Source organism: Hominilimicola fabiformis (assembly GCF_020687385.1).
GTDB classification, from domain to species: domain Bacteria; phylum Bacillota; class Clostridia; order UBA1381; family UBA1381; genus Hominilimicola; species Hominilimicola fabiformis.
In genome coordinates, this window is sequence record NZ_JAJEQM010000001.1 from 57672 (window position 1) to 115342 (window position 57671).

The window sequence follows — 57671 nt, forward strand, 5'->3', positions numbered from 1 at the left end:
TGCTTTGCCAATAGTGGCTTTTGAGAAGTCTACATTAAGTTTATCACATTTATTCAAAATTTCAAGTAGATGTGCAATTCTCGGCAATCTTAAATTATGTTCACGCAAAAGCGTCGGATTTGAGAATACTTCTTCGGGAGTACCGTCTGTAAGTAACTTACCGTGATTTATAACGTAAACATAGTCCGAATAAATCGGCACAACGTCAATATCATGCGTTGACATTATAATTGTTGTACCCTCATTTTCGCATATGTCGCGAAGAAGGTGCATAAGCTCACTTACGCCCATTGGATCAAGACCTGCTGTCGGCTCGTCAAGAATGATTACCTCCGGCGACATAACAAGTATGCCGGCTATTGCGGCACGTTTTTTCTGACCGAAACTTAATGCGTGGGTAGGTTTGTCTTTTAAATCAAAAATACCTGTGCGTTTAAGTGCATTTTCGGTAAGATGAACAACTTCGTCCTGCGGCAATTTCAAATTCATTGCACCGAAAGACACATCCTGAAAAACAGACGCGGAAAAAAGCTGGTCGTCGGGGTCTTGAAAAACTATTCCGACACTTTTTCTTAATTCTCTGATTTCCTTTTTTGAATAACCTATCGGTTTACCCATAAATTTTACTGTCCCCGAATGCGGCTTTAAAATTCCGTTCATATTCAGAAACAATGTTGATTTGCCTGCTCCGTTTGCACCGAGAATTGTTGTAATTTTCCCTTTTTCAAAGCCAATGCTCAAATCCGAAAGAGCAAAATGGCTTTCATCATATTTATATGAAAGGTTTTCTGTTTCGATAATATTCATCAAATCCCCGCCTTTCTTGAAAATATCGCAATCGCTGTTGTAATTACGACGTATATGACCGCAAATACGTTAAATTTGACCGAATGATTAATCTTCGGCATAATAACGTTGATTTCGCCGTCATAACCGCGTGACTCCATAGCGGTATACGTTTTTTCGGCTTGATTAAAGGAACGTATAAAAAGGTTTGACGCAAGCTGTGCCGTTGAGTGGTAGCTTACACGAAGATTGCTGTACCCCAAACGTGCGTCTTGAGCGGTGTGTATTCTGTGCGATACGTCAAACAGCACAAAAATGTATCTGTAAATCAGTTCCGCAATTTCGATTATAAAATTCGGTATAATGCTTTTTCTGAGCAAAGTGAATAAATCGACCATAGGCGTGGTAAGTGAAAGAAAATACATACAGCTTACCGCACCGAAACACTTAATCATAACGCGAACAGCCGATAAAAGACTTGTATGGCTCACGCCGAAATAAGTATTGCCGAAATGCAGTGAAAAAAGCATATCGCTTGAATTTTGACCGATTGAAATTGCTATTGCGGCTGAACCCATAATAATAAAAACTATCGGGACAGTCATAAGATGAAATACGTTTTTATACGATGTTTTTCCTATAAAAATAATAAGAAACAGCATAGTAAGCGCAGTAAATACGCTTACCAAAAAGCTGTTTGCCCATATGCAGATAACAAGCACCGACATTGAAAACAGAAGTTTTGAAATAGGTGCAATATTTCTGAGTTTTGAATTATATGCTAATTTATCAATTATCATTTTTCTTTTTAGCTGTTACTCTGCCAAGTACAAAGCCGACAATACCGGCGCCCACTCCTGCCTGAAGACAGAAGAAAAGTGACTCGATTTCACCTGACGGCGGCTCCCAGAACGGCTCAAACCATGGCTCGTAACTTTCGTCCAATTCACTTATGGCGTCTGATGCTTGGTCGTCAGAACCGCCAAATTCGTGACCGCCCATAAACAGTAGCGGTACGGCAATTATAAGAACAAGTATAACTGCCAATATTGTATTTTTAACCCAAAGTTTCATTAATATATACCCCCTTATATAACATTAAGCTGCTTAAGTTCGTTTGTACAGTTCTTAGCCAATACATTGAATATCATAACAGACAGAATACCCTCTGCAATGGCAATCGGAACCTGTGTAACCGCGAAGATTCCCATAAACTTTACAAGTGATGCAAAGAAGTTTTGGTCAGGGAATGCAAGTGCAAGCTGACATGATGTTACCACATAAGTGAATATATCACCTATTGTTGCGGCAAGAAATACTGCAAGACCTTTCGGTGCGTTAAGCTTTTGGCAAAGCTTGTATATACCGAATGAAACGAACGGTCCGGCAATCGCCATTGAAAATGTGTTTGCACCAAGCGTTGTAAGTCCGCCGTGTGCAAGAAGAAGTGCCTGGAACAAAAGCACGATTATACCGAGTAAAGACATAATCGACGGTCCGAAAAGAATTGCACCGAGTCCTGTACCTGTCGGATGTGAACAACTTCCTGTAACTGAAGGGATTTTAAGCGATGAAAGAATGAAAACGAAAGCTCCTGCAAGTGCAAGAAGTATTTTTGTTTTGTTATTCTTTTTTGCTTGCTTTTGCATACTGATACCGCCTGCGATAAGGAACGGTATACATACAACTCCCCATATAATACAGTAGTTCGGAGGAAGATAACCCTCCATAATGTGCATTGCGAATGCGTTTGTCATAGGAATGACAAGCAGTAGTGAAAGCATTGCCACCAATAGTTTTGTTTTCCTGTTTGCTAAAGACATAAATTTTTCTCCTTTTCTTATTATGAAATATGTTTTAGCACACAAGTGACCACTTAAATCAGTTATGAAACTTTTTGGGAGTGCAGAAAACTTGTGATTTTCACATACCAAAAAAAGCCGTAGGGATTGGGTAAATCCTATGGCTTAAAATCTGAATGATTCCGCCATTGACCCATCGTTCGTAGGCACAAATGCGCTCGATTTTCGGCAGGCGATCCGACTGTACGGTAGCGTGACTGTGAGGGAATTTCACCCTGCTTCTCCTTTTGAAAACAAATATAAAAACACTTGTTTACCGAAAACGGATATATTTAGATATATCTTGTCTATTTTAACACTATTATATCGAAAAATCAAGGGAATTGACAATAAATTAAGTAGGGTGTATAATTTTTTTATCTGTTTAGAAAAGGAATGATATATTGTGGATACATCAAAAAGCAAAACAGCCTTTGACGAGGCTAAAAAATATATACCCGGCGGAGTTAATTCGCCTGTAAGAGCGTTTAAGAATGTCGGAACTTATCCGCTTTTTATAGAACGTGCAAACGGAAGTAAGATATACGATATTGACGGAAACGAATATATAGATTATGTCGGCTCATGGGGGCCTATGTTTTTGGGACACTGTAAGGAAATCGTTTTGGAGGCGGTTAAGGAGGCTTGCGATAAAGGTATGTCTTTCGGTGCACCTTGCCTTGCCGAAACGGAGCTTGCAAAGAGAATTTGTTCGCTTGTTCCTTGTGTTGATGTTGTGAGAATGGTTAATTCGGGTACGGAGGCAACTATGTCTGCGATACGTCTGGCAAGAGGTTACACGGGCAGAAATATAATAATAAAGTTTGAGGGCTGTTATCACGGACACAGCGACTCGCTTCTTATAAAAGCCGGTTCGGGTGCGGCAACTTTCGGAAGTGCGTCATCGGCAGGTGTGCCTGAAGATTTTGCAAAGTATACGCTTGTTTTACCGTACAATGATATTGACGCAATAGAGGACGCATTTGAAAAAATGGGTAATGAAATTGCCGGAGTTATAATTGAGCCTGTAGCAGGAAATATGGGTGTTGTACCGCCTAAAGACGGATATTTGCAGAAAATTCGCGAGATAACGAAAAAGTACGGAAGCGTGTTTATTGTGGACGAGGTTATGACGGGATTTAGATTATCTGCGTCGGGTGCAATAGGCAGATTTGGTTTGGACGCGGATATTGTCACATTCGGAAAAATTATCGGCGGCGGTATGCCTGTCGGCGCATACGGCGGTAAACGTGAGATTATGGAATTTGTTTCGCCGACAGGTCCTGTTTATCAGGCAGGTACATTGTCGGGTAATCCGCTTGCAATGGCGGCGGGTAACGCACAGATTAAATATTTGCAGGAAAACCCCTATATATATGAAGAAATTGAACAAAAGGGTGCATATCTTGAGAGTGAATTTAAAAAGTCGGCTGAAAAATATGGTGTGAATGTTCGTGTAAACAGAGTAGGCTCAATGATGAGTGTATTCTTTACGGACAATGACGTAACAAATTTCGAAACCGCGTCAAAGTCGAACACCGAAAAATTCAAAGTATACTTTAACGAAATGCTTAAACAGGGTATTTATCTTGCACCGTCGCAATTTGAGTCGCTGTTCTTGTCTGACGCACATACTAAGGCTGATTTGGAAAAGACAGCGGCGGCATTTGACAAGGTTATGGAAATATTGCGATGAATTATTACAGAGAATGTAGACTTTGTCCGAGAAACTGCGGTGTTGACAGAAGCAGGACAGTCGGTGTATGCGGTCAGAGCGATAAGCTTTATGTGGCACGTGCCGCACTGCATATGTGGGAAGAACCGTGTATTTCCGGTGAGAGCGGTTCGGGAACAGTGTTTTTTTCGGGATGTAATCTTGGGTGCGTGTATTGTCAGAACAGAGAAATATCTTCGGAGCATAAAGGCTTTGAAATAACATCGGACAGGTTGGCGGAAATATTTCTTGAACTTCAGGATAAAGGCGCAAACAATATAAATCTTGTAACACCAACTCATTATGTACCGCATATTATAAAGGCACTCGATGCGGTAAAAGGACTTGATATTCCGATTGTGTATAACTGCGGCGGCTATGAAAGCGTTGATACACTGAAAATGCTTGACGGTTATATAGATATTTATTTACCGGATTTTAAATATGCCGACAGCGTACTTGCAAAAAAGTATTCAAAAGCAGAGGATTATCCGATACACGCAAAAAGAGCGATAGATGAAATGGTAAGACAAGCCGGAGGTTGTGAATTTGACGAAAACTATATGATGAAACGCGGAATAATCGTAAGACATCTTGTTTTGCCGTCATATACCGACAATTCAAAAAGAGTGATTAAATATCTGTATAACACATACGGCGATGATATTTATATGAGCATAATGAATCAGTACACACCGCTTGAAAGTGTTTTAAAATATCCCGAAATAAACAGAAAAGTTACGGAAAGCGAATATGACGAAGTGCTTGACTTTGCGGTTGAAATCGGTGTCGAAAATGCTTTTGTGCAGGAGGGCGGTACTGTTTCGGAAAGCTTTATTCCTTTATTTGACGGTGAAGGAGTAGTAAAAAAAGTAGACAAAACAAATATAAAATGATATAATAACAAATATGATTTTTGAACCTGTTTACAGGTTCGGATAATATATTGATGATTGGGGGCGGATTTATGGAGGATTTGTATGTAACGGTAACGGGCTTTGCGAATTATTATCATAAAAAGCCTTTTGCAATAGGAAACGTGCTTATCTGCGTAAAAGAGCCGTCAAACAAATATGATTCAGAGGCGATAACCGTAAAATTGCCGATAATCGGCAAGGTCGGATATATCGCAAACAGTCCGGCGAGTATTGCCGGCGGTACGCTCAGTGCCGGAAGAATATACGATAAAGTCGAGGATAAGTTTTTTGTCCGAGTGATGTTTACGACTCAAAGTAAAGTGATTTGTAAGGTTGAAGAAAATTCGGACGGAATACTTGAAAAAGAAATACAAACACAAATTGAGGCGGCGGAAGAATGGCTAAACAAGTAGTAAACGATTTTTCAAAGGGAAGTATAATATCAAATATATTAAGACTTTCTATTCCGATGACGCTTGCACAGCTTATCAATGTACTTTACAGTATAGTAGACCGAATTTATATAGGAAGAATGGGCGAAAATTCTTCGCTTGCATTGACAGGCGTCGGAGTTTGTCTGCCGATTATAACTATTGTAATCGCTTTCGCAAACCTTATCGGTATGGGCGGTGCACCGTTGTTTTCGATAAAACGCGGTGAGGGCAACGAAAAAGAGGCTGAGGCGATACTCGGCAACAGCGTGACACTGCTTGTAATATTCGGTTTGTGTCTTACGGTTGTCGGATTAATCGTAAAAAGACCGCTTTTGTATCTTTTGGGTGCAAGTGAAAATACGATTGAATATGCAAATTCATATATAACGATTTACCTTTTGGGTAACGTATTTGTTATGATGAGTTTGGGACTTAATTCGTTCATAAATGCACAGGGCTTCGGTAAAACGGGTATGCTTACCGTCGTAATCGGAGCGGTGCTGAATATCATTTTAGACCCGATATTTATATATATAATGGGCGTACAGGGTGCGGCACTTGCAACAGTCTTGTCACAGCTTGCCGCGTCGGTTTGGACGTTTAAATTTTTAACCGGCAAAAATACGATTATAAAAATAAAACTTTCCGCAATGCGCTGTCAGGCAAAACGTGTAAAGAAGATACTTGTTTTAGGGCTTTCGGGATTTACAATGTCGGTGACAAACAGCGCGGTACAGATTGCGTGTAACGTAAGTTTGCAGAATTACGGCTCAGACGTGTATGTCGGAGTTATGACTATAATCAATTCTATAAGAGAAGTTTTGCAAATGCCTGTAACGGGTTTGGGAAACGGTGCACAGCCGATAATCGGCTTTAACTACGGTGCAGGTGAAAACGGACGGGTTAAAGAGGCGATACGGTATTTGGCGGCAATGCTTATTATATACAGTACAGTGGCATGGTTTATAATTTTGCTGATTCCGAAATTCCTTATAGGAATATTCACTGCCGATGCGGCACTTATAACTGCCGGTGTACCGTCATTGCATATATATTTTTTCGGATTTTTCCTTATGGCGTTTATGTTTACGGGACAGACGGTGTTTGTCGGAATAGGAAAAGCGAAGTTTGCGATATTCTTTTCTATATTGAGAAAGGGAATAGTGGTAATACCGCTTATACTTCTTCTTCCGATATGGTTCGGAGTAAACGGAGTATTTTTGGCAGAGCCGATTTCAAATTTGATAGGCGGTTTGGCGTGCTTTACAACAATGTATTTTGCGGTTTACAGAAAATTATAATTTGAGGTGCAGTTTTGAAAAAAAATAATTTGAAAAAAATAAATTTACAAAAGATTAAGAAAAAATTGGGAAATATATTTTCGTCAATCGGCTCAAAATTTAAGAAAATAAAACCGGTCGAATTCGGTGTCGGAGCGGTTGTAATTGTTTTGTCGTGCGTGGTAATAGTGCCGTCACTTGTGCAGTGCGTTATAAATCGTAATAAGGCAAAGTGCAGTACGCATATGAGCATAATGCTGAATATGCTTTCGGACGAGCTTACGGACGAAATGAAAACAGGCGAAACATATTGGCACGACCTTATCCAAAACGGAAATTATCAAAAATTGATTTCAAGCCTTAATGAAAAGACCGGATTAAGTAAAAAATATCCGTCGACAAATTATTATATCAGAACAGGTGAAGAAAAACTTGCGCTTATGTGTAAAAAGCATAAGGATATATCGGATAAAGAGATTAAGTTCGCACTTATGAAAGACGTGTCGGTTGAAGTGGCGGAAAAACCGCAAATCGGCGAAAAAATCGCATATTTGACGGTAAGCGGACCTGATACGTATTATGAGGACGATATGCTTGACGAAAATAATCCGACTAAAATGGTGTTCATAGGCAGAGAAGTTGATAAGGTTATAAAGAACTTGACTGTAACGGCAGTATATGCAGGCGGTGCAAGGGAAGAACTTCCGAGAAGCAAGTATACCGTAACGGCGGATAAGCTTAATATGAAAAAATCGGGACAGACACATCTTACGGTTAAGTCAAACTCAAGTTCGCTTTGGGATAACAGCGCATATGCACAGTTTGTAATTGATGTTGTCGGAGATGATGACATTGCACCGCTTATAGTTGACAGCGGCACAAATGGAAGATTTGAACTTGCATCATGGGAATGGAATGACTTTGTAACCGAGGCGGCACAGGAGGACGGTAAAAAATCGTTCGGTGCGTCAATAATCAGATATAACGGCAATTACTATTATTATCCTGACGGTTTGACGATAGTAAATGACAATAAAAATAATGATATGTTCAAATTCGCACTTGATGTTGACGATGAAACAAAACCGGCATATTATATCCAATTTGATACATCGTCGGTTGTGATAAACGATAATGACAGTCAAATCCATAACGGCAGCGTTAAGATTGAAAATGATTTAATCTATATTTGGCAGGAAAAGAGCAGTAAAGAACTTGACACCGGTTGGATAAGAGTGTATTGTGATTTGAAAAAGTATTAAAAGAAAAACAGACAAGTCGGTTAATTGGCTTGTCTGTTTTTGCATTGCTGCAGAAATAATTTATTTAATTCCCAAAGCGTCTTTTGCGAGTCTGTCGGCGACATCGTTGTACTTGTCGCCGGAGTGACCTTTTACCTTGTTAAATGAAACTTTTACCGATTTTTTTATTTCGTCATAAAATTGCTTGTAAGAAATTGTGCCGGATTTGTTGGTTTTCCAAACACCCGTACACCATTTTTCGACACCTTCGTAATCGTAATAAATGTCTATTTCTTCTATATGATTGTCAATGCAAAACTGCATTGCGAGTTTTGCACCCTCAATTTCACCCGCAACATTTCTCATTGAGGCGTTTTCGGGATTTGAAAATTTTCGGCTGAATGTCGTTTCTTTCCCCTCATAGAAAATAATAACTCCGCACGCATATTCTTTTGTGGAGATGTTGTAGCTTCCGTCAACATATGCAACGGCGGTGCTTTTTCTTTCTTTCGGTTCATCGAATAAACTGATTTGTTCGTTTTCGCCTAAAAAAGCTTTTGCGTCCTCAAGCTTTGTGAAACTTTTATATTCCGCACCCGAAAAACCGGAAACCTCCTTTTTACATTCGTCCCAAGTGTTAAAAATTCCTGTATGATAGCCGTTTCTGACGGCATAATATTTAGCCATATGTGTAGTCCTTTCAGTTTGTTTACACTATTATATTAAGAAAAAATAATGATTTCAATAAATTTTTTAAAATTTTTTCAAAAAAAGCGGAACTTTTTCGGAAAACATACGTCTAATCTATTGTAAAACATAAAAGCATTGGTTGACATAATCAATTTGACCAAAAAATCCGTGAATTGGACATAGATTTTGTGCTAATTATAAAATTTTATGAAAAAGATCGGGTTGGCAGAAAAAAGTAGTTGACAACAGCTTTATGAAAGAGTAAAATATTCAGTAGCAGTTTTCGAATAATAGGGTAGAAGCGTTAGTTGAAAATTGTTACCGTAATATGAGTCACAAAACGGCAAAGCAGGTTGTAGCCGAGATGTGACAAGAATTACAGTTTTTTTACAACTGTAATACGTCATTGACTTATACACAGTTTGCGTGGTATAATCAATGTGTAATGTAGTTTTGTAATGCAAAGAAGGGTGCATACAAAACATTTAAGGAAACCCTTCACAAACAAAGAATCAAAAAGGGAGGATTTGAGACTATGAATAAGAATCTCAAAAAGGTAATTTCATCAGTTGCTGCTCTTACTATGGTAGCATCTTCAGTTGCCGCTTTCGCAGTTGATTTCCCTGACGTAGAATCTACAGCAAGCTACGCACAGGCTGTTCAAGAACTTTCAGCTCTTGACGTAATCAGCGGTTATGATGACGGCACATTCGGTCCGGATAAGCTTGTAACAAGAGCTGAAATCACAAAGATGATCGTTGACGCTCTTGCAGAACGTTCATCAGCAGAGGCATCAACAGAATCAACAAAGTTCGCTGATGTTTCAGCAGATCACTGGGCTAAAGGCTACATCAACCAAGGTGTTGCTAACGGTTTCATCGCAGGTATGAGCGATACAGAATTTGATCCAGACGCTAACGTTACATATGTACAGGCTCAAAAGATGCTTGTAAGTGCTATCGGTTACGAAACATATGCACAAGCTCAAGGCGGATGGCCAACAGGCTACAAGACATATGCTGCTTCACTTGATATCACAAAGGGTATCTCAGGTATCACAGACAGCACAGAACTTACAAGAGCTCAGGTTGCTCAAATGATCGACAACGCTATGGACGCTCCTCTTTGCGTAATCGCAAGCTGGAAGACAGAGTGGAACGGTTCAAAGACACCTAATCTTGAAGTAAGAGACGGTAAAGAAGGCAGAGCATACGAAACTCTATTCACAGAAAAGCATGACGCATACAAAGTATACGGTCGTGTAACAGAAACAAGCAAGACTGGTTCAGTTGATACTGACAAGGTTACATTCCAAGTTGAAAAAGCTGACAACTTCGACGATGAAGAAGTTAAGGCAGATTCACCTGTTTCAGAAGATATGTACATCGGCGATTCAAAGGCTGATAACTACCTAAGAACATATTCTCAGGCACTTATCCAAAAGAATGACGATGATGAATTCACAATTCTTTCAATCGCTGCTGCTGCTGCAAACAAGAGCGTAACAGTTGCTTCAGAAGACTTTGATGAAAACAAGTCAACAGACGAAGCTCTTTACTTCTTCCCGGCAGGTACAACAAAGGGTTCAACAAAGTATCAACTTGATACAACAAACGGCGTTACAATCTATATCAACGGCGTTGAATCATCAAAATCTATTGCAGAGCTAAGAGATTATCTTGATAAGAACGAAACAGCATCTGTAACACTTCAAAAGGAAACAGAAACTGGTTCAACAAGCACATCAGCTAAGTATAACACAATCATGGTATCTTCATATGTAACAGCTATTGTTGATGAAGTTATCGACAAGACAAACGAAACATCAGTAAACTTCGATACATATTCATCAGGTATCCAAGCTAAGATGACAGTAAACAAGGATGATGATAACTACACATATTCATTCAAACTTGACGGTAAAGATATCGAAGCTAAAGATCTTCAACAAAACGACGTACTTAACATTTCATACGATACAACAGGTTCATTCAAGGATTCAAGCTTCTATGATGTAATCGTTACAAGAAACGTTGTTGACGGCGTTAAGTGCACAAGCATTAACGATTCAAAGGGTGAATACACAATCGGCGGTACAAAGTATAAGGCTGCTGAAGGTATGGATATCGATGTTGAAACATCAACAGAATATAGCCTATACCTTGATCACTTCGGCAGAATCGCTAAGGCTGACGAAAACTCAGTATCAAAGAACTACGGCGTATTGAAGAACATCTACAAGAAGGCCGGCGGCGACTACATGGCTCAAATCATTACTAAGAAAGGTACTGAAGAAGAGTACAAAGTAGACAGCGATAAGGTTAATGAATATGCAACATACTTGAAGTATGCTACATTCTATTCAGATGCTAAAAAGGAAAATAAGATAGATACAACAACAAAAGATTGGCAATCAAAGGTAGTAGCTTTTGATGAACCTAAATATAGCACATCACAACCTAAGTCAGTTGCTTATCCGGAACAGGTTGTAGAATATTCAGTAAGCTCATCTTCAAACAAGATCACAATTAAGAATGGTGGCGTAATCGCTCCAACAGCTGCTGATGCTGAATACAAAGAATCAGGTAACAAGATTGGTTCAGTTAAGATGGCTGACTCAACAGTAATCCTTGACCTATCAGAAGTTGATACAAAGGATTCATATTCAGTTGTTTCATCTCTAAATGACGGTAGCAACTATGTGGCTTACGGTTATGATAAGTCTAAGTCAGACAACACATACAGATTCGTAATCATTACAGAAGGTACATCAAGCGTATTCAATTCAGAAACACAGCTTGCTATCTTCAACGGTAGTGAAGTAATCGACAAAGACGGCGATAAGACAGCTTACAACTTGGTTGTAAACGGTGAAGAAAAGCAATTCGTTCTTGATGATGACGTTGTAATCACAGGTAACGCTGGTAAAACAGTTGCAGAAGACGCATTTGACGAAGGTGACGTACTTGTTTACGCTACTAACTCAGAAGGCTACATCTCAAGAATCTACTCAGTATTCGCTGCTCAGAATGTTCTAAACGGTTCATCATTTGAAGACTTTAGAACTAACGCATTCAAGAAGCAATCATCAGTTCTTGCAGATACAAAGTTCGCTGATCTTCTATCAGATGATGACAACGATGTAAACGTTGTATTCGGTCCTGTTGTTGATAAGAGCGGTAGCAACATCACAATCGGTACAGTTACAACAAATGCTGAGGGTAAGTATGTAGTAAACTATGACGAAGGTCTTGAAGTAAACTACAGCAACGCTAAGATCTACACATATGACTTCGCAGCAAGATCAGATAACTCAAGAGTTCTTCTTGACGAAGGTATTGCATCAACACCTGACGTTAAGGCTGCTAAGACAACAGTAGGTGGTCAAGATATTCTTAACCTTGAACACGAAGATGTTATCGACGATGTAGTATTCGCAGTAGTTAGAACTACAGATAAGGACGAAGCTCAAGAAATCTACCTAATCGTTAATAACGACTAATTCTTAAATAAGAATTTTAAAAGAAGCGGTTTATACCGCTTCTTTTTTTGCTAAAATCTTGCATATACCATTAATGAATGATATAATAAAACTATTATACAAAACAAATAAGAGGTAAATTATGATTCCTGTTGAAAAAAATAAAGAGTACGTTGCTTGTATAGATTCTGTTTCTTCGGACGGTAACGGAGTTGCGCATATAGACGGATTTGCGGTTTTTGTACCGCAAACGGTGGACGGCGATAAAATTAAAATGCTTGTTGTCAAAGTGCAGAAAAATTTTGCATACGGTAAGGCGTTGGAGATTACAGAACCGTCGGATAAACGTTGTGAGCCTATGTGCCAACATTATAAAAGGTGTGGCGGTTGCCAAATTCGTCATATAAAGTATGACGCACAGCTTGATATAAAACGTGATATTGTTGAGAATGCGATGCAGAGAATAGGCAAGTTTGAGAATTTTAAGGTTGACGGAATTGTCGGTATGGATGTGCCGGAACGGTATAGAAATAAAATGGTTTTTCCTGTCGGAAATGTGTATGGTAAAAATGTTTGCGGTTTCTACGCAATGCGAAGTCATGACATTATTCCGCTTGATGATTGCAGCCTTGGTGATGAAATTAATAAGGAAATAAATGATGCGGTAATTGATTATATGAATGAAAATAATGTCAGTGCATATGATGAAAGGTCGCATAAAGGCATTGTCAGACGAGTGTTTACTCGTAAATCGTTTTCTGCAAATGAGATTATGGTTGTCGTTTCCGTTAATGCAAAAAGTTTGCCGAAACGTGAAAAACTGATTTCAAAATTGAGAAATGTTTCGGATAGAATTGTAAGCATAGTGCTGAATATTAATACTAAGAGAAATAATCTTGTGCTTACGGAGGAAAATGTAATTCTTTGGGGTAAGGATAGGATTTCAGATACACTTTGTGGAGTAAAATTTGATATTTCCCCTCAAAGCTTTTTTCAAATCAATCCGGTACAGACCGAAAAACTGTATAGTAAAGCTTTGGAGTATGCGGATATTGATGAAAATACAAGCGTGATGGATATTTATTGCGGTATCGGTACAATTTCGCTGTGTGCCGCTAAAAACGCAAAAAGCGTTGTAGGTGTAGAAATTGTTGAACGTGCAATCGAAGACGCAAAAGAAAATGCAGTGAAAAACGGTATTGAGAACGCAATTTTTTACGCAGACAGCGCAGAAAATATCGTTCCGAAATTGATAGAAAAAGGCGAACGGCCGGACGTGGTTATTCTCGATCCGCCGCGTAAGGGCAGTGATGAATCAACACTCACAGCAATAATTAAAGCACAACCCAAACGTGTAGTGTACGTTTCCTGTAACCCCGCCACCCTCGCCAGAGATGCACGTTTTCTTAACGATAATGGCTATACCATAACCGCCACCACCGCTTTCGACCTGTTCCCACATACAAGTCATGTGGAGACGGTAGTACTGCTTTCCCACAAAAAGCCAGACGGACATATCAACATAAAAGTTGAGTTTGGTGAGGGTGAGGGAAAAGTTCCGCTTGATAATATCGCTAAAAGAGCCGAAGAATACAAGCCCAAGGAACGAGTGACCTACAAAATGATAAAGGAGTACATAGAAGCTAAATATGGCTTCAAGGTACATACCGCATATATCGCAGAGGTAAAGAGAGATTTAGGCTTGCCGATGTACGATGCTCCTAATGCGGTAGAAGAATTGAAACAGCCGAGGAAGCATCCGACAGCGGAAAAGGTAGAAGCAATCAAAGATGCTTTGAAATATTTTGGGGTTATTTAATAGGTAGCCTGTTTATAGAATATCACATGGATTAGTAAAGCAAATAAATGATGGAAAGGGTGAGGATTATGGGTGGAAAAGAAGCATCACGGGGATTTTTATACCAGGGGTTTGCTTCAGTATTAGAGGCCTTAACTGATAAAGGTAACTGGGATAAGATATATGTCGAATTTCCAACATCAAATGATAAGGTTGATATAGCATTAGAGCAGCAAAATCAAATTGTTAAATGCATACAAGTAAAATCAACGATAAATACTTTTACCAAATCAGACATCAAAATATGGCTAGATGACCTTATAAAGGATATAGAAAGTCCTGAATATGAATTATTTTTAATCGGGCAATGTGATAAGTCCGCCAATACATTTATAAAGTCAATCGAAAAGTATTATGGGAAAGTGCTTGATAAAGAAGCAAAATCGTCGCTAAATGGGTTTGATACAGATTTGCTTGATAATAAGAGAATACGGTTTTTTATTTTGCCGTTTGAAATAGAAGTTTTAGAAAAAATTGTAAGAGATTCGTTGCATCAGTATATTTCAGATAGCAATCAAATGATGACGTTTGACCAAATTAGGTTTATTGCTTCAGCGACTGTAAATGATCAGATGATTTCTTCAACACATGGTAAAGGTATTGATAGAAAAGACTTTGATGGAGAAATGGAAAAACGCATTTTTCTTGTTGCCGATAAGTATTCCCCTAAAAGAATATCTATTGGTGTGAAAAGCTTTACCCGTGGAGCAGAAAACTTGGAAAAAGACACAGAGAGTTGTTTATCATTCATTAATAAGTTTGATGGTCGCAATATAAAGGGTGAATACGATTGGAACAAAGATATTTATAGAAATTTGGAGGAATTTTTGCTCACAAATACAAGCAACAAGTATGCATATCAAATATTTTTAGATACACATGCGTCTATAGCCTTTGCAGCAGGAAGAATTCTTGATAGCAAATCAGGTATCAACGTATTTCCGATACAAAAATCGTCGACCAATGGCACTGTATTATGGGATGTGAAACTGTCATCTAAAAGGAACTATACTAATTGGGATATTTCCCACGAAAAGTTTAATGAGAATCAATATGATTCTGCATTAGTATTAAATGTCACTCGTAACATTTACAATGACGTGGTAAAATTCATAAAAGAAAACAATCTATCAATTGGATTTATCATTAATTGTACGCCAAGCGATGTTGGTGCTACAAATTTTTCGATAGAAGATGGAACACATGCAACTGCTTTAGCTAATTCAGTTTATAACGCTATTGGCAGAAGAAGCACTGTGGAACGGCGTGCAACACTACATATTTTTGCTGCTGCTCCAAATGCATTTATGTTTTTCTTAGGTCAAAATTCAGTTGGATTTGGCAAATGTATTCTATATGAATATGATTTTGAGCAAAGGAATTCTTGTACGTATTCACAATCAATAAGTTTTACTAATTAAGGGAGGATTATTTATGTCTACTGTACCGTCATATTTTAAAGATTTTCTATCTAATATTCGTTTGTCTGACAATCAAGTGAAGGATTTGAAAACAGGGCATACGACATTAAGAAGGAGATTAGAGGAAGATGAAACATTATCAAAGATTATTATTAGTACTTTCTTACAGGGAAGTTACCGACGTTCCACAGCAGTAAAACCCAAAAACGGCAATAAATCAGATGTCGATGTAATTGTTGTAACGAAATTAGACTCTGAAGAGTTTACACCAGAGGAGGCTTTGGATTTATTTGTTCCATTTTTAGAAAAACATTATAAAGACAAATATAGAATTCAAGGCAGGTCAATTGGTATAAGTTTAAGTTATGTTGATTTGGATATCGTACCTACTTCTGCACCTGGTGAAAGCGAAACAGGAGTACTTCAAGATGAGGCGATTATTTCGGAATATACAATTGAAGATTTCCAACAAAAGTTACTTACAAAATCGTTCAATAATGACTTACTTAAAAGTGCATATAACATATTTTATAAATCAGATAACGAACCTCAATGGAAATCCGAACCGTTGCTAATTCCTGACCGTGAAGCGGAAAAATGGGATAAAACACATCCACTTGAGCAAATTCGATGGACAGTTGAAAAAAACAAGAATTGCAATACCCACTATATAAATGTTGTTAAGGCATTGAAGTGGTGGCGCAAAACACAATATCCAGATATGAAACATCCCAAGAGTTATCCGTTGGAACATTTTATTGGTGATTGTTGTCCAGATGATATTAAAAGTGTTGCCGAAGGTGTTGTATTAACTCTTGAAAATATCGTTTCCCAATACACTAATAAACCTTTTTTAGCTGATAGAGGCGTTCCTGAACATGATGTTTTTGCACGAATTACAGATGAAGAATATTCTGATTTCTACGATACGGTTTGTGATGCTGCTAAAATAGCTCGTGAAGCTTTTGATTGTGAAGAATTATATGATAGTGTTTGCAAATGGAGAGAGCTATTTGGTAATGAATTTCCACCAGCTCCAAAGCCATCAAAATCTAATTCTTCAACGGGATTTACAACCCGTACTGAAAAATCGGCAGCCATTCCAGAAGGAAGATTTGCATAGATGGAGTCAAAACAAATCCTTGATAAATTAAATCAGGCTCGAAGGGCTTTAGATTCATTATCTCAAGTTGAGATAATGGATGAGTGGCAATTTGATAATGAATTAAATGTTTGGTATTTACACTTAAGTATTGTGATTGAATGTGAAACACCATATTTCCCTCAGAAATCTCAATGGTTTTTCGTTGTTGGATCCGAATACCCAAAGGGAAAAATTAAAGTATATCCAGACGTCGAAAACAGTATAATGGTTACATTGTATCATCAAGCTAACAACTCCAAAATTGAAAGAAACGGATTGTGGAGAAAAGGAGCATTATGCCTTGAGGTGAATACAATACCTAATTATCAATCGGAACCATATAGTGTAGATGAACGCTTGTTGTATCATGCAAAACGAGCAATTTGTTGGCTAGAGCTAGCGGCAAAAGGAAAATTAGTTACAGAAAGCGAGCCATTTGAACTGCCCGAATTTTCTATGAGCAATATTTTAGAAATGCAGTTTGCTTTCTCGGAAGATGTGGTTACCTTCATGCAATGGGAGAGTGTCGAATGTCGGTATGGAATAGCAGAATTAGATGTGTATAAAAGTAAACCATTTGTATACTATGTTAAGGTGTTTAAATCGCTAAGTAACAACATCCAGCATTATACAGAATGGGGAAAATATCTTTCAAAAACAACTATATCACCTCCAATCATTGCCCCGTGGATACTTATGAATCAGATCCCAGTTGTTAATGAGTGGCAAGCACCAGAAACATTTGGCGAATTGTTAGTTGCCTGTGAAAAACAACATATTAATATAAAGTGTATCCTTCAAAATATTGTCTCAAAAATTCGGGACGGAAAACGGCATTTGCTTTTAATTGGTTTCCCTGTTCCCCGAATTTTTGGTGGAGACCCCGAGATAATTTCTTGGAAAGCTCTGTATTTACCGACTGTATCATATGGCAAAAGGACAGCAAAAGGATTCAGAAATAATCAACAGGGATGGTGGATGCGTGATAGATGTGAGGTATTCACTAAAAATGCAAAATTGGATTGGATTGTTTCAGAAAATTGGAACCAACACGAAATATCTCAACGAGGTAAAATGAGCGACCTGTTACTAAGAAAAAGAATATTGCTCATTGGAGCAGGTTGCATTGGAGCATCAATCGCAGAAATATTTGTAAGAGCAGGAGTGTATAATATTACTATTGCAGATTCAGATATATTTGAAGTCGGGAACTTATCCCGCCATATCTTAAATCTAAATAATATTGGTGAATTTAAAGAATTATCGGTATGTAATTATCTTAACTCCCTAAATCCACACGCAAATGTTAAAGTTATAAATGATACTCTTTCAAATGATGACTCTTTTAAAACAAATATTGATTTGGATAGATATGATGTTATTGTTGATTGTACTGGGGAAAATAATGTACTTGATATTCTTCAAAGAACTAATTTTAAGAGAACCCATATTATAGCTTCAGTCTCTGTTGGATTGGGTGCAAAACGATTATATGTTACACTGATGAATGGTAACACTTTTAATTTTAATGCTTTTTATAATTTGATTTCCCCGTACCTACAGGCAGAAAAAGTCTTATATGATGATTACGACTTGCCAAGGAATGGAATTGGTTGCTGGCATCCGACTTTTCCTGGAAGAAGTGATGATATTTGGATTGCTGCTGCAACTTCCGTGAAGGTAATTGAAAATTACATTATATCAAAATCTCAAAAGACGCTTTCACTCATTTACGAGCAAAAAGAGAGCGATGGGATATTTGAAAGCTATGAGATGGTGGAGAAAAGAGAGAATGGATAATTTGCTTTTTCAAGATAAGAATCAATCATATAGTGTAAAGTTCGACACAAAGGCTTATGAACAAATGCTTTATTATTGTGCTATTTCTAATCCTTATGAAACAGGGGGCATTTTAATTGGAAATTATTCTTCCAACCAAGCAATAGCCAACATTTTGCAAATAACACCACCACCCAAAAATTCTAGACATTCAAAGTGTACTTTTTATAGGGGTATAGATGGATTGAAAAGAATTTTAGACTTGGCATGGGACCAAGGCCAGTATTATTTAGGAGAGTGGCACTATCATCCAAATGCATCGTCGGCACCAAGTAATATTGATAAAAATCAAATGATAGTTTTATCTCAAGACCAAAAACTAAAATGTCCAGAACCTATATTAATTATTGTTGGAGGTTATCAAGACAGTTGGAATATAAATGCTCGGTTATTTGTTAATAAGCAAGAAATTATTCTCAATAAGCGGTAGCACTAGCCTCTTGATAAGACGCAGATTTTTGTGTCAAATTATAAGCTGTACTTGTCGAGTGAGGAAGAATTATTACGAGGATTGAAACAGGAGTATCAATCGTTAGAAGCGGAAAAGATGGAAGAAGATAATGATACTGAAGTAATGAAAAAAAGTAATTGTGCCATAGGCTGTTGCACAATTAGTATGGCGCAAAATTAGTACCATCCATGATTTTGTGGGAAAAGGCTGCACGAACGGTATTAGTACTGTAAAAATATTGCCCAGATATCCATAGTTTTGTGGGGATATAATTTGAATTTATACGCATGTCGAAACGGTTTGTTTAATGTCAAAATAACGGAATTTAAACATAAAATTGAATGAATTTTTACAATACAATAATCTTTAAGATCAATTCAATTCCACTCCTATAATTGTTTATAATGTATAAAAAAATGTTACTATTGTTGTTGAAAATATGGATATTTATGCAAAATATTGACAAAATTTATTATATAATGTATAATAATAAAAAATAGATACAATATCATCATTATGTTTGAATATTTTAGAGGAGGGTTTTATATGTATTGTAGAAATTGTGGGGAACAAATAGATTCAAATGCTGCTATTTGTGTTAAATGTGGATTTGCAAAGGGGACTGGTGTAAAATATTGCGCGAACTGCGGAAAAGAAGTTGTACCGGGTGCAAATGTCTGTACAAACTGCGGATTTGCTATAGATAATACTCCAAATATTAATCCGGAAACTCAAAAGTCAAAAATGACAGCGGGTCTTTTAGGAATTTTCCTTGGTGGATTGGGTATTCATAATTTTTATCTTGGATATACAGGTAAGGCTATTGCTCAAATTGCATTATCAATCTGTTTCGGTGCAGGAGCTATTTGGGGACTTATTGAAGGAATTATGATTTTGACGGGTAAAATTAATAAAGATGCTAACGGAGTTCCTCTTAAGGAATGATGAATAAGTCGATGAACAAACAGAGTTTCAAATTAAAATGGGACTCTGTTTTTTTACACAAAGAAAAGCTCGTGGAAAAACCGCTTTTAAAGATGTTATATATGGCGGTAGTACTTACCTTGCTGGCATTTCTCTATATCTCGGGTGTGGGCTGTGTTTGGCGATTCCTTTTTCATTATCCTTGTCCGGGGTGTGGAATAACCCGTGCTTGTGTGGCTTTGGTGCATGGTGACTTTAAAGCGGCATTTGAATATAATTATATGTTTATAAGCTTGCCGATTATTTTTGCATATATTCTGTTTGACGGCAGAATATTTAAATCCAAAAAAATTGATTATACAATATTATCAATTATAATGTTTGGTTTTTTAATACATTGGATATTGACTTTATGCAACTAATAAACAATCCCAATGCAATGCATTGGGATTGTTTATTTTTAATCTCTGCTGTCAAGAGGAACATATTCTTTGTGAGGTGCGATACTTTTATATGCGGGACGAATGATTTTACCCGGATTGACAAGTTCCTCAATTCTGTGAGCCGACCAACCTGCAATTCTTGCGATTGCGAACATAGGTGTATACAATTCCATCGGCAAGTCAAGCATACTGTAAACGAAGCCCGAATAAAAGTCCACGTTTGCACTGACGCCTTTATACATTTTGCGTTCACTTGCGATGACCTGCGGAGCAAGTCGTTCAACCCTTGAATACAAATTAAATTCGTCCTCTCTGCCTTTTTCTTTTGAAAGGCTCTCAACGAATGACTTAAAAACATTCGCTCTCGGGTCGGAAAGTGAATAAACCGCGTGACCCATACCGTAAATAAGTCCAGATTTATCGAACGCTTTTTTATTAAGCAAATCAGAAAGATATTGCTCAATCTCTTTATCGTCATTCCAGTTTTTAATATTCTTTTTCATATCCTCAAACATTTGCGTAACCTTAATATTAGCGCCGCCGTGCTTAGGACCTTTCAGCGCACCCAAAGACGCGGCAACAGTTGAATAAGTATCCGTACCGCTTGAAGTGACTACGTGAGTAGTGAATGTTGAGTTGTTACCGCCACCGTGTTCGGCGTGAAGTATCAACGCAATATCAAGAATTCTCGCCTCAAGCTCTGTATATTGACTATCGTTACGCAACATATGAAGTATATTTTCCGCAGTCGAAAGCTCCGGTTTAGGTGCATGAACGATAAAACTGTCGTTTTCATGATAATACTTAAACGCCTGATAGCCGTAAACCGACAACAACGGAAATTGTGCGATTAACTGCAAACACTGTCTTAAAACATTCGGAAGTGACACATCGTCGGCTTTATCATCATAAGCATACAACGTAAGCACACCTCTTGAAAGTGCGTTCATCATATCCTTACTCGGTGCTTGCATGATAATATCACGCACAAATGAAGGGGGAATAGTTCGCATATGTGAAAGTGTCTTTGTGAAAATATCAAGCTCATTTTTATTTGGAAGTTCGCCGAAAAGAAGTAAATATGTAACTTCTTCAAAGCCAAACCTTTTGTCGCGGATAAAACCTTTAATAAGGTCCTCGACATCATAGCCGTGATAATAAAGTTTACCGTCACAAGGTTTTGATGATCCGTCAGAGAGTGTATCATAGGCATGAATTTCGCCTATTTCGGTAAGTCCGGCAAGAACACCTTTACCGTTAATGTCTCTCAACCCCCTTTTAACGTCATATTTGGTATATAACTCAGGATTAATGCTTTTATTCTTTTTACAAATTTCAAGCATTTTCATCATTTCGGGAGTAACTTCGATAGGTACAATTTTCTCTCGCATATATATTCCTCCGTTTATTTTAAATTTAGTATATGAAAAAAATTCGCTCCATATAACTTTATTAATATTATACCAGATATTTGAATATAAAACAACAAAAATTATGTAAACTTATTGTGAATTGTTGATAGGCGTGATATAATAGTAAAAAAAGATGAAAGGATAGATTTTTATGGTATATGTAATGCTTGCGGACGGTTTCGAGGAAGTTGAGGCAATCGAACCTATAGATATTTTGAAAAGAGGCGGTGTTGATGTTACAACAGTAGGTGTAAAGAGCAAGACGGTAACCGGCGCACACGGTATTGAGGTGACAGCCGATATTGAGATTAACGGGGTTGAGCCTGAAAAGATGGAACTTTTAATGTTGCCGGGAGGTATCGGTCACGAAATTCTTGACGCGTCAAACGACGTACACGGACTTTTGAATTATGCGGTTGCAAACCGTATTTATGTATCGGCAATTTGTGCCGCACCGTCAATTTTGGGTAAGAAAATGTTACTTGAGGATAAAAAAGCGACTTGTTTCCCGGGTTACGAAAAGTATCTTTACGGTGCAGACGTAAAGTCGGATAAAGTTGTTGTTGACGGTAAGTTTATAACCGGCAAGGGCGCAGGCGCGGCGGCTGATTTCGGGTTTGCCATGCTGGCTATTCTAAAGGACAAGGAAACTGCCGACAGAGTAAAGGAGACAATGCAGTATTGATTAAGGACGAGATAAGGGAAGATATGCGTGCCAAACGTCGTGCATTATCTAAGGACGAGGTTAAAATTAAAAGTGATGAAATTCGTCAAAGGCTGCTTGGGGTTGAGCGTGTGAAACAAGCCAAAACAATATGTACGTTCATATCTGCGTTTAAAGAACCTGATACCGTTGAAATAATCAAAGAACTTTGGGAACAGGACAAAAAAATTGTTGTGCCGATAACCGATATTGAGAGCGGTACGTTGTCGCTTTCGTATATAAACAGTATGGACGATATGAAAAAAGGTGCATATGGCATTTTAGAGCCGAAAACGGTACGAAAGGCTGACGAAAATAATATTGACGTTATTCTTGTACCGGGACTTGCATTTGACCGTAACGGCGGAAGAATGGGATTTGGAAAAGGGTATTACGACAGACTGCTTGAAAGCAGCAAAGCAGTGAAAATAGGGCTTTGCTATGATTTTCAGATACTTGAAAAAATACCTACGGAAATTCACGATGTTCCGATGAATTTTGTGATAACGGAAAAAGAAATTTTAGAAATCAGGTGAAAGTTATGTTGTTTGATTCTCACGCACATTATAATGATGAGAGGTTTAAAGATGATGTTGATGAAGTGCTGTCGGCGATGAATGAAAATAATGTCGGACTTATTTTAAATTCGTGTTCGTCACTTGACGAGGTGCCGGATATATTTGCGATATGTGAAAAATATCCGTTCGTCTATGCGTCGGTCGGAATACATCCGCACGAGGTTTCAGAACTTACCGAGGCGGATATGGATAAGCTGAAGGAATATGCAAAAAATCCGAAAGTTAAAGCGATAGGTGAAATAGGACTTGACTATTTTTATGATTTTTCACCGCGTGATATTCAGCAAAAGTGGTTTGCAAGACAAGTGGACGTTGCACGAGAACTTAAAATGCCGGTTGTTATACACGACAGAGAAGCGCATAAGGATTGTATGGATATTTTGCGTGAACATAAGGTGAGCGAAGTCGGAGGAGTATTCCATTGCTATGCGGGAAGTGTTGAAATGGCAAAGGAAATACTTGATTGGGGAATGTATATCGCGTTCGGCGGTTCACTTACTTTTAAAAAGTCGGTAAGACCTGTTGAAGTGGCGAAGTATGTACCGCTTGACAAAATTGTTATTGAAACCGATTCGCCGTACCTTACACCGGAACCGCACAGAGGAAAGCGAAACAGTTCGCTTTATATCCACTATGTTGCCGAAAAACTTGCGGCGGTAAAGGGTATTTCTGTTGAAGAAATCGAAAACGCAACATATGAAAATGCAAAAAAATGCTTTGGAATAAAATAATATAAAAGACAGATTACAAAAAGTAATCTGTCTTTTATATTATTCAGCTGTTTCCGGAGCAGGCTCGTCTTCAATCGCATCATATGCGGCAAGAACCTTGCTTTCGAGCATATTTCTCATATCACTGTTTATCGGATGAGCAATATCTCTGTACTCACCGTCAGGAGTTCTTCTGCTTGGCATAGCAACAAACAGCTTTTCCGGACCTTCAATAACCTTTACGTCATGGACAGCAAACGCATTGTCAAATGTAACAGATGCGACAGCTTTCATTTTTCCTTCGCTGGCTACTTTTTTAATTCTGATGTCTGTAATTTCCATGTTTTTCATCACCTTCCGACAAATTTTACTAATTTAATAATATAGCAATTCGCTCAATTTGTCAAGTGCTTTGCACAGATTTTATGGTGAAAATGGCGAAAAAATTACAAGATACGATTTTTAATTGGGCAAATTTATAAAAAAGGGTTTTCAATTTGTTGATAAAGGTATATAATTAATATATTAATATGAGATACGAGGGGATATATGATGAATAGATTTCAAATGTCTGATATAGATAAGACGGCAAATATACATTTTATCGGTATAGGCGGAATAAGTATGAGCGGTTTGGCACAAATAGTGCTTAAAGACGGCTACGGCGTTTCCGGCTCGGACTGGAATAAGAGTGCTATAACCGAAAAGCTTGAAAATATGGGTGCGGATATTGTGTACGGTCACGGTGCCGTTAACGAGGACGGCATAAATAAGGCATCGCTTGTTGTATATACGGCGGCGGCAAAAGCCGATAATCCCGAAATTGTGCTTGCAAAGGAAAAGGGCATTCGCCTTATAGACAGAGCCGAGTTTTTGGGTGCGATAATGAAAAATTACAAGCACGCTGTCGGCGTAAGCGGAACGCACGGTAAAACCACGACAACATCAATGCTTGCACACGCACTTATCGGTGCAAATCTTGACCCTACAATCAGCGTAGGCGGTGAGCTTGATTTAATCGGCGGAAATATCAGAACGGGTAAATCGGATTATTTTGTTACAGAGGCTTGTGAATACACAAACAGCTTTTTGAAATTTTATCCTACAATCGCCCTTATAACAAATGTTGAGGAAGATCATCTTGACTTCTTTTCGGGAATTGACGAGATAATCGCAAGTTTCAGACAGTTTGCGTACTTGACAAAGGATATAGGTTATGTCGTTGCAATGGGCGGAGATAAGAATGTTCAAAAAGTGCTTGAAAACGCAGATGACCTTAACATAATCACTTACGGAATGGAAAGCAAGTTTGATTATTACCCTGAAAACATTGTGTATCACGCAGGTTTTCCGAGCTTTGACGTTATGAAAAACGGTGAAAAGGTTTGTCATATAAAACTTAATGTCCCGGGCGAACACAATATTTTAAATTCGCTTGCCACGGTTGCGGTATGTAATCTTATGGGCGTTGACGCGGAAACTGCCGCAAAGGGGATTGAAACATTTAAAGGTACGCACAGACGTTTTGAGAAAAAAGGATTTTTAAACGGTGCGGTTGTGATTGACGACTATGCACACCACCCGACAGAAATAAAAGCGACACTTCACGCGGCACAAAAATTCCCGCACAATAAAGTTTGGTGCGTGTTCCAGCCACACACTTTCTCACGAACAAGAACATTGTGGGACGAATTTGTCGGTGCATTTGATGATGCGGACGAATTGATTTTGACACATATATATGCTGCACGTGAAAAGTTTGACGGTGTTACAAAACCTGAAAATCTTGCGGAGGATATTAAGAAACGCGGAGTAAATGCACAGTATATCGATAAATTCGAGGATATTGCCGAGTTTTTGAAAAAGAACGTCAAAGAGGGCGATATTGTATTTACAATGGGTGCAGGTGACGTTGTTAATATAAATAAGTTAATCGTTGAGTAACAAAAAAGACGACTGAGAAGTCGTCTTTTTTGTTGCCTCCCCTTGAGGGGAAGTGTCACGAGGTACGAGTGACGGAGAGGGCTTTACTTCGCCGCAGGTATTTTAACGGTAAATTCCGTATATTTATTCTTTTTTGAGTAAACCTTAATACTTCCTTTGCAAGCGGTTGTGATAGCTTTTGCTATTGCAAGACCAAGCCCGTAACCGCCGCTTTCTCTTGCTCTTGACTTGTCCTCACGATAGAAACGTTCAAATATTTGTTTTTGTGCGTCTTCAGAAATTCCGACACCTGTATTTCTGACTGTCAATACCGCATCAGATGATTCGTGAGTAAGAGTTATATTAATATCGCCGGATTTCGGTGTGTATTTGACTGCGTTGTCAAGAAGTATCATAACAAGCTGTTTAAGCTGTTCGGTCGAGCCGTTTACGAATAAATCGGGAGTGATGTCGTAAGTAAGGTTTACGTTGTTTTCAAAAATGACTGCCTCCATAAGAAGTATAACGCTTTCGGCTGCCTCCGAAAATGAAACCTTGCTGAAAATCACGTTTCTGTCGTCGTGGTCAATTCTTGCGAGATAAAGTAGGTCATTTGTGAGTTTTGCCATTCTTTCAGTCTCTGTTTTAATGTAATCAAGCCATTTTTTTTCTTCGCCTATAGTGTTTTCCTGATGTGACAGAAGTACGTCAACATTTGTGTTAATTGTTGTAAGCGGTGTTTTCAGTTCGTGTGACGCGTCTGCGACAAACTGTTTTTGCTTGTTGTACGATTCTTCAACCGGCTTGATTGAACGGTTTGCGGACGACAGACTGATTAAAAATGCTACCGTAAGTGCAACTACGCCGACTAAAAGAAGTATCAAAAATAAATTTCTAAGCATTGCGTGTTCGGCTTGACATTCCGTAAATGCAATTATAAAACCTGTATCAAGCGGTACAACTTTGTATGACCAGTAACCGTTTGACGAACGGATTTGTCCGTTGTCCTCCGAACCGTAAATAATATCGTTTATTTTGTCTGTATAGAAATCTTCGGTTAAATCAAACGGTGCGTTGACTTTTTCAACATTGCCGTCCGTATCGGTTGTGACAGTGAATGTAAGCGAAAATTCCTGCTTTTGTTTGTCGCTTTTGTTTATATTGTCCGCATTTGGGTCGGCTGTATTCGGATTGGGCGGTACATTGCCGTTTTGGTTGGGCGGTACATCGTCAATCGGCTTTTGCATATTGTCTTTCTGCCGCGGATTGTGGTCGGGACGAATAAATTCAATCGCTCTGTCAAGTTTTTGCGATATGCTTTTGTTTACGTTTTGAGCCGTCATAATATAAATAACGGAAAAACTCGATAAAACAAGTGCCGCAATTATGAGCGTGTTTATTATAAGAAGTTTATTTCTAAGTTTTTTAAACATACCCAAGTCCCCCTATTCGCTTAAAGTGTAGCCGACACCTCTTACGGTGTTAATGGACACCTTTGAATGTACGAACGCAAGTTTTTTGCGGAGAAATGATATATATACTTCAACGTGATTGGATTCAGCCTCAGAATCAAAACCCCATAATTTTTCTATAATCTGTTCCTTTGAACAAACTATTTCTTTGTGTAACATTAAATGTTCAAGCAGTTCGCTTTCTTTTAATGTAAGAGTTATTTCCGATGAACCTGCCGTCAGCTTTAATGAAGAAGTGTTAAGAGTTATGTCGCCGTATGAGATAGTATTTGTGTTTGAAACTATTTCACCGCGTCTGCGGCCTAATGCCCTTATTCTTGCAAGCAGTTCTTCGGTGTTAAACGGCTTTGCGAGGTAATCGTCCGCACCGCTGTCAAGTCCGAGAACTTTGTCGGAAATTTCATTTTTTGCGGTAAGAAGTATAACAGGTGTGTCAAAACCCTCTGAACGCAGGGTTTTTAAAACGGTTATACCGTCCGTTTTAGGTAACATTATATCAAGGACAATGACGTCATATATACCGCTTAATGCGTTGTCAAGTCCTGTTTCACCGTCGTTTGCAACGTCAACGGTGTAATTGTTTTTCTTTAATATATGTGACAAAGCCTCCGATAAATGAAGCTCGTCCTCTACAACAAGTATTCGCATTCGCTCACCCTCTTTTATCATTTTATGTCTATATTATAGCATAGTTTTCTTAAATGTACCTTAATTTTAAAATTTTTTTTGCGTATTATATAGTAGAAATTTCATCGGAGAAAAGTTTTCTGAAATTAATTTTACATTTTAAGGTTTATTTAAGGATTATATCGTACAATGAAATCAACGAAAGGATAAAAGAGGAGATGAGGACTTATGGCAATAGAGATTTTTAATCGTTACGAGCATAAATATAAGCTCGACACGAAAACTTTTAATAAGGTTTTGGAGATTATGGATGAGCATATGGAACTTGATTCGCATTGCGGCGAACATTCGCTTTATACCATAGCAAATATTTATTACGACACGAAAGACAATTCTCTTATAAGAGAGTCGCTTTCAAAACCGGCATATAAGGAAAAGTTAAGACTTCGTTCTTACGGTGTACCGGATATGGATTCAAAGGTGTTTCTTGAAATAAAGAAGAAATACAGAGGGCTTGTGAATAAACGCCGTACAACATTGGAACTTGGAGAGGCATATGATTTTATTGAAACAGGAGTGAAACCGGAATTACAGGATTATATGAACGGTCAGGTTTTGAATGAACTTGAATATTGCCTTAATTTGTACGACCTTGAGCCGAAAGTCTATATCGCATATGACAGATTGGCTTATTTTGAAAAAGGCAATGACGATTTGAGAATATCGTTTGATACAAACATTCGTACAAGAAGAAGTGATTTATTGCTGGAGTCGGGCGACCACGGAAAAAGACTTTTAGACAGTGACGTGTGGCTTATGGAAATAAAAACAAGTTTGGCAAAACCGTTGTGGCTTTGCGAAATGCTTTCGGAATTTGAAATTCGTTCATCAAGTTTTTCAAAATACGGTACGGAGTACAAAAATATGATGGCAAGACAAAAGGAAATGCCGAAACAAAAAATATTTGTATTCGGAAATCAAAAACAAGCAGTATAATATAGGAGGATAAAAGAGAATGGATAATTTAATAAATTCAATAACATCAACATCGGATTCAGGCATAACGCTAACCTTGTCTATGGCGATAGTCGCAATGGCGGCGGCACTTATATTCGGACTTGTTATAAGTCTTACATATATGGGTACACATAAAAATAAATATCAGCAGAGTTTTGCGATTACGCTTACAATGCTGCCGATAATTTTGACGGTTATAATTTTGTTTGTGGGAAGTAACGTGGCGAGAGCATTTTCTCTTGCGGGAACATTGTCGATTATTCGTTTCCGTTCGGCACCCGGCGATCCGGAGGATATAGGATATATTTTCTTTGATATTGCGGCAGGTCTTGCGTGCGGTGTAGGTCTTTACGGATACGGAGCATTGTTTGTTTTATTGCTTTGCCTGTTTATGATTGTGATTTCAAAAATCAAATTCGGTAAGCCTAATACGACGGCTAAAAATTTGAAAATTACCATTCCCGAAAATCTTGATTACGAGGGTATATTTGATGAAATAATCAAGAAATACTCAAAAGATTATACATTACAAAAGGTCAGAACAACAGATTTGGGCTCGCTGTATGAACTTACATATTCGGTTAATATGAATAAAGATGCCGATGAAAAGAAGTTTATTGACGAATTAAGATGCAGAAACGGTAATTTGAACATTGTATTGTCACTTGCCGCAACAGAGCTTTACGGAAAATAAAGGTTTAATAATATCCGACTGTTTTAACAAGAAATTAATCTCCCCCCTATACAGTTAAGACAGAGGATATATTAAAACGGATAATAGGGTTGGAAAAAAGTTTAAATTTTTCTAAAAAAGACTTGCAAAGTGTTTTGCAGTATGCTATAATATATTTGTAGAAAGAAATTACATTCTACCCTTTTATCCTATACATAGCAAAATGAAAAGAGCACTTATTTAGGTGCTTTTTTCATTTTTTTTTTTGGATAAATTTTTCTTTATAGGGTAAGCTAAAATAAAGGAGAGTGGCTTAACTATGGCAGGAATAATTTTCAGTATAATAGCGGGTGCGTCAATGAGTATACAGGGTGTTATGAATACACGTCTTTCGGATAAAATAGGAATATACGAATCAAACGCATTCGTTCAGGGAACGGCATTTTTATTGTCGCTTATTGCGGTGTGGATAATGGGCAAAGGCAGTTTTAAAGATATAGCGGACGTGAATAAATTCTATCTTTTGGGCGGTGTACTGGGGATAATTATAACCGTAACGGTTATGCTCGGTATAGGCAAATTAAGTCCTACGGTGGCAATTTCAATTATATTGATTTCACAGCTTTTCGTTGCGGCGTTGATTGACGCATTCGGTCTTATGGGCAGCGAAAAGGTCGCGTTTACTTGGAATAAATACATCGGAATGGCACTTATGATAGGCGGTGTGCTGTTGTTTAAATGGAAATCATAAAATATCACAACTAATTCTACGTTAATATTATGTAAAAAACACTTTTTTTTATTGCAAACGTAATACAAAATATGATATAATTTTTTTTGCATTTATGCGAAATAAAATTTATTTAAAATTTATCGGGAGGTAGAGAATTGAACAAAAATATTATTAGTCTTGAAAACATTGCCGTTTCCTTTGACGGTGAGAAGATTTTAAACGACATCAATCTTGACATTAAGGACAAAGAATTTGTAACGTTTCTCGGCCCATCGGGCTGCGGAAAGACAACCACACTTAGAATTATAGGTGGGTTTTTAAAGCCTGACAGCGGTATTGTCAGGTTTGACGGTAAGGAGATTAATAATATACCTCCTTATAAACGTAATGTTAATACGGTGTTTCAGAGATACGCGCTTTTTCCTCATTTGAATGTGTATGATAATATTGCATTCGGATTGAAGATAAAGAAATTTTCTGATAAGGAAATTCAAAAGCGTGTCGGAGCAATGCTGGAGCTTGTAAACCTTAAAGGTTTTGAAAAACGCTCAATCGACAGACTTTCCGGCGGTCAGCAGCAGAGAGTTGCCATTGCAAGGGCACTTGTCAATGAGCCGAAGGTGCTTCTTCTTGACGAGCCTTTGGGCGCGCTTGATTTGAAGCTTAGAAAAGATATGCAGATTGAATTAAAGCGTATTCAGCAAAGCCTTGAAATTACGTTTATATATGTAACACACGACCAGGAGGAGGCTCTTACAATGAGTGATACGGTCGTGGTAATGAATAACGGTGATATTCAGCAAATCGGTTCTCCGGTTGATATATATAATGAGCCTAAAAACGCATTCGTTGCCGACTTTATCGGTGAAAGCAATATCCTAAACGGTATGATGGTTAAGGATTTGCTTGTTGAGATAAACGGTCACAGATTTGAATGTGTTGATACGGGATTCGGTGAAAATAAACCTGTTGACGTTGTTATACGTCCTGAGGATATTCAGCTTGTTAAGCCTGACGATTCACATATTTCGGGTGTTGTGCAGTCTGTCACGTTTAAGGGTGTGCATTATGAAATGCTTATCGAGGCTTATGACCACGATTGGCTTGTACATTCGACAAAGGCGGCAGAAGTGGGAAGTACGGTCGGTATAAAGTTCGATCCGTATGACATACATATTATGCACAAGATGAACGATTAAGGAGGTAGAGATGATGAAAAAACTTGTTTCCGCTCCTTATCTTTTGTGGATGGCGATATTTATTATTGTTCCGCTTATAATGGTGGCATACTTTGCTTTAACCGATACAAACGGAGCATTTACGCTTGACAATCTTGCGGCGGTGTCGCAGTATTCAAATATATTTATTCGTTCAATATGGCTTGCGGCGGTCGCGACGGTGATATGTTTTATCATAGCGTATCCGCTTGCACTGATACTTGCCAATACGGATAAAAGCTATCAAAGTACGGTGCTTATGATAGTAATGCTCCCAATGTGGATGAACTTTCTTTTGAGAACGTACGCATGGATGACACTTTTGGGCAATAACGGACTTATTAACAGCTTTTTTGGGCTTTTCGGACTTGGTCCGTTTAAAATGCTGAATACATCGGGTGCGGTTGTGCTTGGTATGGTTTATAACTATTTGCCGTATATGATACTTCCGCTTTATACTGTAATGGAAAAGATAGATAAAAGCGTTATCGAGGCGGCTCACGATTTGGGCTGTAACAATGTAAAGACTATGTTCAAGGTTATTGTACCGCTGAGTATGCCCGGAATAATGTCGGGTATCACAATGGTGTTTGTGCCGGCAATCAGTACATTTATTATTTCAAGAATGCTCGGCGGCGGTTCTAACCTGCTTATCGGTGACCTTATAGAAATGCAGTTTCTCGGAAATTCGTATAATCCGAACTTAGGTGCGGCAATTTCGCTTGTGCTTATGGTTATCATTCTGCTGATTATGACAATACTTAATCAGTTTGATGATGATGAAGATAAGGTGCTTATGTAAGTTTATAAGAAAGGACGTGGGATTTAATTGAAAAAATTATCAAAGGTCTATATGGCTCTTGTTTTATTGTTCCTGTATATACCGATTTTTGTGCTTATTGTGTTTTCGTTTAACGTAACAAAAAGCCGTTCGGTGTTTTCGGGATTTACATTTGATTGGTACATAAAGCTGTTTCATAACGGACTTATAATGAAATCGCTTTTAAATACAGTAATAGTTGCGACAGTTGCGTCAATCGCCGCGACAATTCTCGGTACTGCGGCGGCAATCGGTATAAACAATATGAAAAAACTGCCGCGAACGATTGTTATGCAGGGTACGAACATTCCTATTATTAACCCCGAAATCGTTACGGGTGTTTCGCTTATGCTTTTGTTCGTGTTCTTTGCGGCAAGAATGAATTTTGAATTTGGCTTTGTGACGCTTATCATAGCACATATCACGTTTGACGTGCCGTATGTAATTCTGAACATAATGCCGAAATTCAGACAGATGAATCCGCATCTTTACGAGGCGGCACAGGATTTGGGGTGCAGTCCTGTTTCGGCATTTTTCAAGGTTGTTTTGCCTGAAATATTGCCGGGTGTAATTTCGGGATTTTTGATGTCGTTCACATTTTCGCTTGATGATTTTGTTATCAGTTACTTTACAAGCGGTGCAACGTCACAAACATTGCCGATTACGATTTATTCAATGACAAGACGTAAGGTAAGCCCTGAAATAAACGCACTTTCAACAATAATTTTTGTAATCGTGGTTATAGTGCTTGTTGTTAAGAATGTAATTGAGCGTAGAAATGCGGTAAAGCGAGGTGTTAAATGATGAAAAAATTTATACTTGCTTTAATTTCAATGTCGCTTTTGTTTGCAAGCGGTTGTGCGCATATTGAGGAATACGATACGGAGGAAACGGCAGATACGGAAGAAACAACGGAAGTACAGACTGTAACGGTTGATAATCCCGAATACTATACGCGGTTTAAGAATGACGGCATATCAATAAACGTGTATAACTGGGGTGAATATATTCCTGACGGAAGTGAGGAGGGCGTACTTAACTTAAACGCCGAATTTACAAAGCTTACGGGCATAACGGTAAATTACAGTACATATGCTACGAACGAGGAGCTTTACGCAAAGTTGAAGGGCGGCGGCTCGACTTATGATATTATCATTCCTTCAGATTATATGATTTCAAGAATGATAAAAGAAAATATGCTTGAACCGCTTGATAAGTCGAATATTCCGAATTTTGCAAATATAATGGATAAGTTTAAGAGCTCGGAATATGATCCCGGCTCAAAGTATTCCGTGCCGTATACATGGGGAACGGTCGGAATTATCTATGATACGACTGTTGTAGATGAGGAGGATATTGGCTGGGATATTCTTTGGGATGAAGATTATTCGGGCAGAATATTGATGTTCGATAATCCGCGTGACGCATTTGCGATTGCGGAAAATATGCTTGGATATTCGCTTAATACTGAAAACAGCGAAGAACTTGAAAAAGCGGCGGAAAAGCTGAAAGAACAGAAAAAAGTTGTTCAGGCGTATGTAATGGACGAAATATTTGATAAGATGGGTGCAGGTGAGGCAATAATAGCACCGTATTACGCAGGTGACGCTGTAACGCTTATGGACGAATATGAGGACCTTGGTTTTGTAATTCCCGACAGCGGTACAAACTTGTTTATAGATGCGGTTTGTATTCCTAAGGGCTGCAGAAATAAAGAGGCGGCGGAAATGTATATTAATTTCTTGAATGAGCCTGACGTTGCATATGCGATTGCAGATTTTATCGGATATTCAACTCCAAACCAAAAAGCATATGAAATGCTTGATGATGAAGTGAAAAATGACGGTATATCTTATCTTGATGATGATTATATCGAGGAAAAAACGACTGTTTTCTGTAATCTTTCAGATGAGGCAAATCAGAAAATGCAGACGCTTTGGACTGATATGAAGTCGTCAGAAGAACAAACACCGAATAAAGTGATAGTTCCGGCATTTATGTCAGTGTGCGTCATTGCGTCATTGATTATATTAATAAGAAGATATATTAAAAAGAAGAAAGATATGTTTTAATAAACGGCGACCGCTGGTCGCCGCTACGAGGTAGTAGTGGCGGTCATCGGCCGCCCTTTTGACTTATATATATTAATATGCTATAATTATATATAAGTTTAAATTAAGGGGATAAAAAAATGATACTTGCAATAGACATTGGAAATACAAACATAGTGGTAGGATGTTGTAAGGACAACAAAGTTTCGTTTGTGGAACGAATTTCTACAAATCACACTGCAACGGAGCTTGAATATGCTGTTTCGATAAAAACGATTTTGGAGCTTTACAACATTGATTTTTCTGAAATTGACGGTGCGATAATATCATCGGTTGTTCCTACTGTCACAATCACTATGAAAAGAGCGATAAAGAAAATTACAGGCTGTGAGGCAATGATTATCGGACCGGGTATAAAGACGGGTTTAAGCATTGTTATAGACAATCCCGCACAACTCGGCAGTGACTTGGTTGTTGACGCGGTTGCGGGAATACATGAATACGGTGCGCCGATTATAATATTTGACCTTGGCACCGCAACGACTATTTCGGTAGTCGATAAGAATAACAACTACATCGGCGGTGTTATAATGCCGGGAATGGGTATTTCGCTTAACGCAATGGTAAGCGGTACTTCGCAACTTCCGAGAATTAGCCTTGAAGAACCGAAAAAGATTATCGGCTCAAATACCGTTGACTGTATGAAAAGCGGTATATTGTACGGTACTGCGTCAAGTATGGACGGAATGATTGAGCGTATCAAGGAAGAAATCGGTGAGGCGAAAGTTGTCGCAACAGGCGGACTTGCAAATACGGTTGTTCCGCATTGTAAAAATGACATAATTCTTGATGACGAACTTTTGCTTAAAGGACTTATGATAATATATAATAAAAACATTTAATTTCAATAAATTCCCACTTGTAGAATAGCAGAATATGCACAAAATATTAACATAGTTTAATGGAAAGCGGGGAAGAAAATTTGAAGAATAATAAAGTTTTTGAAGTTCTGCAACGCGTCGGCAGGTCGTTTATGCTGCCGATTGCAATTTTGCCTGTTGCAGGACTTTTTCTGGGTATAGGAAGTTCTTTCACAAATGAAACAATGCTTAAAGCATACGGTCTTTACGGCATAATGGGACCGGGAACGATAATTCACGGCATTTTAACGGTTATGAGTGCCGCCGGAAGTATCGTTTTTGATAATTTGCCGTTGCTTTTTGCAATCGGTGTTGCAATCGGTATGGCGAAACGTGAAAAAGAAGTCGCCGCACTTGCGAGTGTTATTGCGTTTTTTATTATGCACACTGCCATAAGTGCGTTGATTTCCGTAAATTATGCCGGCGGCGATATGAGTATGGACGCAATGGAACAGGCTGTTGTGAATTTGGAGCAAAATCTCGGTCTGAGCGGTGCAACGTCAATGGTACTTGGTATATATACGCTTAATATGGGCGTGTTTGGCGGTATTATAGTCGGACTTGGTACGGCGGCACTGCACAACAGATTTTACAAAATACAACTTCCGCAAGTGCTGTCATTTTTCGGCGGTACAAGATTTGTGCCGATAATATCGGCGGTGGTGTTTTTGCTTGTCGGAATACTTATGTATTTTATTTGGCCGTATATTCAAAAAGTTATTTCAATGCTTGGAAATCTCGTACAGAATACGGGCTATATCGGTACACTGATTTACGGAATAATCGAACGTGCGTTAATACCGTTCGGACTTCATCATGTATTCTATATGCCGTTTTGGCAGACAAATGTCGGAGGCTCAATGGAGATTGCAGGTCAGACAATAAACGGTGCACAAAATATATTCTTTGCACAGCTTGCCGACCCTAACACAACGAAATTTTCCGTTGACGCAACGCGTTTTATGGCAGGTAAATTCCCGTTTATGATGTTCGGTTTGCCGGGTGCGGCACTTGCAATGTACAGATGTGCCAGAAACGAAAAGAAAAAAGTTGTCGGAGGACTTTTGCTTTCGGCGGCATTGACGGCATTTTTGACAGGTATAACAGAGCCGCTTGAATTTACATTCTTGTTCGTTGCACCGATTTTGTATGTTGTGCATTGTGTGCTTGCAGGTATCTCGTTTATGCTTATGCATATATTCGGTGTCGGAGTCGGTATGACGTTCTCGGGCGGACTTATAGATATGACTCTTTTCGGTATAATGCAAGGTAATGCAAAAACTCATTGGCTTTATATCGTGCTTGTCGGTATTGTGTATTTCTTCGTTTATTGGGGTGTATTCACGTTCCTTATAAAGAAATTTAACTTTAAAACTCCGGGTCGTGAGGCGGATAATGAGGAAACAAAGCTTTATACGCGTTCAGATGTGAATGCGAAAAAAGACGGAAAGACAGATATGACGTCTGTTTTGATTTTAAAAGGACTTGGAGGTAAAGAAAATATCGCCGATATTGACTGTTGTGCAACAAGACTTCGTATTACGGTGCATAACAGTGACGCGGTCAGCGAGGATATTTTAAAACAAAGCGGTGCGGCAGGTGTAATTAAAAAGGGTAACGGTATACAGGTTATTTACGGTCCGCGAGTAACGGTTATAAAGTCGCATTTGGAGGACTTTATGGAAAGTAAGGAAAGCGTCGATTTAAGCGGTTATGGTGTGGCGGATAATGAAATACAAACTGAAAAAGAAACTGCACCGAAAGCAGACGGAACGGAAATATTCCTTTCATCTCCGATAAGAGGAAAAGCAGTACCGCTTGAAAAGGTGGATGATGAGGTATTCTCTGCCGGAATACTCGGACAAGGTATTGCGATTGAGCCGAGCGAGGGCAAGGTTTTCGCACCGGTTGACGGTGTGGTTGAAAACATTCCGAAAAGTAAGCACGCTATCGCAATAACTGCGGATAATGATGCAAATATTTTAATTCACGTCGGTCTTGATACAGTTGAACTTGACGGTAACGGATTTGACGTAAAAGTTGCAAACGGTGCAAAAATCAAAAAAGGCGACTTGCTTATGACGTTTAATTTAAGCGGAATAAAGAAACAGGGCTATAAAATGATAACGCCTATGGTAGTTTGTAACGCAGATGAATTTGCGGAATTTAAAACCGTTGCCGACGGTGATGTGAATGTCGGTGATGATGTGATAAGAATAGTCAGATAACAAAAAGGACGGTTTTAAAACCGTCCTTTTTTGAATATCGAATATTTTGCACATTCCGAACAATTTATTGGATTCTGAATTAGTCTATCTTAACTGTCCAACCGAACTCGTCTTTTATTTTGCCCCATTGAATACCTGTAAGAGTATCATAAAGCATATGAGTAACTTCGCCGATTTCGCCGTTGTTTACAGGCATTACAAGGTCACCGTACTTAAGTTCGCCGATAGGCGAAATAACAGCGGCAGTACCTGTACCCCAAGCTTCTTCAAGCTTACCTGCTTTGAATGCCTCAACAAGTTCATCGATTGAAAGACGACGTTCTGAAACTTTGTAACCCTTTGACTGAAGAAGTTCAATAATTGACATTCTTGTAATACCGCCAAGAATTGAGCCTACAAGAGCAGGAGTAACAACTTCGCCGTCAATTTTGAAGAATACGTTCATTGAACCAACTTCTTCAACGTACTTTCTTTCAACACCGTCAAGCCATAGAGTTTGAACATAACCTTGTTCAGCGGCCTCTTCCTGACCCTTTAGAGAAATAGCATAGTTAGCGCCGGCTTTTGTGAAACCTGTACCGCCGATTACGGCACGAACATACTTCTGTTCAACGAAGATTTTAACAGGTGCGATACCTTGCGGATAATATGCTCCGACCGGTGAAAGAATAATTGCAAATGTAAGGTGCTTTGCAGGGTGAACACCAACTTGTGCGTCAGTAGCGAATATGTAAGGTCTGATGTAAAGTGAAGTACCGTCAAGTGAAGGTACCCAGTCCTTATCTACTTCTACAAGTGTTTTGATTGCCTTTATAGCAAATTCTTCATCTATCTTAGGAATGCAAAGACGATCACACGAAACGTTCATTCTTGCCATATTCTTATCAGGACGGAAAAGTTGAATTGAACCGTCAGCTGTACGATAAGCCTTCATACCTTCAAAGATTTCCTGTGCATAGTGAAGTACCATAGCGGCAGGATCAAGTTCAAACGGGCCGTAAGGGACGATTCTTGGGTTGTGCCAACCCTCTCCCTCGTCATAGTTCATAATGAACATATGGTCGGTATAATATTGACCAAAACCAAGCTTTGATTCATCAGCAGGCTTTTGTTTTGGAGTAGTTGTTTTTGTGATTGAGATTTCCATTGTAAACGCTCCTTTTATTTTTCATACATAAACAAAATTTGTTTATCACATTATATTATACCGCTTTTTTTTAGCGTTGTAAAGTAGTATAGTGTATTTTTGCGACATTTTTTATAAATAAAATTACAATATTGTACCAATATAAAAGGACAAAGTTAAAACAGCTTTGTCCTTAGAATCTTATGATAACAAATTATAAAGTCTGACGATTGTTGCAACGGCTTGTTCAACAGTATACTGACCTTGCGGATTAAATTCTTCCTCCGTAATACCTGTCATTATACCGTGTTCGTTCGCCCAAGTTACAAAGAATTTTGCCCAAGGGGAGATTAAATCGGTGTCGTTGTATGTAAGGCTTGTTTCTGTTCCGATCCACATATACATTTCCGCAACTTTACATAGCAGTGTTGCCGCCTCTTCACGCGTTATTGTGCCGTCAGGGTCGAAATGTGATTCGTCTTTACCGTTTACAATGCCGAGTGCGTAAAGTATGTTGACGGAATCGTCAGCGTCGTTACAATCGACAAAGTAATTTTTAAGATACGGCTTGTTTTGGTCTTGCATATACTTGTCAAGTGACGAGTAATTTTCTTTCACGCAAATTAGATTTGCAAGCAATATACAAAATTGTTCACGTGTAATATTTTCAGAATAGTTGCCTGTAAATTCATACGGCAAAATATTTTTGCTTGCCGCCTCTCTTGCAAAAGGCTGTGCCCAAGGTGATGACGGAAGTTTCAAAAAGTCGTTTGACGTAACGCGGTGTATTTCCTCACCGTTCACCTTTTCTTCCGCATCGCGGTACATACTGTCAAGATAAAGCAATTTTTCTGTATTTGCCTTATTTAATTTGTAGCAAACGTAATTGTTGCTTCCGTACATACCAATCTGCAAACCCGAATTAAGCATATAGCTCTTTACGCCGTCATTTGTATAGATGTTTACGGAAATACCGCGAAATGGGGTAGGGTTTATCTTTCTGTAAACAGTCATATCTTGAATTGTTGAGTAAAATTCGTTTATTTCGTCTTTTGTGAGGTCGGTATATTTGCCCTCGGCAATATCCGAAACCGTTATACGCGTTATTTCATCGGCGTTAAAAACTCCGAGTGCGTCAGAAAAAGTCATATTTTCCGGCAAATCAACCACATTATATGCGTGTGCGGTAAGCGCAAGCATAAGAAGCAGTACAGTCGGAACAATAATTTTAAATAATCGTTTAATTTTAATCACCTCCGTTTAGAAAACGCAGTAAGTGTCCATATATTCCTTCATTTTTGTAAGAATATCGCCGTATGAACCGTCTTGCTTCAGATATTCGTAAATATCCTGAACAGTAATAATAGCGTGTACGTTAATTCCGAAATCCTCCATAACTTCCATAATGGTTGTCTTTTCAGGGTTTTGACCTACTTCACATCGGTTTACGGAAATGAACATATCTTTAACTTCTACATTTGCAGCATTTTTTAGTATCGGCATAGTTTCTCTTACGGCTGTACCGGCTGTTATAACGTCCTCAATAATGATAACTTTGTCGCCGTCCTGTGGCTTGTAGCCTACAAGTGAACCGCCTTCACCGTGGTCTTTTTCTTCTTTTCTGTTGAAGAAATAAGGCTTGTCGATTTTGTATTCGTTGTAAAGTGCACCTGCGGCGGCAGTTGCAAGAGGGATACCCTTGTAAGCCGGACCGAACATACAGTCAAAATTATCACCGCAGTTTTCCTTTATAAGTGCGGCATAGAACTTGCCGAGTGTGGCAATTTGCTTGCCTGTACGGAAGTTACCTGTGTTTACGAAATAAGGTGTGTTTCTTCCGCTCTTTGTTACGAAATCGCCGAAACGAAGAACATCAGATTCCATCATAAACTCAATAAATTCTTTTTTCTTTTCTGTAAGCATAATTTTTCCTCCTAAAATTAATCTCTAAAATAAAGATTTCTCAATTTTTTCAAAGTGCGTTTTTCCATTCGCGACACCTGCATTTGAGAAATACCCATTATTTCTGAAATTTCCTTTTGACTTTTTTCGTCATAGTAACGATATTCAATAAATTTGCGTTCATCGGCGGAAAGCCGACTCATACAATATTTAATAAAATCCTTGTCCTCTATCATAAGAAAATTGCTGTCCTCAATGCCGATAAGGTTTGAGAAATTCAATTCACCGTCTGCATATGCCTCGTATTCAAGTGACTTTATAAATGATGTATCACCTACTTCGTAGACATTCTCAAGCAGTTTTTCGGGAATGTTGAGTATTCTTGCAATTTCCTCTTGCGAAATTTCGCTTGAAACACGCTTGATTTTTTCCGCTTTGTAGAATATTTCATAAAGACGTCTCGGAATACGGATAAAGTTGCCTTTATCTCTGAAATACTTGCGTATTTCGCCCATCACCGTAGGGGTTGCATATGTGGCGAATTTAACGCCTTTGTCAGGGTCAAAACGCTCAACCGCATATAAAATTCCCATACATGCGACTTGAAATATATCGTCATATTCAACACCGCGGTTGATAAATTTACGTGAAAGAATTTCGGCTATATATATGTAAGAAGAAACGATTTCGTCACGAAGGGCGATGTCGCCTGTTTCTCTGTATCGAGAAAACATTTCATATTCTGTTGTTTTAATTTCGGGTTTGACGACTGCCAATAAAAACCCTCCTTCGTGTGATTTATTTTACAAGTGCCTCGGCAACGGCGATTGAGTCATCGTGTGCCTGAGTATTTTTTTCGTCATCTTTGTAGTTGCGGCGAATAAGAATGTATAGATCGTCACAGTAAATACCGTTGTCTTTTAAAAGCCGGCTGTCTTTTAGATTTACCGCATAACCTTTGCCGTCAGCGGCTTTAACGACTTTGTCGGAAGACGAGTCTATAAAACTGTCAGTGCAGTCATAAATTTGGTCTACAACTTCTTTTTGCATTTGAGCGTCTACATTAGCTTTGTCCATAAGATAAATAAATGAACAGTCGTCCGTAAACGTTAAGTCGAGCTTTGTTTGAATAGCATAGTCGTATTCTTCGCTGCCTGCATTGTCCGCAAAAACGAGTGTGCTTAGAAGTGCTGAATTTTCGCCGTTTCCGTCAATGTCGCTTATACGTTCGGAAATTATTTCTTTAAGCTTGTTAATTTCTTCTTCGGAATAATTCATATGTCCCGCGTAAACAACATTCATATCGTATTTCGGACGTGTCGCACATTGTACAATGGTTACGGACGCAATAAGAACAGCTACAACCGTAATTATAACGTGCCATTTGTAGTAATCCCAAAAATATTCCCACCATTTTTTTGTGAACTTCGGTGGTACTTCACCGTATTTTTCTGCCATTCGGATTCCTCCTTTATGGTTGGTTTATAATTTGTGTGCTTTGACGCATACAATAACTGCGTCTAAAAAGCTATCAGTCCTATTATATCATAACTGCACTATTAAATTCAAGGCTTTTTCTTGGAAATAGAGTTTACTTTACGAAATTGAGGAAAATAATCAAAAAAGCCCTTTGAGAAAGTGGATGTCCTTTCTCAAAGGGGGGACAAATAGTCAAAACTATTTTTTGAAAAAATGAAATTCACAGCAATCTCCGCCGTAACCCAAGGTTTTGGTGCGAGTAAAGCCTATTTTTTTCAGACCGCCGTATGTAACGTTGTCAACATCGCAAAACAGACGGCACAACTCCGCACAGCCGTTTTCTACGCAAGCGGTGTGCCAAAGGCACTTTTTAATGGTAAGATTAAAGTAATTCTTGCCGTGAGTTTGTTCGCTTTCCTGTAAGTCGGTTTTACGCATAATTTTAAGAGTTATGTTGCTGTAAAGTGCATAAAATCCCGGTATCAACTCCATTTTCGCCGTAGATGAGTGCTTTTTTGCCGCAACTATATCAAGCATATATTTTCGCATATGCTTGTATACGACATCTTCCGTAAAACCGCTTTTTGACAAAACCTTGTACAGTGCAATGCGGGGGAGGATTGTGCTAATAAGCGTTTTCATCTGATTTTTTGATTTGTTTTTTGTGTTTTTGATAATTGTGTTGAGTGCTTTTTCTTGCTCATCAAATAACGCACTGCCTCTGTCTTTCCCAAATTCTTCGATTAAAAACGTTTTTATTTGCTTTTGCTGTTTTATTTTCATAGCTATAATACCTCTTTAAAATCCGATTGTTAATTTTATTGTATCATAACTGTCAAGATAACAAAAGCCGAATTTGTCAAAGCAAATTCGGCTCGGGATTAATTAAATTGATTAAAAATCGCGTAATTATCCAATATCCATACGTTATTGATTTTCTTGAAATACAAATAGTAAGTAGTGTTTTCGTCAAGAGTTATTCCGTTGCTTTCAGCCTCAAAAGTATCTTCAGACGAATATACACTGCCGTCTGTGTTGATTAAAAGTCCCTCGGGTTTAACAGATATTTTCGACTGTGATATATTTTTGATTGTTGCGTATGCGTAAAATTCTTCAGAATTTTCAAGAGGGGATTTAGTTGCATAAGCCGTCTGATTGCCCCAATCGTTTGTTTGCAACATAGTTTTTAATGTTGTAAGCGGATAATATTCTTTACTGCCGTCGTATGTTACTAAGAATTTTTCGGACTCTGTTTTGTGGTCTGCCGTTATTGAATTGATTGCTCCAAAACGTTTAATCGGCATATTTATTGTGTTTGAAATTATTTGAGCGGTTTGTTCGCGTGTGGCAGGCTGATTGATGGCATCAACTGCAATACCTTTGCTGAAACCGTATTTTTCCGCTACCGTATTGTAACCGTTCGGATAACCGCCGTTTTCGACAGCCTCTGCCATATATCCGTCTTCGCCCAACGAACATATTGCCATTTTCAAAAGCTGTATAATTGTAACATTGTTGTCCGGTCTGAAAGTGCCGTCCTCAAAACCGTTTAAAATACAGTTGGTTTCACCGCTTGATATATCGGCACTTTTCATTACGTAGTCGGCATATTTGTACGCCCAATGGCTCATTAAGAAATCAGAAAAAACTGCTTTATCTGTTGCGATGTTTTGGTATTTTGTGTCCGAATAGCCTAAAGCTGTCGCGAACATAGTTGCGGCTTGTGCACGGGTTACATTGTCCTGTGGTTTGAAAGTGCCGTCCTCAAAACCGTTGATAATTCCTAATTGCGATAATTCATCAATCGCTGATTTGTAGCTGGAATTGTCCGTGTCGGAATATGTAAGTAATGAAAGATATTCATCGTGGCTGTTGACTGCAACGAATTTAATATCATTATTCTTTGCAAATTCTTCTGCCGCCGAATTTGCATAACCGTATATAACGGCATTGTCGTTAAATGCCTTTTTTTCAATGTCAGTTACACTTTGAGGTATATATATGCGTGCGTTGACGGAGGATAGGAAAGCCATTTTGCCTATTTTCTCCAATCCGTCAGGCAAATCTATATTTTTTAAGTTTGAACAACCCGAAAAGGCGGTCATTTCAACAGACTTTGTGTTCGGAGAAAATACAACTTCGTTTAGGTTATGGTTTTCATTACAAAGGTCGTAATTAACCGCGGTCACACCGCTTGGAATTACAAGCATTCGCAATCCTGAATTTGCGAATGCTCTGTCACCAATTTCAGTTACAGTGTCGGGAATGTCGATACTTTCCAATGACTCGCAGTTTAAAAATGCCGATGCACCGATTGAAGTTAATTTTGTCGGCAATTCTATTGATGTAAGTTTGTAATCGGAATTGAATGCACCTGTCGGAATTTCTGAGATATTGTCCGAAAGGGTTATTTTTTCAAGCTCGGCACAGTTTGCAATAGAAGATTTTCCGATCTTTTTTACACTGTTCGGCAAACTGATTGATTTGATTGAAGTGCCGTAGAATGCCATATCGCTTATACTTTCAACACCGTCTTCGATTATAATGTTTGTTATTAATTCAGGACTGTTCTTTTCAAACCAAGGGAATTTGTGATTTTCAAGTTCTTGCATATATTGCTCGTTTTCTTCTGCGGTGAATTGATGTTGCGATGTTTGAAACGCATATTCACTCATTTCACCTGTGCCTGAAATAGTAATTGTGCCGTTTGTGTCAAGCTCCCATTTTAAATTGTCGCCACATTTTCCACTGTCAGCAACTGTGGATACAGTCTGATATGCCGAGTCGGAATAATTTGTATTTACATTGTCGGCAAGAGCGAATGTGTATGACATACAAGCCGATAATGCAACTAATGCCGCAATTATTTTTCTTATAGCTTTCATATTAATATGCTCCTTTTTAATTTTTGATAACATTAAGGTTATAATCGGATTTTATATAGAAATGTTTGCAATGTCAACATTTCCCGACTAAGTGGTAGCTTATTCCGGAAACTTGGTAGCAATTATTGGAAAAACAAAAAAGTCGAATTAGGATTAGTAAATTCGACTTTTGATTTGCAGTATAAGATTGTTAATTATGAAAATTCTTCATCTAAGCGCATTCTTAATGATTCAAATTGGCGATGCTCACCGTCACGCCATTCATAGACGTAGGTTATTGAGCCATCTTCGAGATAATTTGTTCGCATATAAACCAATAAAGGTGCATCTAATGAATTGTATATCATTTGCATTGCATCTTTGCGTGTTACATATGCGTTTGAATCTGATGTGTCAACGTTGTTCATTATGTTGTATTTTTCTGAATATGTCAAATATCCGTCCGGATATCCGCCTTGCATTTCTGCGTATTGAGTGTATCCGAGGGCGGATACAATTATCTTTTGTAATTCGTTATATGTGATGTTGTTTTCGGGACGAAATGTATTATCTTCATATCCAGATATAATATAGCTATCCCATGCAGTTCGTACATATTTTACAACCCAATGAGTAGGCGGTACATCGGAAAAGATTTGATCTGTGCCAACGTGGTCTATGTCGTAATTTCCCGTGGCGACAGAAACCATTTTTACTACTTCTGCTCTTGTTATGTGATCGTTAAGCCGTAAATCGTCGCTCTTTTCAACAATATGAAATTTTTCTAAATCTTCAATAACATTGTCGTCAAGCGTGCTTGCAAAAGCATTTAAGGAACTTGTTAATGTCAAAATTGACAGTGCAATAAGAAACGTTTTTTTCATCATAATCACAACCTTTTTATTATTTATTAATATACCGTACTATAAGCAAATTTTATATAGGAATATTTGTAATCTTGCTGCTATTTAGCATTTTTTATTGTAAATAATGTTTGTTTAACGGTGCCATTTCCACCTATTTCATAAATCGGCTCATTACTGCCGTCAAATGCAGTTTTGTAATCCGTTACAACGCATATTGGTGTAAATAACATACCTCCAAGCATATCCATAGCATCTCTTCGCGTAATCGCCGTCTTTTCCTTTGTTTCGTTCATTTCAATATTGCCGTTTCTGTTATCTGTTGAAGATTTGAAGAACCTATTGTAATAACCCAATGACATATATGCGTGCGGATATCCGCCATATAAATCCGCAACAGGCTTATATCCAAGCACGTTAAATATCATTGTTATTGCTTGCTTGTATGTGACGTTGTCCGCTGGACGAAATGTTCCGTCATCATAACCACTTATAAAACCTATCGAAACTGCTTTAGCAATATCATCATATGCCCAATACGACTTGTCTATATCAGAAAAATTGATTTCTGCGAGTTGTGCATCGGGATTGGCAATTACAGCCGCTCTCATTAATGCTGATGTAAATTCTGCACGTGTCATATTGTTGTCAGGTTTGAATGTTCCGTCGTCATATCCTTTCATTAGACCGAATGAATCCGCATAAGTCGATTGTCCCTCTACAACATAGTCTGAATATGTACTTGTTTCTTCTGCATTCGCTGTTGGTAGAATCATTCCGATTGTAAGAATTAATGATATAATAGTTAAAATCTGTTTTTTCATTTTAATTTCCTCCAATTTTTTTTGGTAGTGTAAAGTGTTTTTATGAGCTTCTTCAAAAAACCTAAGTGTCTATACACTTGTGATGAGTCATTGTTTTCACAATTCACTTTACACTACCTTTATATTATAGGATATTAATATCCTATAAATGATAATGTACCTTCTGCGACTGATGACAAATTATTATCTATATAAGCATATAAATGACTATTCTTAGCAATACCACTGACTGAAATTGCTTGGTCATTTGCATTAGGTTCTATTGTAATAAGTGGGCTTGTTGAAACTTCTTTAGAACATAAAGAAAATTCTACTTTTTTATTAAAGTTGGTATTAGGTTCTACTTCCATTAGTACTTTTGTATTAGAACGATTTAACATTAAATACGTAGAAAATCTTTGGCTTTTAGCAGGAACTGAAAATGTACCGCTATAAGAACCATCTTCAATACTTTTTGATGATGTAGGAATATTTGTTCCTTTAAAATAAGTAGAAGATAATATGCGTGGTGTTACAGTAGAATTGAAAATTTCAATTTTGTTGTCAGGATTTGCTGTAACTTCTATACCTTGGTATCCTGTGACTGTAGTAATTCCGTTGTCAATATCTTCTTGTGAAAGATAAAGTCTGTTCTCGCCATCAGGAGCTAAAACAGAGATTATTGCATCTTCAGGATTTTCACATGCAAACGCACTCAAGCTCATTGCTGATACTGCCATTAGAGTTGCCATTCCCATTGTAACAATTTTTCTTAGTTTCATAATAAAAACTTCCTTTCATTTTTATAACACTGAAGTATTTATGCAACAAAATAAAGCTCTTATACATGACTTGACAAATAAAGATAAATTGTTATATAATTTTATGCATAAGAGGTACTCAATTATTTTTAACTCATGCTACCCGGCAAAGAATTAAGATTATTGGTATCTCTTTATTTTATTTTGAAAATAAAATCAGTATTATATTTTTTTTAATGTTATCGTAATGTATAAATAAATTTTACATTGAATTAATTTTTCTTGTATCATGTAAAATTTTAGAATATCTCTTTGTGATAAGCTCACTAAACTGATGATATGAATAATGATTATCAACACAAATATTTATTTTAAATCTTTAATAACATTTTGTTTAGTAATAATCATAGAAAAGTTGAAAATATATTTCTGTGATTACAACTGAATTTTATATAAAATTTTTGAGAATGTCAACATTTTTCGACTAAGTGGTAGCTTAATCCGGAAACTTGGTAGCAAATATATTAATATTCCACTTCACCACTCAAAATTTTTCTAAACGATATGAATGGATTTGATTTCCCATCATAAATCATTACTACAGTTTCAACTGTTCCGTCGATTTCAACATTCTCTCTTACTTCCATAATAGGAGCATCAAGTGAATTATAAATCATTTGCATTGCGTCACCACGGGTAGCAAAAGCAGAATTGTCCAAACTCATATTTTTGCTTATTTCAAGAGCATTTGAATAAGTAATATAACCTTTCGGGTAACCACCTGCTTGTTCTGCATAAAGATTATATCCTAAAGAAGAAACTATCATTCTATGCAATTCCTGATATGTTACATACTGTTCGGGTTTAAATGTATTGTCTTCATATCCGCTTATTATGCTGTCATCAACAGCAATTTCTATATATTTTGCAGCCCAATGACTTGTAGGAACATCGTAGAAAATTTGAGTATCTGTTGTGTCATTGTCAAATACGTCATTTCCTTCCGCAATACATATCATTTTAACAGCTTCTGCTCTTGTAATATTATTATTTGGTCGTATATCTGATTTATCAGCTATAATTTTAAAGTTGTATAAATCATTAATGATATTGTCGGTCAAATCATTTGCAAGAGCTGCGGAATTTGATGTTATTGCTGTTGCAGCGATGAGTAATGTTGCTAAATTAGTCTTTGCACTCATTTTTTTGTCCTCATTTCTTAATTTAATCTTGAAATATTATAAGTAAATATGATTAATCTTCACTTAAAGTGCCGGATATTGTTGCTGAACCGGATAAAGTTTTCAAATGTATTTTACAAGTGCCGATTGAGTTATAATATTTATTTAGTCCACTCATTTTAAAAACTGTTTGAGATGTTTTTATATCACCGGTTGGACCTAAAATTGAACCATCTCTTTTGCAGACTTGTAACCTTAAAGTTTTTGCCGGTTTCTTATCTAATCTTAAAATTATAGTATCATCGTCGGTGATAAGATATGAGTCATCACCTGTATCTAAATTTTTTAGATAACTTCCCGATGTAGTTATTGTTTGGTTAAATGTAAATGTATAATTAGGTAATGTCATAGGTGCAATTTGTGATGCTGGTTCATAACTGCTATCGAAGCTACCGGTTTCTGAGTTAAATGTTAGTACTTGTACACTGTTGTAGAAATTAATATTTTCGTCCTCTGCCGCAAATGCACTCAAGCTCATTGCTGATACTGCCATTAGAGTTGCCATTCCCATTGTAACAATTTTTCTTAGATTCATAATAAAAACTTCCTTTAATTTTTATAACACTGAAGTATTTATGCAACAAAATAAAGCTCTTATACATGACTTGACAAACAAAAATAAATTGTTATATAATTTTATGTATAAGAGGTACTCAATTATTTTTAACTCATGCTACCCGGCAAAGAATTAAGATTATTGGTATCTCTTTATTTTGTTTTCAAAATAAAATCTGTATTATATTTGTTTTAATGTTATCGTAATGTATAAATAAATTTTACATTGAATTAATTTTTCTTATATCATATAAAATCTTAGAATAAATCTTTGTGATAAGCTCACTAAACTGATGATATGAATAATGATTATCAACATAAATATTTATTTTAAATCTTTAATAACATTTTGTTTAGTAATAATCAGAGAAAAGTTGAAAATATATTTCTGTGATTACAACTGAATTTTATATAAAATTTTTGAGAATGTCAACATTTCCCGACTAAGTGGTAGCTTATTCCGGAAACTTGGTAGCAAATATTGGAAATGGCATATTTTAAATAAAAAAACATCATTGCCTATATTTCTATAAACAATGATGTTTTAATTTTTACTTATCCAACGGTTTCATTGTAGGGACCCTTTTTGTGGTTCTTTCATACTCGACCAAGCTGGTGTTAATACTATTAAATTCTCCATATTCCAATTATCCCCCATACTTCATATTTTTGCTCTACTTTGAGTCACTTTGCGGGCAAATGATGTAAAATATGATGTAAATGATGTAGGGCGATAGTAGTATATGCAAGAGCATATTCATATACAAGAAATTATAACTTCTCTTATTTACAATGTCAATCCACATCAAAGTAACGCTGCCTTATCTTTTCCTGCTTCAGAACAAGAAAAAAGAACACACAACACTCTGTATGTTCTCTTTCTGTATGTGAAGTCCAATATTATACTACGAAGTAGCTATCCAATCCTTTGAACTCTGCCGCTTTCATTTCTTTTGTAACATCAGCATAGATGTTCAGTGTAGTTGAAATATCTGAATGTCCGAGTGCATCTTGAATGACCTTTATATTTACTCCAGCTTCACACATTCTTGTTGTAAATGTATGTCTAAGTGAGTGACAGCTAAAATGAGGAAGTAATACATCAGGTTCATCACTGTGCAAAAACTGCTCATCATTGCAATCACGGATAATTCTTCGTATTGCTTTGTTGAGTGTGGCTTGGTGCTGTGCCTGACCAAAACGATTGATGAAAATAAAATCTGTATATCCGTCAATCGTGACCTCGCAATGAAGTCCTAAATCTTCCTGCTTCTGTTTCTCATGTTCAAATGCTTCTTTCACAAAACCGAGCATTGGAACCTGCCTCATACTCGCCGGAGTCTTCGTTGTATTTACATTGAAATAACAGCCACTTTTACTTCCCTCGGTTCTGTGGTCATAATATACAAGAGTATGATTAACATCAATCATTCCACTTTCCATATCAATATCACACCATCTCAATCCAGTTACTTCCCCCACACGAAGTCCAGTTCCTATCATTACTGCAAAGACCGGATACCAATGTTCATATACAGGGTGGGTTTTCAGGAAATTCAGAAATAGCTCCTGCTCCGGTTTCGTCAACGCTCTACGCTTTTCCGACTGAAAACAATGTGCTTTTTTCAATTCTCTCAACACATTATCTGACGGGTTATTTCTGATAAAGTCATCATCGACAGCAATCTGTAAAACCTGATGAAGAACCGTATGTATATTATCAATCGTTGAAGGCTTCAAATTTCTTTCATCAACAAGATAATTGTAGTATTTCTTAATATCTGATTTCTTCAGCGTTGATATTCTTTTACTTCCAATCACTGGTCGCACAAAGGTATTGTACATATATTTGTAATTTTCAAAGGTATTATTCTTCAGCCCTCTTTTCATATTTGCCCAAAGGTCAAATAATTCATCAATGGTTGTGTATCGTGCTTCGGTCTTAATACCATCACATTTATCTTTCTGAATACGCTTTTCTTTTTCTCTCAGGTCATCTAAAGTTCTTGCGTAAACAAATCTTCTTTTCATCTGGCTGTCCTGCCAGCTAAATTGATAAGTACCGTCTTTTCTCTGAACCTCTCCGGTTTTCAGAACAACCCTTGATTTATCTTTTCTTTTTGTCGCCATTGTGTCCTCCTAAATTCTAAACTGCTTATCTATATATTTGTCCAGTCGTTCCCTCACAATATGGATTTTATTGCCTATCCATATTGCAAAGGGACAACCTGCTTGATTAGACAACTCACGCAACTTCGTTCTTCCTATACCGGAATATGCTGCGGCTTCTTCGATTGTCAGCCACTTTCTTTCCCATATCGGTTCTTCAGCATTGCTTATGAGTTTTTCCTGATATGTTCTTACTTCGGCAAGTAAGCGTTCATCATCATTCAAGGAAAGTAAGTTTTTCAATGTATTCATCAAAAATCCTCCTCTTAATCATTCGACGATTTCCTATATGAAGAACAAATGGGCATTCTTCTTGGCTTGTTAGTTTTCTCAGTCTTTCTCTACCTATGCCAGAATATTCAACTGCTTCATCAATCGTCAAATTAGACTTATGCCATATCGGCACATCATATTTTTTTCGGATAATCTTTTCTGTATCTGCCATTACGGAAGCACCTCCTTGTTTTTTCTACCCTTATGATAATTAAAAAATGGCGATGAGCCTATTATGCGAACCGACCCATCGCACATTTTACAAATCAGCTATATCGAATACGCATTATCAAGATATTCGTCCAGTTTTCTTCTTTTAATCAGTCGCTTACTTCCATTCCAAAGAACAAAAGGGCAAAACTCCGAGTCGGACATTTCTCTTAATTTTCTTGAGCCAATACCACAATAAGCTGCGGCTTCTTCTACTGTAAGATTGGACTTCTTCCAGATAGGAATAATGATTTTATTTTCTGTCATTGCTTCCCCTCTTTTCTTTCTTTGATGAATATCTGTCGGTAACAACATAATCCCAACCATCTCCATCACACTTATCACATCTGTCTTTTCGCTTTGCAAATGGGTCAAGTCGCCTTACAATATAGTCCGGATTGTGGATGTAATCATTCAGGCACTTCGGGCATAGGCAGCGAATATTTTCTTTCCCCTCCGGCTTGTAAACCCAAAGTCCAAAAGTCTTTTTCAAAGTTGCGTTTATCTGCCTGAAAAGTTTATCGTCATCTACCGTACCTATGTATTCACGCAAATCCTCTCTATTGACTGTCCGTATCTGCTCCAGAAGAACCATTGTCGGTTTCTTCAGCCCAAACTCCTCGCCAAGAATAATGTGCGATGGCAAATATCTTTTCTTGATTACACTTGTAACCGCTGCAACAATAATCGTTGGGGCATTCTGGTTATAATCGTCTGCCTGAACGACAAGCACCGGACGCTCTCCGCTTTGTACTGAACCACTGTTATCTCCAAAGTCATAGTAGAATAAATCCCCACGACAAATCATTTTTTCTTTCATATACATAACCTCACAAGAATCAAATTTTTAAAGTGTCATTCGTATCCGGAATGAAATAACCCCTTCACTCATTTGGACAAAGGGGTATGAAATGCACACCCAAAATCAGAGATTTTCATAAAATTTGATAAAGTTTTTCTTTGCCGCAGCAATAGACTTATCTACGGAGCTGTAATATACGCCCTCCTGCTTTGCAATCGCTCTGGAACTCAGACCGCAGCACACATTCTTCATAAGGCGTTCCCTTTGAAGTGGCTGCAACATTGAAAGTGCTATCCTTGCTTTCCTGATTTCACACTGACGCAATTCTTCTCTTTCCAGTTCAAGCCTTTCTTCCTCTGCTCTTTCAAACGGGTCGTCAAACATAATAGCAAGTTCTTTATGGAACTGTGAGGACATTTCATCGTCATATCCATAGCAGTCAAGTGTGCGACTGCTTCTTTTTGCATACTTGTCCTCATTTCGGTTTGCATCGTCAATTACCTCTCCCTGTGCAATGGAAAGATGAACAAACGGAGAATATCTTTCTATAACAAGGGGATACTTCTCCCAAAGCTCTTTTACCGATAATTCCGTAATAATCGCCCATCTTTCAGCTCCGATATAACCGTTATATTCGTATTTAAGATTTATCAGTTTACAATCCTTTACAAATAATTCTTCTTGTTCTGTTAATGTAAGTTTGTTTTTCATTTTCGTAATCTCCTTTGAATTTTGAAAAATTGATAAGTTTCAAAATTCGGAGATTACGGGTACTCAGCTATCTGGCACTGCCATACGTTATAAAACATAAAAGTCCTTTCCCAAGTAAGGGAAAAGACCTAATACTGCACGAAGCATAATCGAATAAAACAGCAACAAAAAAGCACCGTCGAATCTGGACAGCAAAGAATACTTCTATTCTTCACTTATCCGGCTTCGTACGGTGCTTGGTAGTTTAGCAAATAAATTGCTTATCTCCGCTTACTCGATTAGAAATCGTTTCGATATTTACTTGTAATCTTCATCGCCTGCAATTCCTGCCATATCCATTCCTACGGATTCTGCGGAAGTAAGCGAGATTTAAGATGTGGACATTCTTGCATTTCTGACACTTCACACTCAAATGTCCGGTTGCGTCTGAAAATACTCTTTGTATCCTGAACCCGCAAGTCGGGCAGAGAATATCACGCTCTTTCAGACTTTCTGCTTCTACTCTTGACAGAAGCAATCTCTTTTGTATTTCAGGTGCTACCTGAGTCTGTAACCTCATTGTGAAACACCTCCCAGATTTAACTCATTGGAAATGTACTCAAGGATATTGTGATACTCAAATAGTCCCATATCTCTCAATCTGATAACCAAGGCTGTATAAGATACTCCGATATAAGCTGCCATTCTGCGGATAACTGCTTTATCCTTTGAAGTAATGGTATTATCGCCATAAACTTTTATCGGATTTGACTGATTATATTTCGCCAAGGCATTTTCAATAATTCTTCTCGGCATAAGAAGCGAAGCTCCCATTGTATCTGCCTGCCACTCAACAGACGCAAACATCTGAGCCAGTTCCTCTTTGGAATAACTACGCTCACTGTCATACTCTGCATGAAAGCGTCCTTCACTCGGCATTGCATACATCTTACTCAAGATATGATGTGACGCTTCGTGTGCCATTGTAAACCTGCGACGTCCCTGCTCCTTTTCAGCAAGAAGAAATTTATCAAGTACGATGGTATCTTTCGGGAAAACAAAGGGAATAATTTTTCCGTCCTGATGTACCAGCAGTGGTGTTGCTCCATCTGCCAGAAAACCAATCCTGCCTGCATCATCTTCTGCGAAAGAAGCGTATTCAATTCGTAACATAAGAAATTCTGTAATGAAATGTTCTATGTCGATGGATTGAATCACTCGATTGCTAAACTTATTAGCATAAGCTGTTATCAAGCCTTCGCTGATTTCTTCCAACTCGGCTCTTGACATATAAATACTCAAGTTGTGTCCACCTCCGACTCCACCTTGTCCGGCGGTGCAACTCCTCCGGCAAAGTTCTGTTGTATTTCCGCACTATCCAAATTGATTAGATAGCGAATTCCTTCAAGTGTTCTCATTCGTCTGTCCTCTGTTATAGTTCTTTGATGATGTGACAAGCCACACCCTGAATGCAGCACTCATCTACAATGATGTCTTTCATCTTCTTATTTTCCGGGTGGAGAATGATTTTCTTATTCTCATCATCTCGGAAGTAGCGTTTCAATGTATTCTGATTATCCACAAGGGCAACTACTATATCGCCCTCATTGGCTTCTACCTGCTTTTTGACAACCACAAGGTCGCCGTCATCAATCCCTGCTTCAATCATAGACTGACCGCTTGCTCTTAATATAAAGAAATCTCCTTTGCCGAAAATAGCAGTAGGAAGTGATACATATTCTTCAATATTTTCTTCCTCATACTGAGGACTGCCACAAGGAATAGAACCTACAATCGGTGTCTGTGTCTGTTCGCCACTGTACTTACGGGTCACATTGGTGCGAATCTCCTGCCCGTCGTACTCAATCATATTCTTCTCAGCCATCTCTACCAAGTATTTGTATGCTGTACCTCTGGCAATTCCAACAGCTTCAGCAATCTTTGTAGTTGATGGGGATTGTCTGTTTTGCAGGTAATAATCCTCGATATACTTTTTTATCTCACTCATAAGTTCAGGACTCTTGCTTCTCATACCTGCACCTCGCTTTCTTTTCTATCGGAAGCACTCTGCTTTCGATAGTTTTATTATACCTAATACGAAAAATTTTTCAAGTAGGTTTTTCGCAAAAGAAAAGAGGTGTCGCAATTTGCTAACACCTCAATCATATGCTACTTTCCAAAAGAGATAGGGGCATTATCTGCCCCTATGCTTTTCCTTTCGTTTCTGTTGTTTCAAGTCATATCTGCGTTGCTTTTCTGCTTCTCGTTTCTCTTTACTGATTGTTTTCCTCATCAGTTTATGTTCTTCTCTTTGCAGTTGCAAGGCTTGTTGCGACTTCGTTCCAATACCATACTCAGCGGTCTGCTTTCGTGCTTCCCTTTGTATTCGTTTTGGATTTGTCGTTTCCTTTCTGACCGTCACATCAACAGCCGGACTGAATTTGAGCTGACTGTAATATTTCAGAACAAATTCCAATATTTCATAATCTTTTGGTTCTGCTCCAAATGTAATCTTGCATACAAATAATTTTTCATCTTCTATATGCTCAAATACACCAACCCAAAATGGGTCATCAAAATACACTGTCAGCTTTCCGATACTTTTGTCCATAACGAAACCCTCCTAAAATGTATTTTGCAAGAACGGACAACCCGGAGGGCAGGTTACTTACCTGAATATTTTTTCAGACGGCTGGGCTACCTACCAGCTCTAACACATCATACGATGTGCATTGCGTTTTTATCCTGCAATTATATAAAGTGTATTACCACACAATATATCTATTTATTATTTTGTAGTTATAAATCAATCTTACTAAAGATAACAGTTTGTCCTTTCATAGATATTTTCTCGACCTTATACCCATATTCCGTAAGCTCTTTTTTATACTTCAAAAAAGAATGGTCGATTGGTATTCCTGCAATCTGTTGAATTTGCTCAAATGTCATCTTTAAAGATGAATTACCATTATCTCTCACATATTCCCATAGCGAATTATATTTGCTCATTCTGTTCGTTTTCCTTTTCTTCATTGTCCTGCTGTTGAAGATAGAACATTGCCTTTTGAGTTTCAATCTCCGCTTTCAGTTCTTCTTTTGTCGGCAGGTATAATTTATACTTGGAAGCAAATAATTGTTCATTGCCGTGCATAACAGAATAACGGGCAATATCATCATCTGTATCGGAGCAAAGAACAATACCGATTGTTGGATTATCACCCTCGCTGCGTTTCAGTTCATCATACATACGGATATACATATCCATCTGTCCTACATCTTGATGTGTTATCTTCTCTGTTTTCAGGTCTATAAGGACAAAGCATTTCAGTATGTAATTGTAAAACACAAGGTCGATATAATAGTCCTGCTTCTCCGTATGAATATGCTGCTGTCTTGCCACAAAAGCATATCCCTTTCCAAGCTCCATCAAGAATTTCTGCAAATTGGAAAGGATACTTTTCTCAAGGTCACTCTCTGTAAAATCTGTATTCTGCGAAAATCCTAAGAACTCCGCAACTACCGGATTTTTGATGAACTCCAACTTATCATTCTGATACGGTGCAGTCAGTTCCTTCATTTCACTTTCTACAAGCTCTTTTTTCTGAGTCCCCAGCATACGGTAATAATACTGAGAAGAAATATTCCTCTGCAAAGTACGGACACTCCAAGTCTGTTCTGTGGCTTCTTTCTCATACCAGTCACGAGCTGCCTTATCTTTAACCTGTAATAATGTTGCATAATGCGACCAAGACAGTAGCCCAACAGATTTTCCAGACGGTGTCTGGAAAATTTCAGGATAGGTCTTATAGAAAGAATAAAAGCTATATAGATTCGACTTTGTATAACCTTTTCCGTATTCAGCCGATAATTCTTTTGCTAACTTTTTTATAATTTCAGCACCATATTTTGCCCTGTCCTCGCCCTGCAATTCTTCACTTGCGATTCTATAACCAAGGAGCCAATTTCTCTGTATCAGCGTTGTATTGACCGCCCGATATGCAGCTTTTTGTGAAGATTCTATAATCCCACACATATCCTTTAAAATGTCATCGGTTTTAACAAAATTATCCATAAAATTATTTTGACCGATTTTTTCTAATTTATTCTCCATAGCCATCGCTCCTTTGGATTTCATTTTCAAATTATTCGCTTTCCTGCATATTCTCATCAGCTTTTGCAATCATCTGTCTGTACTGTTCTTTCACACTTTCCGGTGCAAGTATCTGTACCTTGCCATTGAAGCCAAATACCCAACCGAAAAAGGTAGGACTGGCTGATACTTCGGTCTGTACCCTGAAAGACGTCATATCATACGCAAGAGTTGTCACATTTTCTCCGAAACGGTCAACCATTGTTTTCATCAGACTGTTATCACACCGTAAATC

The 57671-nt window shown here is 37.8% G+C and carries 60 protein-coding genes and 1 riboswitch (2 of these 61 cut by a window edge); of the genes, 26 read left to right on the forward strand and 34 right to left on the reverse strand.

Annotated features, from left to right (window positions below):
• The 4 genes in view from LKE05_RS00235 to LKE05_RS00250 are tightly spaced (at most 14 nt apart) and all read right to left on the reverse strand, a layout consistent with a single transcriptional unit that may run on beyond the window.
• Nucleotides 1–807: the 5' portion of an ATP-binding cassette domain-containing protein gene (locus LKE05_RS00235; RefSeq protein WP_022229458.1), read on the reverse strand. The gene continues 36 nt to the left of window position 1, outside the view; only the first 807 of its 843 coding nucleotides appear in the window; it begins with the start codon at nt 805–807; the stop codon falls past the left edge of the window.
• The gene (gene cbiQ, locus LKE05_RS00240) at nt 807–1586 is read right to left on the reverse strand and encodes a cobalt ECF transporter T component CbiQ (protein ID WP_308455626.1); all 780 of its coding nucleotides are present in this window, start codon (nt 1584–1586) and stop codon (nt 807–809) included. Before cbiQ ends, LKE05_RS00235 begins: the two co-directional genes overlap by 1 nt.
• The gene (locus LKE05_RS00245; protein ID WP_022229460.1) at nt 1576–1860 is read right to left on the reverse strand and encodes an energy-coupling factor ABC transporter substrate-binding protein; all 285 of its coding nucleotides are present in this window, start codon (nt 1858–1860) and stop codon (nt 1576–1578) included. Before LKE05_RS00245 ends, cbiQ begins: the two co-directional genes overlap by 11 nt.
• Nucleotides 1861–1874: 14 nt before the next feature.
• Nucleotides 1875–2609 carry an energy-coupling factor ABC transporter permease gene (locus LKE05_RS00250; RefSeq protein WP_022229461.1) on the reverse strand — a complete coding sequence of 245 codons (735 nt, stop codon included), beginning with the start codon at nt 2607–2609 and terminating at the stop codon, nt 1875–1877.
• 201 nt (nt 2610–2810) lie between these two features.
• Nucleotides 2811–2882, reverse strand: a riboswitch (adenosylcobalamin-variant (AdoCbl-variant) riboswitch).
• A gap of 151 nt (nt 2883–3033) precedes the next feature.
• On the opposite strand from LKE05_RS00250, the gene hemL reads away from it, so the two are divergent.
• From hemL to LKE05_RS00275, 5 genes are all read left to right on the forward strand, one after another.
• The gene (hemL, locus tag LKE05_RS00255) at nt 3034–4323 is read left to right on the forward strand and encodes a glutamate-1-semialdehyde 2,1-aminomutase (RefSeq protein WP_308455627.1); all 1290 of its coding nucleotides are present in this window, start codon (nt 3034–3036) and stop codon (nt 4321–4323) included.
• Nucleotides 4320–5237: a radical SAM protein gene (locus LKE05_RS00260; RefSeq protein ID WP_308455628.1), complete on the forward strand. Its 918-nt coding sequence runs from the start codon at nt 4320–4322 to the stop codon at nt 5235–5237. Before hemL ends, LKE05_RS00260 begins: the two co-directional genes overlap by 4 nt.
• Before the next feature lie 71 nt (nt 5238–5308).
• A complete protein-coding gene (locus tag LKE05_RS00265) occupies nt 5309–5671 on the forward strand; it encodes an HIRAN domain-containing protein (RefSeq protein ID WP_308455629.1) in 363 nt (120 codons plus the stop codon).
• The gene (locus LKE05_RS00270; RefSeq protein ID WP_308455630.1) at nt 5656–6993 is read left to right on the forward strand and encodes an MATE family efflux transporter; all 1338 of its coding nucleotides are present in this window, start codon (nt 5656–5658) and stop codon (nt 6991–6993) included. The genes LKE05_RS00265 and LKE05_RS00270 overlap by 16 nt, the downstream gene beginning before the upstream one ends.
• A gap of 14 nt (nt 6994–7007) precedes the next feature.
• Nucleotides 7008–8234 carry a hypothetical protein gene (locus LKE05_RS00275; RefSeq protein ID WP_308455631.1) on the forward strand — a complete coding sequence of 409 codons (1227 nt, stop codon included), beginning with the start codon at nt 7008–7010 and terminating at the stop codon, nt 8232–8234.
• 60 nt (nt 8235–8294) lie between these two features.
• Here LKE05_RS00275 and LKE05_RS00280 read toward each other — a convergent pair whose 3' ends face one another.
• Complete coding sequence (locus LKE05_RS00280) at nt 8295–8900, reverse strand: ribonuclease H1 domain-containing protein (protein ID WP_147514011.1); 606 nt, start codon at nt 8898–8900, stop codon at nt 8295–8297.
• Nucleotides 8901–9438: 538 nt separating this feature from the next.
• On the opposite strand from LKE05_RS00280, the gene LKE05_RS00285 reads away from it, so the two are divergent.
• The 8 genes from LKE05_RS00285 to LKE05_RS00320 all read left to right on the forward strand — a co-directional run bounded on the left by LKE05_RS00285 (nt 9439) and on the right by LKE05_RS00320 (nt 20443).
• The gene (locus LKE05_RS00285) at nt 9439–12405 is read left to right on the forward strand and encodes an S-layer homology domain-containing protein (RefSeq protein ID WP_308455632.1); all 2967 of its coding nucleotides are present in this window, start codon (nt 9439–9441) and stop codon (nt 12403–12405) included.
• Between the two features lie 121 nt (nt 12406–12526).
• Entirely contained in the window at nt 12527–14203 is a 1677-nt protein-coding gene (rlmD, locus tag LKE05_RS00290; protein WP_308455633.1) for a 23S rRNA (uracil(1939)-C(5))-methyltransferase RlmD, read from the forward strand.
• Nucleotides 14204–14271: 68 nt separating this feature from the next.
• Nucleotides 14272–15663 (forward strand): SAVED domain-containing protein, encoded by a 1392-nt coding sequence (locus LKE05_RS00295; protein ID WP_308455634.1) that lies wholly within the window; start codon nt 14272–14274, stop codon nt 15661–15663.
• 13 nt (nt 15664–15676) lie between these two features.
• Complete coding sequence (locus LKE05_RS00300) at nt 15677–16786, forward strand: SMODS domain-containing nucleotidyltransferase (protein WP_306777813.1); 1110 nt, start codon at nt 15677–15679, stop codon at nt 16784–16786.
• Nucleotides 16787–18607 carry a ThiF family adenylyltransferase gene (locus LKE05_RS00305; RefSeq protein WP_308455635.1) on the forward strand — a complete coding sequence of 607 codons (1821 nt, stop codon included), beginning with the start codon at nt 16787–16789 and terminating at the stop codon, nt 18605–18607.
• Nucleotides 18600–19076, forward strand: a complete 477-nt coding sequence (locus LKE05_RS00310; RefSeq protein ID WP_308455636.1) for a M67 family metallopeptidase — start codon at nt 18600–18602, stop codon at nt 19074–19076. The genes LKE05_RS00305 and LKE05_RS00310 overlap by 8 nt, the downstream gene beginning before the upstream one ends.
• A gap of 567 nt (nt 19077–19643) precedes the next feature.
• Nucleotides 19644–20042 (forward strand): NINE protein, encoded by a 399-nt coding sequence (locus LKE05_RS00315; protein ID WP_308455637.1) that lies wholly within the window; start codon nt 19644–19646, stop codon nt 20040–20042.
• A 101-nt stretch (nt 20043–20143) separates the two neighbouring features.
• Nucleotides 20144–20443: a DUF2752 domain-containing protein gene (locus tag LKE05_RS00320; RefSeq protein WP_308455638.1), complete on the forward strand. Its 300-nt coding sequence runs from the start codon at nt 20144–20146 to the stop codon at nt 20441–20443.
• 38 nt (nt 20444–20481) lie between these two features.
• Here LKE05_RS00320 and LKE05_RS00325 read toward each other — a convergent pair whose 3' ends face one another.
• Entirely contained in the window at nt 20482–21855 is a 1374-nt protein-coding gene (locus LKE05_RS00325) for a citrate/2-methylcitrate synthase (RefSeq protein WP_308455639.1), read from the reverse strand.
• 172 nt (nt 21856–22027) lie between these two features.
• Here LKE05_RS00325 and LKE05_RS00330 point away from each other — a divergent pair, with 172 nt between their 5' ends.
• The 3 genes from LKE05_RS00330 to LKE05_RS00340 are packed head-to-tail and all read left to right on the forward strand — an operon-like array spanning nt 22028 to nt 23888.
• On the forward strand, nt 22028–22561 hold the full coding sequence (locus LKE05_RS00330) for a DJ-1 family glyoxalase III (protein WP_022229665.1): 534 nt from the start codon (nt 22028–22030) through the stop codon (nt 22559–22561).
• The gene (locus LKE05_RS00335) at nt 22558–23115 is read left to right on the forward strand and encodes a 5-formyltetrahydrofolate cyclo-ligase (RefSeq protein WP_308455640.1); all 558 of its coding nucleotides are present in this window, start codon (nt 22558–22560) and stop codon (nt 23113–23115) included. Before LKE05_RS00330 ends, LKE05_RS00335 begins: the two co-directional genes overlap by 4 nt.
• A 5-nt stretch (nt 23116–23120) precedes the next feature.
• Complete coding sequence (locus tag LKE05_RS00340; RefSeq protein ID WP_308455641.1) at nt 23121–23888, forward strand: TatD family hydrolase; 768 nt, start codon at nt 23121–23123, stop codon at nt 23886–23888.
• A 39-nt stretch (nt 23889–23927) separates the two neighbouring features.
• Here the strand turns inward: LKE05_RS00340 and spoVG are convergent, their stop codons facing one another.
• The gene (gene spoVG, locus LKE05_RS00345) at nt 23928–24209 is read right to left on the reverse strand and encodes a septation regulator SpoVG (protein ID WP_117968249.1); all 282 of its coding nucleotides are present in this window, start codon (nt 24207–24209) and stop codon (nt 23928–23930) included.
• A gap of 210 nt (nt 24210–24419) precedes the next feature.
• Here spoVG and murC point away from each other — a divergent pair, with 210 nt between their 5' ends.
• Nucleotides 24420–25811: a UDP-N-acetylmuramate--L-alanine ligase gene (gene murC / locus LKE05_RS00350; protein WP_373367863.1), complete on the forward strand. Its 1392-nt coding sequence runs from the start codon at nt 24420–24422 to the stop codon at nt 25809–25811.
• 83 nt (nt 25812–25894) lie between these two features.
• Here murC and LKE05_RS00355 read toward each other — a convergent pair whose 3' ends face one another.
• Nucleotides 25895–27223 (reverse strand): sensor histidine kinase, encoded by a 1329-nt coding sequence (locus tag LKE05_RS00355; protein WP_308455642.1) that lies wholly within the window; start codon nt 27221–27223, stop codon nt 25895–25897.
• A 12-nt stretch (nt 27224–27235) separates the two neighbouring features.
• Nucleotides 27236–27910, reverse strand: coding sequence for a response regulator transcription factor (locus tag LKE05_RS00360; protein WP_308455643.1), 675 nt, complete (start codon nt 27908–27910; stop codon nt 27236–27238).
• Between the two features lie 207 nt (nt 27911–28117).
• Here LKE05_RS00360 and LKE05_RS00365 point away from each other — a divergent pair, with 207 nt between their 5' ends.
• The 9 genes from LKE05_RS00365 (at nt 28118) to LKE05_RS00405 (ending at nt 37548) form a co-directional block, all read left to right on the forward strand.
• Nucleotides 28118–28885 (forward strand): polyphosphate polymerase domain-containing protein, encoded by a 768-nt coding sequence (locus LKE05_RS00365; protein ID WP_308455644.1) that lies wholly within the window; start codon nt 28118–28120, stop codon nt 28883–28885.
• A 19-nt stretch (nt 28886–28904) separates the two neighbouring features.
• Complete coding sequence (locus LKE05_RS00370; RefSeq protein WP_308455645.1) at nt 28905–29600, forward strand: DUF4956 domain-containing protein; 696 nt, start codon at nt 28905–28907, stop codon at nt 29598–29600.
• A gap of 298 nt (nt 29601–29898) precedes the next feature.
• Nucleotides 29899–30330 carry a DMT family transporter gene (locus tag LKE05_RS00375; RefSeq protein WP_308455646.1) on the forward strand — a complete coding sequence of 144 codons (432 nt, stop codon included), beginning with the start codon at nt 29899–29901 and terminating at the stop codon, nt 30328–30330.
• A gap of 137 nt (nt 30331–30467) precedes the next feature.
• The gene (potA, locus tag LKE05_RS00380; protein ID WP_117968254.1) at nt 30468–31511 is read left to right on the forward strand and encodes a spermidine/putrescine ABC transporter ATP-binding protein; all 1044 of its coding nucleotides are present in this window, start codon (nt 30468–30470) and stop codon (nt 31509–31511) included.
• 10 nt (nt 31512–31521) lie between these two features.
• On the forward strand, nt 31522–32331 hold the full coding sequence (locus LKE05_RS00385; RefSeq protein ID WP_147514000.1) for an ABC transporter permease: 810 nt from the start codon (nt 31522–31524) through the stop codon (nt 32329–32331).
• Between the two features lie 51 nt (nt 32332–32382).
• Nucleotides 32383–33153: an ABC transporter permease gene (locus tag LKE05_RS00390; protein ID WP_373367864.1), complete on the forward strand. Its 771-nt coding sequence runs from the start codon at nt 32383–32385 to the stop codon at nt 33151–33153.
• Nucleotides 33150–34421, forward strand: coding sequence for an ABC transporter substrate-binding protein (locus LKE05_RS00395; RefSeq protein WP_308455648.1), 1272 nt, complete (start codon nt 33150–33152; stop codon nt 34419–34421). The genes LKE05_RS00390 and LKE05_RS00395 overlap by 4 nt, the downstream gene beginning before the upstream one ends.
• A 119-nt stretch (nt 34422–34540) precedes the next feature.
• Complete coding sequence (locus LKE05_RS00400) at nt 34541–35302, forward strand: type III pantothenate kinase (RefSeq protein ID WP_308455649.1); 762 nt, start codon at nt 34541–34543, stop codon at nt 35300–35302.
• 131 nt (nt 35303–35433) lie between these two features.
• Nucleotides 35434–37548: a PTS sugar transporter subunit IIABC gene (locus LKE05_RS00405; RefSeq protein WP_308455704.1), complete on the forward strand. Its 2115-nt coding sequence runs from the start codon at nt 35434–35436 to the stop codon at nt 37546–37548.
• A gap of 79 nt (nt 37549–37627) precedes the next feature.
• Here LKE05_RS00405 and LKE05_RS00410 read toward each other — a convergent pair whose 3' ends face one another.
• The 25 genes from LKE05_RS00410 to LKE05_RS00530 form a co-directional block, all read right to left on the reverse strand.
• Nucleotides 37628–38695 carry a branched-chain amino acid aminotransferase gene (locus LKE05_RS00410; protein ID WP_147513997.1) on the reverse strand — a complete coding sequence of 356 codons (1068 nt, stop codon included), beginning with the start codon at nt 38693–38695 and terminating at the stop codon, nt 37628–37630.
• Between the two features lie 180 nt (nt 38696–38875).
• On the reverse strand, nt 38876–39928 hold the full coding sequence (locus LKE05_RS00415) for an S-layer homology domain-containing protein (protein ID WP_117968263.1): 1053 nt from the start codon (nt 39926–39928) through the stop codon (nt 38876–38878).
• Nucleotides 39929–39934: 6 nt separating this feature from the next.
• On the reverse strand, nt 39935–40597 hold the full coding sequence (gene pyrE / locus LKE05_RS00420; protein WP_022229683.1) for an orotate phosphoribosyltransferase: 663 nt from the start codon (nt 40595–40597) through the stop codon (nt 39935–39937).
• A 17-nt stretch (nt 40598–40614) separates the two neighbouring features.
• Complete coding sequence (locus tag LKE05_RS00425; protein ID WP_022229684.1) at nt 40615–41352, reverse strand: sigma-70 family RNA polymerase sigma factor; 738 nt, start codon at nt 41350–41352, stop codon at nt 40615–40617.
• 22 nt (nt 41353–41374) lie between these two features.
• Nucleotides 41375–42034: a hypothetical protein gene (locus LKE05_RS00430; protein ID WP_308455650.1), complete on the reverse strand. Its 660-nt coding sequence runs from the start codon at nt 42032–42034 to the stop codon at nt 41375–41377.
• A 219-nt stretch (nt 42035–42253) separates the two neighbouring features.
• Nucleotides 42254–42838, reverse strand: coding sequence for an L-2-amino-thiazoline-4-carboxylic acid hydrolase (locus LKE05_RS00435; protein ID WP_308455651.1), 585 nt, complete (start codon nt 42836–42838; stop codon nt 42254–42256).
• 98 nt (nt 42839–42936) lie between these two features.
• Complete coding sequence (locus LKE05_RS00440; protein WP_308455652.1) at nt 42937–44940, reverse strand: leucine-rich repeat protein; 2004 nt, start codon at nt 44938–44940, stop codon at nt 42937–42939.
• 194 nt (nt 44941–45134) lie between these two features.
• Nucleotides 45135–45803, reverse strand: a complete 669-nt coding sequence (locus LKE05_RS00445; RefSeq protein WP_308455653.1) for an S-layer homology domain-containing protein — start codon at nt 45801–45803, stop codon at nt 45135–45137.
• 80 nt (nt 45804–45883) lie between these two features.
• Complete coding sequence (locus LKE05_RS00450) at nt 45884–46606, reverse strand: S-layer homology domain-containing protein (protein ID WP_308455654.1); 723 nt, start codon at nt 46604–46606, stop codon at nt 45884–45886.
• Nucleotides 46607–46740: 134 nt separating this feature from the next.
• Complete coding sequence (locus LKE05_RS00455) at nt 46741–47367, reverse strand: hypothetical protein (RefSeq protein WP_308455655.1); 627 nt, start codon at nt 47365–47367, stop codon at nt 46741–46743.
• Between the two features lie 503 nt (nt 47368–47870).
• Nucleotides 47871–48548 carry an S-layer homology domain-containing protein gene (locus tag LKE05_RS00460; protein WP_308455656.1) on the reverse strand — a complete coding sequence of 226 codons (678 nt, stop codon included), beginning with the start codon at nt 48546–48548 and terminating at the stop codon, nt 47871–47873.
• Between the two features lie 52 nt (nt 48549–48600).
• Complete coding sequence (locus tag LKE05_RS00465; RefSeq protein ID WP_308455657.1) at nt 48601–49122, reverse strand: hypothetical protein; 522 nt, start codon at nt 49120–49122, stop codon at nt 48601–48603.
• 920 nt (nt 49123–50042) lie between these two features.
• Nucleotides 50043–51272, reverse strand: coding sequence for a site-specific integrase (locus LKE05_RS00470; protein WP_173723418.1), 1230 nt, complete (start codon nt 51270–51272; stop codon nt 50043–50045).
• 9 nt (nt 51273–51281) lie between these two features.
• Nucleotides 51282–51563, reverse strand: a complete 282-nt coding sequence (locus LKE05_RS00475; protein ID WP_023920548.1) for an excisionase — start codon at nt 51561–51563, stop codon at nt 51282–51284.
• Nucleotides 51529–51756 carry an excisionase gene (locus LKE05_RS00480; RefSeq protein WP_002594705.1) on the reverse strand — a complete coding sequence of 76 codons (228 nt, stop codon included), beginning with the start codon at nt 51754–51756 and terminating at the stop codon, nt 51529–51531. Before LKE05_RS00480 ends, LKE05_RS00475 begins: the two co-directional genes overlap by 35 nt.
• Nucleotides 51757–51854: 98 nt before the next feature.
• Entirely contained in the window at nt 51855–52061 is a 207-nt protein-coding gene (locus LKE05_RS00485; RefSeq protein ID WP_002594704.1) for an excisionase, read from the reverse strand.
• Nucleotides 52048–52614 (reverse strand): type II toxin-antitoxin system PemK/MazF family toxin, encoded by a 567-nt coding sequence (locus LKE05_RS00490; protein WP_161209618.1) that lies wholly within the window; start codon nt 52612–52614, stop codon nt 52048–52050. The genes LKE05_RS00485 and LKE05_RS00490 overlap by 14 nt, the downstream gene beginning before the upstream one ends.
• Nucleotides 52615–52719: 105 nt before the next feature.
• Entirely contained in the window at nt 52720–53307 is a 588-nt protein-coding gene (locus tag LKE05_RS00495) for a sigma-70 family RNA polymerase sigma factor (RefSeq protein WP_161209620.1), read from the reverse strand.
• Between the two features lie 310 nt (nt 53308–53617).
• The gene (locus tag LKE05_RS00500; protein ID WP_002594701.1) at nt 53618–53866 is read right to left on the reverse strand and encodes a hypothetical protein; all 249 of its coding nucleotides are present in this window, start codon (nt 53864–53866) and stop codon (nt 53618–53620) included.
• Nucleotides 53863–54588: an ImmA/IrrE family metallo-endopeptidase gene (locus tag LKE05_RS00505; RefSeq protein ID WP_008789352.1), complete on the reverse strand. Its 726-nt coding sequence runs from the start codon at nt 54586–54588 to the stop codon at nt 53863–53865. Before LKE05_RS00505 ends, LKE05_RS00500 begins: the two co-directional genes overlap by 4 nt.
• Nucleotides 54589–54718: 130 nt before the next feature.
• Nucleotides 54719–55318 carry a transcriptional repressor LexA gene (gene lexA, locus LKE05_RS00510; RefSeq protein WP_002587849.1) on the reverse strand — a complete coding sequence of 200 codons (600 nt, stop codon included), beginning with the start codon at nt 55316–55318 and terminating at the stop codon, nt 54719–54721.
• 162 nt (nt 55319–55480) lie between these two features.
• Nucleotides 55481–55897: a YjdF family protein gene (locus LKE05_RS00515; protein WP_161209622.1), complete on the reverse strand. Its 417-nt coding sequence runs from the start codon at nt 55895–55897 to the stop codon at nt 55481–55483.
• Between the two features lie 188 nt (nt 55898–56085).
• Nucleotides 56086–56295 (reverse strand): hypothetical protein, encoded by a 210-nt coding sequence (locus LKE05_RS00520; protein ID WP_117819732.1) that lies wholly within the window; start codon nt 56293–56295, stop codon nt 56086–56088.
• A complete protein-coding gene (locus LKE05_RS00525; protein ID WP_161209624.1) occupies nt 56282–57397 on the reverse strand; it encodes a PDDEXK nuclease domain-containing protein in 1116 nt (371 codons plus the stop codon). Before LKE05_RS00525 ends, LKE05_RS00520 begins: the two co-directional genes overlap by 14 nt.
• A gap of 31 nt (nt 57398–57428) precedes the next feature.
• Nucleotides 57429–57671 carry the final stretch of a helix-turn-helix transcriptional regulator gene (locus LKE05_RS00530; RefSeq protein ID WP_161209626.1) on the reverse strand. It continues 741 nt past the right edge of the window, so the window shows 243 of its 984 coding nt (coding positions 742–984); its start codon lies beyond the right edge, outside the window — the gene reads right to left on this strand; it ends in the stop codon at nt 57429–57431.

Excerpts from the sequence above, each read along its gene's own strand:
- cbiQ (WP_308455626.1), bottom strand. The coding sequence starts at position 1,586 with ATGATAATTGATAAATTAGCATATAATTCAAAACTCAGAAATATTGCA.
- LKE05_RS00245 (WP_022229460.1), bottom strand. The coding sequence starts at position 1,860 with ATGAAACTTTGGGTTAAAAATACAATATTGGCAGTTATACTTGTTCTT.
- LKE05_RS00250 (WP_022229461.1), bottom strand. The coding sequence starts at position 2,609 with ATGTCTTTAGCAAACAGGAAAACAAAACTATTGGTGGCAATGCTTTCA.
- LKE05_RS00260 (WP_308455628.1), top strand. The coding sequence starts at position 4,320 with ATGAATTATTACAGAGAATGTAGACTTTGTCCGAGAAACTGCGGTGTT.
- LKE05_RS00265 (WP_308455629.1), top strand. The coding sequence starts at position 5,309 with ATGGAGGATTTGTATGTAACGGTAACGGGCTTTGCGAATTATTATCAT.
- LKE05_RS00270 (WP_308455630.1), top strand. The coding sequence starts at position 5,656 with ATGGCTAAACAAGTAGTAAACGATTTTTCAAAGGGAAGTATAATATCA.
- LKE05_RS00280 (WP_147514011.1), bottom strand. The coding sequence starts at position 8,900 with ATGGCTAAATATTATGCCGTCAGAAACGGCTATCATACAGGAATTTTT.
- LKE05_RS00285 (WP_308455632.1), top strand. The coding sequence starts at position 9,439 with ATGAATAAGAATCTCAAAAAGGTAATTTCATCAGTTGCTGCTCTTACT.
- rlmD (WP_308455633.1), top strand. The coding sequence starts at position 12,527 with ATGATTCCTGTTGAAAAAAATAAAGAGTACGTTGCTTGTATAGATTCT.
- LKE05_RS00295 (WP_308455634.1), top strand. The coding sequence starts at position 14,272 with ATGGGTGGAAAAGAAGCATCACGGGGATTTTTATACCAGGGGTTTGCT.
- LKE05_RS00300 (WP_306777813.1), top strand. The coding sequence starts at position 15,677 with ATGTCTACTGTACCGTCATATTTTAAAGATTTTCTATCTAATATTCGT.
- LKE05_RS00305 (WP_308455635.1), top strand. The coding sequence starts at position 16,787 with ATGGAGTCAAAACAAATCCTTGATAAATTAAATCAGGCTCGAAGGGCT.
- LKE05_RS00310 (WP_308455636.1), top strand. The coding sequence starts at position 18,600 with ATGGATAATTTGCTTTTTCAAGATAAGAATCAATCATATAGTGTAAAG.
- LKE05_RS00315 (WP_308455637.1), top strand. The coding sequence starts at position 19,644 with ATGTATTGTAGAAATTGTGGGGAACAAATAGATTCAAATGCTGCTATT.
- LKE05_RS00320 (WP_308455638.1), top strand. The coding sequence starts at position 20,144 with ATGGCGGTAGTACTTACCTTGCTGGCATTTCTCTATATCTCGGGTGTG.
- LKE05_RS00325 (WP_308455639.1), bottom strand. The coding sequence starts at position 21,855 with ATGCGAGAGAAAATTGTACCTATCGAAGTTACTCCCGAAATGATGAAA.
- LKE05_RS00330 (WP_022229665.1), top strand. The coding sequence starts at position 22,028 with ATGGTATATGTAATGCTTGCGGACGGTTTCGAGGAAGTTGAGGCAATC.
- LKE05_RS00340 (WP_308455641.1), top strand. The coding sequence starts at position 23,121 with ATGTTGTTTGATTCTCACGCACATTATAATGATGAGAGGTTTAAAGAT.
- spoVG (WP_117968249.1), bottom strand. The coding sequence starts at position 24,209 with ATGGAAATTACAGACATCAGAATTAAAAAAGTAGCCAGCGAAGGAAAA.
- murC (WP_373367863.1), top strand. The coding sequence starts at position 24,420 with ATGAATAGATTTCAAATGTCTGATATAGATAAGACGGCAAATATACAT.
- LKE05_RS00355 (WP_308455642.1), bottom strand. The coding sequence starts at position 27,223 with ATGTTTAAAAAACTTAGAAATAAACTTCTTATAATAAACACGCTCATA.
- LKE05_RS00360 (WP_308455643.1), bottom strand. The coding sequence starts at position 27,910 with ATGCGAATACTTGTTGTAGAGGACGAGCTTCATTTATCGGAGGCTTTG.
- LKE05_RS00365 (WP_308455644.1), top strand. The coding sequence starts at position 28,118 with ATGGCAATAGAGATTTTTAATCGTTACGAGCATAAATATAAGCTCGAC.
- LKE05_RS00370 (WP_308455645.1), top strand. The coding sequence starts at position 28,905 with ATGGATAATTTAATAAATTCAATAACATCAACATCGGATTCAGGCATA.
- LKE05_RS00375 (WP_308455646.1), top strand. The coding sequence starts at position 29,899 with ATGGCAGGAATAATTTTCAGTATAATAGCGGGTGCGTCAATGAGTATA.
- LKE05_RS00385 (WP_147514000.1), top strand. The coding sequence starts at position 31,522 with ATGATGAAAAAACTTGTTTCCGCTCCTTATCTTTTGTGGATGGCGATA.
- LKE05_RS00390 (WP_373367864.1), top strand. The coding sequence starts at position 32,383 with ATGGCTCTTGTTTTATTGTTCCTGTATATACCGATTTTTGTGCTTATT.
- LKE05_RS00395 (WP_308455648.1), top strand. The coding sequence starts at position 33,150 with ATGATGAAAAAATTTATACTTGCTTTAATTTCAATGTCGCTTTTGTTT.
- LKE05_RS00400 (WP_308455649.1), top strand. The coding sequence starts at position 34,541 with ATGATACTTGCAATAGACATTGGAAATACAAACATAGTGGTAGGATGT.
- LKE05_RS00405 (WP_308455704.1), top strand. The coding sequence starts at position 35,434 with ATGCTGCCGATTGCAATTTTGCCTGTTGCAGGACTTTTTCTGGGTATA.
- LKE05_RS00410 (WP_147513997.1), bottom strand. The coding sequence starts at position 38,695 with ATGGAAATCTCAATCACAAAAACAACTACTCCAAAACAAAAGCCTGCT.
- pyrE (WP_022229683.1), bottom strand. The coding sequence starts at position 40,597 with ATGCTTACAGAAAAGAAAAAAGAATTTATTGAGTTTATGATGGAATCT.
- LKE05_RS00430 (WP_308455650.1), bottom strand. The coding sequence starts at position 42,034 with ATGGCAGAAAAATACGGTGAAGTACCACCGAAGTTCACAAAAAAATGG.
- LKE05_RS00435 (WP_308455651.1), bottom strand. The coding sequence starts at position 42,838 with ATGAAAATAAAACAGCAAAAGCAAATAAAAACGTTTTTAATCGAAGAA.
- LKE05_RS00440 (WP_308455652.1), bottom strand. The coding sequence starts at position 44,940 with ATGAAAGCTATAAGAAAAATAATTGCGGCATTAGTTGCATTATCGGCT.
- LKE05_RS00445 (WP_308455653.1), bottom strand. The coding sequence starts at position 45,803 with ATGAAAAAAACGTTTCTTATTGCACTGTCAATTTTGACATTAACAAGT.
- LKE05_RS00450 (WP_308455654.1), bottom strand. The coding sequence starts at position 46,606 with ATGAAAAAACAGATTTTAACTATTATATCATTAATTCTTACAATCGGA.
- LKE05_RS00455 (WP_308455655.1), bottom strand. The coding sequence starts at position 47,367 with ATGAAACTAAGAAAAATTGTTACAATGGGAATGGCAACTCTAATGGCA.
- LKE05_RS00460 (WP_308455656.1), bottom strand. The coding sequence starts at position 48,548 with ATGAGTGCAAAGACTAATTTAGCAACATTACTCATCGCTGCAACAGCA.
- LKE05_RS00465 (WP_308455657.1), bottom strand. The coding sequence starts at position 49,122 with ATGAATCTAAGAAAAATTGTTACAATGGGAATGGCAACTCTAATGGCA.
- LKE05_RS00470 (WP_173723418.1), bottom strand. The coding sequence starts at position 51,272 with ATGGCGACAAAAAGAAAAGATAAATCAAGGGTTGTTCTGAAAACCGGA.
- LKE05_RS00475 (WP_023920548.1), bottom strand. The coding sequence starts at position 51,563 with ATGAATACATTGAAAAACTTACTTTCCTTGAATGATGATGAACGCTTA.
- LKE05_RS00480 (WP_002594705.1), bottom strand. The coding sequence starts at position 51,756 with ATGGCAGATACAGAAAAGATTATCCGAAAAAAATATGATGTGCCGATA.
- LKE05_RS00485 (WP_002594704.1), bottom strand. The coding sequence starts at position 52,061 with ATGACAGAAAATAAAATCATTATTCCTATCTGGAAGAAGTCCAATCTT.
- LKE05_RS00490 (WP_161209618.1), bottom strand. The coding sequence starts at position 52,614 with ATGAAAGAAAAAATGATTTGTCGTGGGGATTTATTCTACTATGACTTT.
- LKE05_RS00495 (WP_161209620.1), bottom strand. The coding sequence starts at position 53,307 with ATGAAAAACAAACTTACATTAACAGAACAAGAAGAATTATTTGTAAAG.
- LKE05_RS00500 (WP_002594701.1), bottom strand. The coding sequence starts at position 53,866 with ATGAGGTTACAGACTCAGGTAGCACCTGAAATACAAAAGAGATTGCTT.
- lexA (WP_002587849.1), bottom strand. The coding sequence starts at position 55,318 with ATGAGAAGCAAGAGTCCTGAACTTATGAGTGAGATAAAAAAGTATATC.
- LKE05_RS00515 (WP_161209622.1), bottom strand. The coding sequence starts at position 55,897 with ATGGACAAAAGTATCGGAAAGCTGACAGTGTATTTTGATGACCCATTT.
- LKE05_RS00520 (WP_117819732.1), bottom strand. The coding sequence starts at position 56,295 with ATGAGCAAATATAATTCGCTATGGGAATATGTGAGAGATAATGGTAAT.
- LKE05_RS00525 (WP_161209624.1), bottom strand. The coding sequence starts at position 57,397 with ATGGAGAATAAATTAGAAAAAATCGGTCAAAATAATTTTATGGATAAT.